This is a genomic window from Nocardia bovistercoris (assembly GCF_015674855.1).
GTDB classification, from domain to species: domain Bacteria; phylum Actinomycetota; class Actinomycetes; order Mycobacteriales; family Mycobacteriaceae; genus Nocardia; species Nocardia bovistercoris.
Genome location: NZ_JADMLG010000016.1, coordinates 57,672 through 115,342 on the forward strand (window position 1 = coordinate 57,672; position 57,671 = coordinate 115,342).

The following is a 57,671-nucleotide window of genomic DNA, read 5'->3' on the forward strand; positions in this document are numbered from 1 at the left end:
ACAACAGCGTCTTGTCACTCTGCACGATCAACGGACCGTCGGTCACAGTCTCTCCTCGTATCCGGTAGGTCGAACGCGCCGCCGACCACCCACCCCTTCACACCGACCCGCCCATTCTCCCCGAGACCACCGACAACCGGGAGCGCGGGACCATCGAGCCCGCGTCGGCGCGGTGCGGCCGTTGGCGCGACACTACAGCGCCACGGCCTCGGGATTTGTTCCGCGCCCCGATCGGGCGCCGCCGATCACCCCGTGCGCACCGATGGCGCGGGCTGCCGCGAAGTAGGCCGTCGCCGCGGCGGCGCGCTCACGTCACGTGACCGACGAGCGGGCCACCGGCGCCGAAGTGGACCGAGACGCGCGCGGCCACGGTCAGCGACGATCGACCCATGATCGAGTTCACGGCGGTTCTCGGCGTCGCGGCGGCGGCGCTCGGCATGGTGCTCACACCGGGCCCGAACATGATGTACCTGGTGTCACGCACAGTGTCGCAAGGGCGACGCGCGGGCCTCGTCTCACTGTCGGGCGTCGCGGCGGGTTTCGCCGTGTACCTGGCGGCCGCGACCGCGGGCATCACGGCGGTGTTCGCGGTGGTGCCTGGCCTGTACGTCGCGGTGAAGGTCGCCGGTGCGGCCTACCTGCTGTGGCTGGCCTGGCAGGCGGTGCGGCCCGGCGGGGTCTCGGTGTTCGCGCCGAGCGCACTGCCCGCCGACCCGACGCGGCGACTGTTCACCATGGGCCTGTTCACGAATCTGCTCAACCCGAAGCTCGCCGTCATGTACATGGCCCTGATCCCGCAGTTCGTTGCGCTCGACGCGGGTCGGGTGTGGTTGCAGAGCCTCTGTCTCGGCGGGGTACAGATCGCGGTCTCACTGACCGTGAACACTCTGATCGTGCTCGGCGCGGGCGCGGTCTCCACTTTCCTCACCGCCCGGCCGCTATGGTTGCGGGCACAGCGGTGGGTGATGGGCTCGGTGCTCGGCGCGATCGCCGTGCTGCTCGTCACCGACCGAGCACGGCCGACGCCCGCGTAGTTTTCGAGCCTTCGGGTCGATCGATACGTGAGCTCGGCGAACCGCACGATACCGGCCGACCGCATCCGCTCGGCGCGGATGCGGCACGGCGGCAGAGGTTCCCGTCAGTTGTCGACGCCGACGCCGACGCCCGCGCGCAGCCTGCGCACACCCTCGTCCAGGGTCTCGTCCTTCTTGCAGAAGGTGAAGCGCACCAACCGGTCCCAGCTCGGCTTGTCGTCGGCGAAGACGCTGACCGGCACCGCGGCGACGCCGAGGCGATCCGGCAGCGAGCGGCAGAACTCGAGTCCGTCGGTGGCGCCCATGGGCGTGATGTCGGCGCAGACGAAATACCCTCCCGCGCTGTACTTCACGTCGAACCCGGTGGCGGAGAGCGCGTCGGAAAGGCGGATACGCTTGTCCGACAGTGTATCTCGCAACCGTGCCACCCAGTCGAGTTCCTCGTTGAGCGCGTAGGCCACCGCGGGCTGGAACGGCCCGCCCGCGACGAAGGTCAGGAACTGCTTGGCGGTGAGCACGCCGTCGATGAGCCGCGCGGGCGCGCACACCCACCCGGTCTTCCAGCCGGTGACGCTGAAAGTCTTGGCCGCACTCGACACGACCAGCGTCCGCTCGCGCATGCCGGGCAGCGTGGACAGGCTGATGTGCTCGACGCCGTCGTAGACCAGGTGTTCGTACACCTCGTCGGCGAGTACCAGCAGATCGTGTTCGCGGGCGATGTCGGCGATGGCGGTGAGATCGGCGCGGCCGAGTACCGTCCCGGTCGGATTGTGCGGCGAGTTGACCACGAGCATGCGGGTGGCGGGGGTGATCGCGGCGCGCAGGCTGTCCAGGTCGAGGACGAACCGGTCGCCGTCGGGCACCAGCCGCGCGGTGCGCCGCCGCGCGCCCGCCAGCGCGACGGCGGCGGCGTAGGAGTCGTAATACGGTTCGATCAGCACGACTTCGCCGCCCGGTTCGACGAGGCCGAGCAGTGTGGCGGCGATCGCCTCGGTGGCGCCGACGGTGACGAGCACCTCGGAATCTGGATCGTAGGCGGTACCGTAGCGGCGGGCGCGGTCCTCGGCGATGGCGTTGCGCAGCACCGGCATTCCCCGTCCCGGCGGGTACTGGTTGAGCCCGCCCGCGATGGCCTCGCGCGCGACCTCGAGCATCCCGGCGGGTCCGTCGGTGTCCGGAAATCCCTGACCTAAGTTCACCGCCCCGTGCCGCAGGGCGAGTTCGGTCATCTCGGCGAAGATGGTCGAGGCGAAGGGTCGGAGACGATCGACGGTCGCGGGGTGCGAAGACATATCCGGCAGAGTAGCCCAGAGGTCACTATTGTTGCTATCAGATAGCGAATGGCTATGTTTCACATTGAATTAAGCGCTTCCACCTGCGTGGTTGTGCGTTTCCCTGATGAGAGCTAGCCTCGCCGTGTTCTACCTCACAAATACCGCCGCCCCGCGCGACGGAATCTCGAAAGGGGCGTATATGGCCTCCTATCTGGACCTCGTACTGCAACCGGCCGCGTCGGAGGTGGCCGGAACGGTACTCGGGTTCGTCCGAACGACCGTGCAGGGTGTGATCGAAAGCACCGGCGACTGGTTCACCGGATCATCCACCGGCGACTTCTTCCTCGGCTCGAGCACCGGGAACCACGGCACCGGTTCCTCGACCGGCGACTGGTTCAGCGGCTCCGCAATCCCGTAACGACTCGAACGACGTCGGGCCCGACGACGAGGGTCGGACCCGGCGGTCGGCTCACGGGCGCACGCCGGTCAACTTGGCCGGATTCGCGTGATCGTAAGTCCCCCAGACATACCCGTCCCGCGCCGTGAACCCGACGACCCTGGCCGGATGCCAGTCCTGTTCGAACAGCTCCGAGTCCAGATTGATCACCAGCCCCAATTGCCCGTTCACCGTGGCGAATTCGAAGCGGGTGGCAGATTCGTCGGACGCGCCGATCCCGTATCGGTGCACCAGCGCCAGCATGAACCGCGCCACCTGCTCCGCACCGCCGACGATATTCACCGCCGTGGACGTGGTGCCGTTCGCGTCGCCGATCAGGACCGCGTCCGGGTGCAGCGCACCGACCACCGTCCGTAACTCCCCCGTGGCCAGCGCCGCGAGCAACCGCCGTACCGCCGCCTCGTGTTCGGCATCGGGCGCGGGCGCGGGCAGGCCGTCCATCACCTCGTCCGCGTGCGCCACGCATCGCGCGGCCGCCGAGGTCGAGATCTCCAGCGCCGCGCCGATCTCCTCGAACGACATCGAAAGACTCTCGCGCAGTACATATGCCACGCGCTGCGGCGCGGTGAGCGTATCGAGCAGCACCAGCGCGGCCATATGACAGCCGTGGTCGCGGGCGACGGCGTCGAGCGCGTCGGGCGCGCGGCCGGGCCGGACGCCGGTCACCACCGGTTCCGGCAGCCACTGGCCGACATAGTTCTCGCGCCGCAGCGCGGCGCTGTGCAGGTGGTCGAGGCAGATCCGGCCGACCACGCCGCTGAGCCAGACCCGAAGGTCATCGATCTCGGACTGGTGGACGCCCGCGAGCCGCAGTCTGCTCTCCTGGATCGCGTCCTCGGCATCGCCGACGCTGCCCGTCATCCGGTAGGCGACGGAGAACAAGTGTGCCCGATGAGATTCGAACAATTCGGCGAGAAGCGCGGCAACCATCGGGGTGGATTCTACGGTCCGCCCCGCCCGCGGTATCGCCTGACCCGCCCGCGCGGGGCGGGTCGGCGATCTACGCGCGAACCTTCAACGCGCCCGGCGCCGCGCGACGGCGTCGGCCAGCCGGTCGAGCTGAACGGCGGTGGTTTCCCAGTCCAGGCAGGCGTCGGTGATGGACTGCCCGTAGGTGAGGTCGGCCGAACGCCCCAGCGTCAGATCCTGGCGACCCGCCACCAGGAAACTTTCCAGCATCACGCCGACCACCGCGCGCTCGCCGCCCGCGACCCGCTCGGCGATGTCGGTGACCACGTCGACCTGCTTCGCGTGGTCCTTGTTGCTGTTGCCGTGGCTGGCGTCGACCACGAGCCGCTGCGGCAGCGACGCCTTCTCCAGGCGCAGGCAGGCCTCGGCCACCGAGGCGGCGTCGTAGTTCGTGCCATTGCTGCCGCCGCGCAGGATGACATGGCAGTCCTCGTTGCCCGAGGTGCGGATCAGCGCGGAGCGGCCGTCCAGATCGGTGCCGGGGAACACGTGGCTGGCCGCGGCCGCGCGCACGCCGTCCACCGCGACCTGCACGTCGCCGTCGGTCCCGTTCTTGATGCCGACCGGCATGGATAGCGCGCTGCTGAGTTGGCGGTGCACCTGACTGGCCGCGGTGCGCGCGCCGATCGCGCCGTAGGACACCAGGTCCGCGATGTACTGCGGGGTGATCGGGTCGAGGAATTCACAGGCGACCGGCAGTCCGAGCGCGGTGATGTCGACCAGCAGTTTGCGGCCGAATCCCAGACCGGTGTTGACGTCGAAGGAACCGTCGAGGTGCGGGTCGTTGACCAGGCCCTTCCATCCGAGCGTGGTGCGCGGCTTCTCGAAGTAGACCCGCATCACCACGTGCAGCCGGTCGTCCAGCTCGCCCGCCTTCGCGGCCAGCTTGCGCGCGTAGTCCATGGCGGCGACGGGATCGTGCACCGAGCACGGGCCGACGATCACCATCAGGCGATCGTCGGCGCCGCCGAGTACCTCGACGGTGGCCTTGCGGCCCGCCCGGACGGTGTCGGCGAGTGCGTCGGTGATCTGATGCACCCGGCGCACCTCGGCGGGCGAGCGCAACGGGCTCACGCTCAGGGTGCGCTGATCATCGAGATCGGAATGCCGCGAGTCGACATCGGCTGCGGTTGTCATAGCTGTGGGTTCCTTTACTTGGAAGGCCGACCCACGGAATCGTGCTGCCCCGTCGAGCCGGTCTTGATCCGGCTCGGGGTGGGAGGTCAGCGCAAGCGGTTGCCGCAGACCGACCCACCCGGGGCCGGCTTGCTAAACCAGAAATACGCGCGCTGCACGTCGGTCACAGTACCAGCACCGAACGCGACGGTGACCGGGAAATGTCCGCCGAGACCCGGTCACCACTGCCCTGGCTGATACGAACCGGCGGGCTGCCGCACGATGACGTTCATCCGGTTGTAGGCGTTGATCAGGGCGATCAGTGAAATCAGCGCGGCGATCTGGTCGCCGTCGTAATGCTTCTCGACCTGCGCCCACGTGTCGTCGCTCACACCGTGGCTCGCGTCCGCGAGCCGGGTGCCCTCCTCGGCGAGCGCCAGCGCCGCGCGCTCGGCCTCGGTGAAGACGGTGGCCTCGCGCCAGACCGCGACCAGGTTCAGCCGCAGCTGGGTCTCGCCCGCGTGCGCGGCGTCCTTGGCGTGCATATCCGTGCAGAATCCGCAGCCGTTGATCTGGCTGGCCCGCAGTTTGACCATCTCCTGGGTGAGCAGCGGGAGGGTCGACTCGTTGACGAGCTGCCCGGCATTGCCGATGCGCTTGATGAACTTGGCGCCGTTCTCGTTGCCGAAGTAGTCGAATCGCGCGTTCATGGTGTGCCTTCTCTCTGTAATCGCCGGTGGGCTTTCACAGAGACGACGACGTGGCACGCACCAGCGTGACAGCCGGTTCAGGTGACCCACATCACATCGGTGGCAGGTTGTAGACCACGCCCGTCAACCGCTCCGACAGCTCCCACAGTCCCGCGGCGACCTGCTCGTCCTTGGACGCTTTGTTCGAGTCGGCAAGACCGGGATACCCGCGCATGCCGCCCAACGAGGTGGGTCCGTAGTAGGCGCCCGGCTCGACCGAGGCGGTCGCGGCGTACAACTCGGGCAGCGCACCCATCTCGGCACTCTGCGCGAGCACTCGGTTGCCGACCGCCATCAGCTGGTCGAAGAACGATTCGGTATGCGATTGCAGTTCGGTGGCGGCGTAACCGGGGTGCGCGGCCACCGACAGCTTCGACGAGCCCGCCGCGGTGAGCTTGCGCTGCAATTCGTAGGTGAACAGCAGATTCGCCAACTTCGCCTGACCATAGGCGCCCCAACGCTTGTAGGGGCGGCGCTCCCAGTTCAGGTCGTCCAGATCGATGCGACCGCTGGCGTGCGCGCCGCTCGACACCGTGACGATCCGGTCGGAGATGCGGTCGAGCAGCAGTCCGGTGAGCGCGAAGTGGCCGAGATGATTGGTGCCGACCTGCGATTCGAATCCGTCGGCGGTGCGCCCGAGCGGCACGGCCATGATGCCCGCGTTGTTGATCAGCACGTCGGCTTTGTCGACGCCCGCGGCGAATTCGCGGACAGAGGCGAGGTCGGCGAGGTCGAGGCGGGCGACCCGCGCGGCCGCGCCGATCTCGGCGGCGACGCGTTCCCCCTTCTCGGTATTGCGGCAGGCGAGCACGACCTGCGCTCCCGCCTTGGCCAGCGCGCGCACGGCCACCGCGCCCAAGCCGCTGTTCGCGCCGGTCACGATGAACGTCCGGCCGGTCTGATCGGGAATATCCGATGCGTCCCAACGGGTCATGGACACGAGTCTAGTACCGCCCGTTCTGTTCGAGGAGTACCGATCGCAGCCGAAACCGCACCATCCAATAGGGTTGCCTAACCTACATTGGTTACCGTATACCGCTTGCTCCGCGCGACCTTGTGAGGCACACCGTGACTTCGACACCCACCGCGTCCACCGGCCACCGCGACGGCTACGTGCCCTTCCCCGCCGAAGCCGCCGCGACCTACCGCGACGCGGGCTACTGGTCCGGACGCCCACTCGGCGATCTGCTGCGCGAGACCGCACGCCGCGCGCCGGACCGACCCGCCCTGCTCGACGGCGCGACCGCCACCTCCTACGCCGACATCGACGCCGCCGCCGACCGACTCGCCAACGGCCTGCTCGCGCTCGGCCTCGCTCCCGGCGACCGCGTCGTCGTACAACTGCCCAACGTGCCGGAATTCCTCACGGTGCTGTTCGGACTGCTGCGCGCGGGCATCATCCCGGTACTCACCCTGCCCGCGCACCGCAGGGCCGAGATCGAACACCTGGCCGCGTTGTCGGAGGCCGTCGGCTACGTGATCGCCGACCGGCTCGGCGATTTCGACTACCGCGAACTCGCCGCGTCGGTGCGCGAACGCGTGCCGAGCCTGCGCCACGTGCTCGTCCTCGGCGACGCGGGCGACTTCACCGACCTCGCCGAGGTGCCGCGCGACGGCGCCGCACCGCTGCCCGCGATCGACCCGAGCGACATCGCGCTCATGCTGGTCTCCGGCGGCACCACCGGCCTGCCCAAACTCATCGCGCGCACCCACGACGACTACGTCTACAACGCCACCGCGAGCGCCGCCATCTGCGAACTCACCGAGCACGACGTGTATCTGGCGACCCTGCCCGCCGCACACAACTTCCCGCTGGCCTGCCCTGGCATCCTCGGCACGGTCAGCGTCGGCGGCGCCGTCGCCTTCGTCACCGACCCGAGTCCGGAGAGCGCCTTCGCCGCCGTCGAACGCCACCGTGTCACGGTCACCGCCGTGGTGCCGCCGCTGGCGCAATTGTGGAGCGCCGCAACGGATTGGGAGGAGGCAGATCTGGGGTCGCTGCGCTTGCTGCAAGTCGGCGGCGCGAAACTCGCCGAGGTCAACGCCCGCGAGGTCGGCCCCGCCCTCGGGGTGACCTTGCAGCAGGTCTTCGGCATGGCCGAGGGCCTGCTCAACTACACCCGCCTCGACGACGACACCGACCTGATCTGCACCACCCAGGGCCGACCGCTGTCCCCCGCCGACGAGGTGCGGGTGGTCGACGCGGCGGGTGACGACGTCGACCCCGGCGCCGAGGGCGAACTACTCACCAAGGGGCCGTACACGATTCGCGGCTACTACCGAGCGCCCGAGCACAACGCCCGCGCGTTCACCCCGGACGGCTACTACCGCAGCGGCGATCTGGTGCGCAGGCTGCCGTCGGGCCATCTCGTGGTGTCCGGGCGCATCAAGGACGTCATCAATCGCGGCGGCGAGAACGTGTCCTGCGACGAACTCGAGGAGCATCTGCTCGCCCACCCCGCCGTCCGGCACGCCGCCGCCGTCGGCCTGCCCGACGCCGCGCTCGGCGAGAAGGTCTGCGCGGTCCTCGTCGTCGACGGTGATATGCCGACGCTGGCCGAGATCAAGACCTTCCTCACCGAACGCGGCCTCGCCACCTACAAACTGCCCGATCTGCTGCGACAGTCCGACCGGCTGCCGGTGACCGCCGTCGGGAAGATCGACAAGAAGGCGCTGCGGGGCTGAAAAAGACTCGGGGCGGGCGTGTTCCGCCCGCCCCGGCCCGCGCCCGCTCAGGCTTTGACGACGTAAGGCGCTATGCTGCCCAGCTTTTCACAGGTCTCCTCGAATTCCCGCTCGGGACGCGACTGTCCGACGATGCCCGCGCCCGCGCGCAGCCACGCGCCATCGGTGGTCTGAAACACCGCGCGCAGCACCAGCGTCGCCTCCATCGCGCCGGTCGGCGAAATAGTCACCACCGCACCGGAATACAGCCCGCGTTGGTCGCCGTCGAGCCGGAACACCGAATCCACGCCCTCCCGCTTGGGGATTCCGGAGGCCGTCACCGACGGGAACAGGACTTCCAGCGCATCCCAGCTCGACCGGTCGGCGGCGAGTTTGCCGCGCACCGTGGAAGCCAGGTGCTGGACGCTGCCGCGTTCGCGCACGGCCATGAAGTCCGAGACCGCGGGTGTGCCCGGATCGGCGACCGCGGAGATCTCGGCGAAAGAGGTCTGCACCGAGATCGCGTGTTCGACGATCTCTTTGGGGTCGCTCACCAGATCCGCGCGCGCCGCCATGTCCACGTCGTCGCCGAGTCCGAAGGCGCGGGTACCCGCGAGCGGTTCGGTGGTGACCACGCGGTCCTCGTCCACCGAGGCGACCAGTTCCGGACTGAAACCCGCCGCCTCGAGTCCGCCGAGGCGGAGCAGGAACGAGCGGGCCGGGGTGTTGTTGGCGCGGCCGAGCCGGTAGGTCGACGGGACGTCGACGGCGAAGGGTAGCTCGACCTTTCTGGACAGGATCACCTTCTGGTATCTGCCGGAACGTATTTCGTCCACCGCGGTGGCGACGCGGCCTTCGTACCCGGTCGGATCGGTGCGGATGTCGATGGGTTGCGGCTGCGGCAGCGGGCTGTCCTGGGAGGCCGCGATCAGGTCGTGGATGTCGTCGATCTCCTCGGCGGTGGCTCCGGTGATCTCGACGCCGGATTCCCCTACCTTGATCTCGATGCGGGGGATCATCAGATGCGCGATCGGGGCGCGCGGGTCGAGGTGCCTCGTGGCGTCGAGCGCCCAGGCGCAGAATTCGAATCCGATCCAGCCGTAGGCATTCCGGCCCGCGAGCGGCAGCCTGCCGAGGGCTTCGTCCAGCACACCGGCGGGCGCGCCGGTCCACGCGGCGGCGGTGGTCTCGGCTTCCCATGTCACCCGCAGCTCGTGCACGTCGAGTTCGACGCTGCCGATGGGGTCGGCGGCGAACACCCATTCGCCGGGACGTTCGTACATGACGTACTCACCGAATCGATCTGCCGCTGCCAGCCGGGACATGGCTGCCGCCGGATCGGTCACATACTCCACGCGCAAGCGCTCGTCCGTGGTCGACAACGATCCTCCAAAGGTTATGCTGACCTAACTCAAGGAGGTAAGGTTAGCATTACCTGGCTGTTTCAACTCGCCCTCCGATGTTCCTGCGGGAACGGCCGCGGAGCGATTGAATAGGGGGATCGCCTGTTTGCGGAGGGACCAGCCATGATCGAACGACGCGGGGAGACGACGACGCCGACTCCGCGAACCGCCGCGCCCGATTCGGTGGTGGCGCTGGTCGACGCGAGCTCACCGGTGGAACGCGAACTCATCGGCGCGTGGATCGCCGACGGCGGCCTGACCCGCGAATTCGGCCGCGACATCCCCGCAACCCAGATCGACCTCGACGCCGACGCCATCGCCGACCGGCTCGTCCGCAGACGCGACGACCCGCTGGTCGTCCCCGTCCGCGTGGTGTGGTTGCCACCCGAACGCGACGGCGTGCGCCGCATCACCTTCACCGATCTCGCCACGCTGACCAATCCGCGCAAACCCCATCGCTTCGCGCAACGCAGACTGCTGCGCGAACAACCCGACCGCCACGTGGTCCTCACCGGAGCGCCCGCCTCCCTCGCCGACCTGCGCGCCAACAATCCCGAAGCCGCCGCGATGCTGGCCGCCGGATCGTCGGACCCGTTCGCCCGCGCCATCGCGCGCGCCGCCGTCTTCGCACTCGAACGCGCCGAACGCACCGTCATCGGCGACCGCTACAAAGTGCCGCGACTGGTCGCCGAGGAGATCCTGGACTCGCCGGACTTCCTGCGCAGGCTCGAACTCATCGGCGACCAGATCGGCGCCGACCCCCAGGAGGTGTACCGACGGGCCGAGAAATCGCTCAACGAACTCGTCGCCGCGCAGAGCAGGCTGGTATCGGACCTGTTCACCCAGGCCATGCGGCCCGTGCACGCCTCAACCTGGAAGGTCGACCTCGAGGAATCCGGACTGGACGCCCTGCGCGCGCTGAACCGGCGCTACCCGCTGGTCTTCCTGCCGTCGCACCGCTCCTATGTGGACGCCTTCGTCCTCGGTGACGTACTCGCCCGCAACGACTTCCCGCCCAACCACGTCATCGGCGGCGCGAACCTGAGCTTCTGGCCCATGGGCCCGATCGCGCGCCGCACCGGAACGGTCTTCATCCGCCGCAGCTTCGGCGACGACGAGGTCTACAAGGCGGTCGTCGAGGAATACTTCGCCTACCTGCTGGCCAAACGCTTCAACCTGGAGTGGTACTTCGAAGGCGGGCGCACCCGCACCGGCAAACTGCGCCCACCGCGTTACGGCCTGCTCAACTACCTGGCCTCGGCGGTGCGCGGCAACCGGGTCGAAGACGTCATGCTCGTGCCGGTATCCATCACCTACGAACGGCTCAACGAACTCGGCGCCATCGCCACCGAACAGGTCGGCGGCAAGAAGAAGCCGGAAGGGCTGGCGTGGCTCGCGCGCTACGTGCGCAGTCAGCAGCATTCCGCCGGACACGTCTACGTGCGTTTCGGCGCACCGCTCTCGGCCCGCGAACGGCTGGCCGCCAACGGCGACCCCATGCATCCCGTGCCGATCACCATCCCGCTGCACCGCACCGACGCCGCCCGCGTCGAAGCGGTCGCCACCTCGACCGACGAGCACACCGCCGAACTCGAACGCAAAGCGGTGCAGCGGCTCGCCTTCGAGATCGCGGTCGGCATCAACGAGGTCACCCCGATCACCGTGAACGCGCTGGCCACCCTGGCCCTGCTCGGCGTGCAGTCCCGCGCGCTCACCCTCGGCGAGGTGCGCGCCCTGCTCGCGCCGGTCCTCGGATACATCGACAAACGCGGACTGCCAAGCGGCGAACTCGCGGCCATGCGCGACGAACAGAGCCTCGCGGTGGTGCTGGAACAGCTGTCGCTGGCCAAGGTGGTCACCGTCTACCGCGGCGGACTCGAACCGGTGTACTCCATCGAAACCGGTGCCCACCTCGAGGCCGCGTTCTACCGCAACAGCGCCGTGCACTGGTTCATCAACCGGGCCATCCTCGAACTGTCGATCCTCGCCGCGGTCGAATCCCCGGAATCCGATCAGCTCAGCACCGGGTGGGACGAGGCATACCGGCTGCGCGACCTGCTCAAATTCGATTTCTTCTTCCCCGAGCGCGGCGAATTCGCCGAACAGATGACCGCCGAGATGCTGCTGGTCGACCCGGACTGGCACAGCCACACCCGCCTGGACACCCTCGGCAGCGACGTACTCGACATGCTCACCGCCTCCGGCTTCATGATGGCCCACCGGGTGCTGCGCTCCTTCGTGGACGCGCAACTGGTGGTGGCCGAACGCCTTGCCGCCCGCGACCCCTCGGTCGAGGTGGACCGCAAACAGTTCCTCGACGAATGCGTAGCGGTCGGCAGGCAGATGCTGCTGCAACAGCGCCTGCACGGCCCGGAATCGATTTCCACCGAATTGTTCACCAGCGCACTGAAACTCGCCGGGAACTACGGCCTGGTCGAACCGGTCGACCCGGACTCGGCGCAGGCGCGGGCCGAATCCACCCGCAAACGCGAGGACTTCGCCGATCAGCTGCGCGTACTCGGCGCGCTCATCTCCCGCGCGGCCGCCCTCGACCCGTCGAATCGACCGGAGCGAGCGTGAGTCCCGCCGATCTCGCGAGCAGGCTCGAAGCGATCCGCACCGGACCGCAAGGCAGGCAGGTCGCGGCGATCTTCGATGTCAGCGGCGCGGTCCTGGACGGTTACGCGCGCCGCCGCTACCGCAGGCGCGGCACCGACGACCCGGGCGCGGTGCTGCGCGAGAGCATTCGCGACCACCTCACCGACGGCGAATACAGCCGCTTCCTGCAGCACGCCGCGCACGCGCTGGCAGGCCACACCGAGACCGAGCTCGGCGAACTCGGCGCGGGACTGTTCCGCCGCAGCGTCTACGGCCACCTGTATCCCGAAGCGTGGCGGCTGATCACCGCGCACCGCGCGGCGGGCCACACCGTTGTCCTGGTCAGCTCGCTCACGAAATTCCAGATCGCGCCCGTCGCCGCCGCACTCGGCGTCGACCGGGTGCTGTGCACCGAAATGGCGAGCCAGGACGGCGTACTCACCGGCTATGTGGCGGGCAAGACGCTGTGGCGCACCGGCAAAGCCGACGCCGTACGCGCCTTCGCCGCCGCCGACGCGATCGATCTCACCCGCAGCTACGCCTACTCCGATTCGCACGCCGACCTGCCGCTGCTGACCTCGGTCGGCAACCCCGTCGTGGTCGACGCGTCCCGCACACTCGCCGCCGTCGCCGCGGAAAAGGACTGGCCGGAGCTGACCTTCCGCCCGCGCCGCGAACCCCGCCTCGGCGACTACCTGCGCACCATCGCCGCGTTGGTGGCGCTGCTCGGCGGCGCGATCACCGGCGTCGTTTCCCGCTGCCACACCCGACGCCGCCGCGACATGGCCGACGCGCTCATGGACTACGGCGCGGGCGCGACCCTGCGGGTACTCGGCGTCCGCCTGCGGGTGACCGGCGCCGCCAACGCCCGCGCCCCGCGCCCCGCGGTCTTCCTGTTCAATCACCAGAGTCAGTTCGACGTGATCATCGTGCCGAAGGTGCTCGCGGGCGGCGTGACCGGCATCGGCAAGAAGGAACTGACCCGCAACCCGATCTTCGGCCCGCTCATGCGGTTCGTCGGCGTGACCTTCATCGACCGCTCGCACCCCGCGACCGCGAAGGCGCAGCTCGCTCCCGTCGTCGACACCCTGCGCGGCGGCCTGTCCATCGCGGTCGCGCCCGAGGGCACCCGCTCGTACACGCCGGAGGTCGGGCCGTTCAAGAAGGGCGCGTTCCATATCGCGCATCAGGCCGGGGTTCCGGTGATTCCGGTGGTGATCCGCAACGCGGGCGAGATCTCCTGGCGGAATTCGATGGTCGCGCGGCGCGGCACGGTTGACGTCGCGGTGCTCGACCCGATCGACGTGTCCGGGTGGGATCCCGAGGATATGGACGTCGAGGTGGCGCGCGTTCGGCAGCTCTATCTCGACGCACTCGTGGACTGGCCGAACCCCGAAGGTGAACAAATGTGACACGCGGCGCATTCGTGTCGGACCCTTGACCTCAAGATTCATTGAGGTTTGATGATGGGACTCACAGCATTCTCACAGCTTGCACTCAGGAGACCGCCATCATGACCACTGTGAATCCCACAACCGGCAGCCTGCCCGTACCGTCGCTCAACCGTCCCGTCGCCGTCGGCGGCGCCGTCCTCACCGCACTGGTGGTGAACCTCGTCATCTGGCTCATCGGCGCGGCGGCGGGCGGCGATTTCACCACGATCGACGGCGACAAGACCCAGGATGTGGCGCCCGGCGGCGTGATCGTCCTGTCCACCGTCCCGCTGCTCATCGGCCTCGGCGCCGCCGCACTCCTGTCCTACCGCTGGATCGTCGTGCTCAGGGTGGCCGCCGCGATCGGCTCGGTGCTGGCGCTGGCCACCATCTTCGGCACCATCGCCGCCGACTTCGACACGGCATCGACCGTATCCCTGGCACTGATGCACGTCGCGCTCGTCCCGATCCTGATCATCAGCACCGAAGGACTGCGCAAATACCTCACCCAGGGGTGAACCGCCCCCGATCCTGCCCCGCGCCCCCACGGACGCGGGGCCGCCTGGATTCCGGGCTCAGACCGAACGGCCGAACAACAGCTTCCACGGCATGAGCGCCGATTCCAACTGCACCTTGAGGCTCATCTTGGACGCGCCGAGTGTGCGCTCCTCGAAGCGGATCGGCACCTCGGCGATCGCGACGCCCTTCTTCACGGTGCGGTAGTTCATCTCGACCTGGAACGAGTAACCGTTGCTACGGATCGAGCCGACGTCGATGGTGCGCAACGTCTGCGCCTTCCACGCCTTGAACCCGGCGGTGGCATCCTTCACGCCGAGCCGCAGGATGAGGTTGACGTAGAAGTTCGCCCAGGCCGACAGCGCCTTGCGGTACCACTTCCATTCCTCGGCCGTCGACCCGCCCGGCACGTAGCGCGACCCGAGCACCACCCCCGCGTCGGTGCCCGTCAACTTCTCCAGCATGGCCGGGATCACTTCCGCCGGATGCGACAGGTCGGCGTCCATCTGGATCACCACGTCGGCGCCTTCGTCCAGCGCCCGCGTGATCCCCGCGACATACGCGCGCCCTAGCCCGTCCTTCTCGGTGCGATGCAGCACACCCACCACATTCGGCAGCTCCGCCGCGAGCTTGTCGGCGACTTCGCCGGTGCCGTCCGGCGAACTGTCGTCAACGACGAGAATGTGCAGGTCGGGCACCGGCAGTGCCGTAAGCCGCTCCACCGCAACCGGCAGATTCTCCCGTTCGTTGTATGTCGGCACAACAACGGTAACCCTCAAGGGTCGCCCTCCCTGCTCACCAGCTCCCGCCCGCACGACCCACTCCGGACCGCCGAACATGTCGGTTGATTTCCGAGCAACCCTAATAGATGGACCTGACGAGCACATGAGCGGTATTAGGCGGGCCGATCAGCCACCATCCCGCCAAGACCGATCCCGAGCATCCTCCCGCTCGTTGCGAGCCCGAACGATCTCCAAGGCCCGCTCCGCGGTCGCCTGATCCGGATAAGGCCCCATCCGATCCGCGAACCAACACCTCCGCCCACGCTCGGCCCGCTGATGCTTCAAGCAGTAGTACCACTTTTCCGCCATACCCCCAGCATCCCACCGTTCCCCCGCCCCAACCCCCTTTTCCTGTGATCAACCTCTCCCCCACCCCACACACAACCCCACCCCACCAAGTCCCACCCCCTAGAACCACCCCTCCCACCGAGACACCCTGTCCGACGCCCCCCAAAAATCCCCCACACAACTCCCCACCCTCACATAAACCCGAGAATCCGATTCACACACAAATCTCACACCCCCACCCCCCGATAGATGGAAGACATCACACACCTCACCCCCGCCAAATACCCCCACCACCCACTACACCACGAATTCCTAATAGTCCGTGCAATTTTCACCACCTCCCCGGTAGATATGTTCAGCCCCAACACATTCCATCCACCCGGAACCGCCCACCCCGGAAAACCTTCCCAATCCACCAGAACCCACCCCTTCCCACACCCCACAACAAAACCCGCAATCCACTACACACCACCAGATTTCACCCACCCCACCACACCACCCCGAGATGTCACGTCATCGACCCCACCCAACCAACCCCACCACCACAAAACACCTCCCCCACGCCACCCAAGCCACGAGAACACCCCGACCCCACCACCCACACAAAGCCACCCCGCACACATCCAAACCCACCACAGCAAATCACCCCCGCAATATCATCCACAAAAAATCCCCACCCAGACTCCCCAACTAATAAAACCCACAAGACACACAATCAAGTAGAAACCCCAACCACCAACCCAAAGATATAAAACCCACCCAATATTCCAGAAGACATACCGCACATTTGAACCAAACACCCCGAAACGAACCCAGAAACCCACAATCCCCACACACCCCGAAAAAGACCCACCACACAACACAACACCACACAACACAACACACAACGCAAAACCCAGCCACTCGGCCCAACCCGAAAAGAAGCCCACCGACAAAATTCCCCACCCCTGAACCACCCCAGCAACCCACCCCCTACCGAAACATCCCCACCCAACGCAACCAACTGTTTCAGGGGGTCCGGGGGGCAGCGCCCCTCCGGGTGGGGCGTGGGGGCTGCGCCCCCACAATACAAAAAACAAGCCGACCCCCACCCGCGCTCTCTGCGGGTAGGGGTCGGCTGTCGGCTTGTGGCCAGGGCCGGGATCGAACCGGCGACCTTCCGCTTTTCAGGCGGACGCTCGTACCAACTGAGCTACCTGGCCGCAGGCACCCGTTCCGAATGCCATATGCGAAGCGCCGGATTTCTCCGGCGCTTATCTGCGACCCTGACGGGACTCGAACCCGCGACCTCCGCCGTGACAGGGCGGCGCGCTAACCAACTGCGCCACAGGGCCTTGCGTGCTTCCAACGGTCCTGAGACCGTACCCCCTACGGGATTCGAACCCGCGCTACCGCCTTGAAAGGGCGGCGTCCTAGGCCGCTAGACGAAGGGGGCTCGCCCCGGATTTCTCCGGACCGGCTTCAACGGTTGTCCGTTGGGAGCTCGCATAGCTTATGACAGCCGCACCGAGTTTCCCAAATCGGCTGGTCAGAGCCGCTCGGTGGCATGGCGCCCCGGTTCGGCGCGCCCGCTGTCACAGGGCGAGTCCGAGTTCCTCGAGGCGGGCCGCGGTGCGCCAGCCGTCTACGCGGAAGCGTTCCGCCCATTCGGGTGTTGCCATGGATTCGATCACCACCTCGAGCGCCTCGCGGAATCGGGACCGCAGGTCGACGGCTCCGCCGAGCAGGTCCACCATGTACCGCTGTCCGGCCAGCGCGGCCGTGAGCGTGCGGGTGAACCGGTCCGGGTCCGCGTCGAGACGCAGCTGCCCGTGCTCGATGGCGCGTACGGCCAGTACGCGGGTGGCGCGGCCGAGGATGCGGCCGCCGCCCGCTTGGACGTCGCGATAGAAGTCCGGTTCGATGATGAGCCGGTACTCCGCCTGCACGATGATGTCGTGTTCGAGCCGCAGCGCGGTCTCGTCGATCATCCCGTGCAGGGTGTCGAGTGGTCCGAGATCTGTTCGCGCGAGCCAACGTTCGGCGGAGCTGCGGTAACGTTCGACCGCCGTCTCCAGCACCGCGCGCGCCAGATCTTCCTTGGAATCGAAATGGAAGTACATCGCCCCCTTGGTGGCGCGCGACCCTTCCAGTATGCGGTTGAGCGATGCAGCGGCATAGCCGCTCTTCCCGAACTCAACGGCGGCGGACCTGATGATCGCCGCGCGTGTCCGGCGGGCCCGCTCTTGCTGCCGTGCCATGCTCGAAACGCCTCCGAAGCCTACTCGCCGCCAATCGGTGCCCCCCGAAAGGAACAAACCCTTGGTGCGAAGTTATGAGTTTTTATCAATACTTCAAACCGGGTTTCCGCCCAGTTTCAAACTTTCGGTACGAAAACTTGCGAAAAACCTGAAACACACCAGCTGGTACAGTCCACCCGCCGGGGTGTACCGCAGGGGTGTACACCCCGGCAATTCATTACTTCTCGGATCAGCCTCCCACGGCGTCGAGTCCAGTGGTCGTGATCGGTCGTACCGTTCGCGACACGTTCGGGCACAACAACGATAAGCCGAATTCCGCTTCCCGCGTATGTTTCGTCGTACTGTCCGGAATTCATCGAGTCGTCACCGTACCCGGAATCGCGATCCGACACGCGGCAAACCGAAGAGTCAGCTCGCGGCCTGCCATGGAAATCCGATACAGCAAACCCTCCGCAACCTGGCGTGCGCCGTGCCGGCTTTCGAATTCGACGAGCGCGCAGCGACGTTCACCCGAGCGATTCCGCACCGCGCCCTCCTCGACACCGGCCGCATTCGATCGCCGACGCAGCACCGACGAGTTCGGGGACGGCCCACTCTTCCAATCGAAAGTTCCTGCCAGACAACATCATTCGATGATATCCAGACCGGATGGCGGTGAACGAAGTTGGGCGACAGATACTTAGCGGAGACCGAGCGGAACCGATACCGGTCGCGCCACGGTAGGCCATCGCGACTCGCCCGACTCCCCGCCGCGCGGACGCGGCGCATCGCGTCTCATCCTGCACCGACCTGCCGCCCCATATCGACGTGTCCCACACACCGCACGGGCGCGAGACACCGATCGACCGACCAAGAGGGATACGGAACCGCAGACGGAACCGGATCAGCCGCGACCGGGAGTACAACGGAATCAAGGGACGTTTACGACGCCGTACCCGTCCACCTTCGCGGTGAGTGCCCCCTGTAGGACTCGAACCTACGACCTAGTGATTAAAAGTCACCAGCTCTACCAACTGAGCTAAAGGGGCTCGGCTGGACAGCCTACCCGACGGCGCGCGCGGGACACGAATGCAGGCTTGCCGCTCCGAACACCCGCCGTGTCACCGACATCCGTTGCCAACGGCGACCGACGCAGACCCCCATACCCTCCGCGCCGGCACCAGAGGGACAGCGAAGTATGGGCAATCGCCGGGTTCGCCCGCCTGCCACGCCGTGAGACCTCACAACGAGAGAACAGGCGCTGCCACGTGTTTCCCAACACTGTCGGCGCGCACTGGAAACCGAGGCCGACACGAGGACAATCGAAGATAGCGGCCCACCGGACACCCGAGCGTCCTCCTCGAGGGATACTCGCCGGTAGCAATGCGACGCCGCACGTGGGAGACGGTGCTAACAACCGCCACCCGCCTGCGATAGACCACTCGCCGCGTTCCGAGGTCGTGCACGGACCGGCGAGAACTCGAGCAACCCCGAAGGACGGGCGAACCACCTAGACTCGACCCCGTTGCCGATCGCCGAAAGGCCGTCGAAGTCGACGGCTACTCGGCGGAAACCGGACGTCACACGTGCCGCGATGCGTTTCGCATCACACCTACGGTGCCGTAAGGTATGGCCGCATCGGCACGGTCTACTCGGGGGACGACCTGCAAGCGTGCACGCACTCACCGAAGGGCTACTTACATGGCAAGGGATCTGACTCAACTCGAGCTTCTGACGGAGTTGGAGCCGGTTGCCGAAGAGAACGTCAACCGGCACCTCTCCCTGGCGAAGGAATGGCATCCGCACGACTACGTCCCGTGGGACGAGGGCCGCAATTTCGCGGCGCTCGGCGGGGTGGACTGGGATCCCGAGCAGTCCCGACTGAACGAGATCGCCAAGGCGGCCATGATCACGAACCTGCTCACCGAGGACAACCTGCCCTCCTACCACCGTGAGATCGCCGAGAACTTCTCCCAGGACGGGGCTTGGGGAACCTGGGTCGGCCGCTGGACCGCCGAAGAGAATCGTCACGGAATCGTCATGCGCGACTACCTGGTGGTCACCCGTGGCGTCGATCCGGTCGCCCTCGAAGAGGCCCGCATGATCCACATGACCAACGGATTCGCCTCCCCCACCGAGGCCGACGCGGGCTTCCTGCACTCGGTCGCGTACGTGACCTTCCAGGAACTCGCCACCCGCGTGAGCCACCGCAACACCGGCAGGGTGTGCGACGACCCGATCGCCGATCGCATGCTGCAGCGGGTCGCCGCCGACGAGAACCTGCACATGATCTTCTACCGCAACCTGTGCGGCGCCGCTCTCGACCTGACCCCCGACCAGGCGATCGAGGCCATCACGCTGATCCTGGAGAACTTCCAGATGCCAGGCGCGGGCATGCCCAACTTCCGCCGCAACGGCGTGCTCATGGCCAAGCACGGCATCTACGACCTGCGCCAGCACCTCGAGGAAGTGGTGCAGCCGGTGCTCAAGAAGTGGAACCTCTTCGAACGCACCGACTTCACCGCGCGCGGCGAAGCGGTCCGCGACCGGCTCGGCCTGTTCCTGGACAAGCTCGGCCAGGACGTCCTCAAATTCGAGGAGCAGCGCGACAAGATGCTGGCCCGCGAGGCCAAGAAGCGCGAACTGGCGGGCGCGGGCGTCAGCTGACCCGCCGCGCACCACAGCGCCACACGCGCCCGCACCGGATCACGGTGTGGGCGCGTGTGACTGCCGCCACCGCTGTTCACCTGTGGCTACGGCCGCGACATCCCGGAATGCGACACTGAACTCGTGACGATGACTACCGAGGCGATGACCACGCTGCGGATCGGGCCGTATCCGGTCGATCCGCCGGTCGTGCTCGCGCCCATGGCTGGCATCACCAATTTGGCCTTCCGCAAGCTGTGCCGCGAATTCGGCAGCTCGACCTCCATCTACGTGTGCGAGATGATCACCGCCCGCGCGGTCGTCGAGCGCAACGAGAAGACGCTGCACATGATGTCCTTCGACGCCGACGAACATCCGCGGTCAATGCAGCTGTACGGGGTCGACCCGGCCACGCTGGGCGAAGCCGTGCGCGTCATCGTCGGCGAGGGATGGGCCGATCACATCGACCTCAATCTCGGCTGCCCGGTGCCCAAGGTCACCCGGCTCGGCGGCGGCGCCGCGCTGCCCTACAAGCGCGCGCTGTTCCGCGACATCGTGCGCGCGATGGTGTCGGCCGCCGAACCGGCCGGGGTCCCGGTCACGGTGAAGTTCCGCATCGGCATCGACGACGAACATCACACCTACCTGAACGCGGGGCGCATCGCGGAGGACGAGGGCGTGCGCGCCGTCGCACTGCACGCGCGCACCGCCGCCCAGCGCTATTCCGGCGAGGCCGACTGGTCGGCCATCGCCCGGCTCAAGGAGGCCGTGCGCGGCGTGCCCGTACTCGGTAACGGCGACATCTTCTCCGCCGCCGACGCGGTGCGGATGATGGCCGAGACCGGCTGCGACGGCGTCGTCGTCGGACGCGGCTGCCTCGGTCGTCCGTGGCTGTTCGCCGAACTGCAGGCCGCCCTGCGCGACCTGCCGCTGCCGGAGGCGCCGAATCTGGGCCGCGTCGGCGAGATCCTGTACCGGCACGGCGCGCTGCTCACCGAACACCACGGCGAGGACAAGGCGATGCGCGATCTCCGCAAGCACATGGCGTGGTACCTGATGGGCTTCCCGGTCGGCGCCGACACGCGGCGCGCGTTCGCGACCGTGTCGAGTCTCACACAGCTGCGCGACCTGGTCGGCGGCCTCGACGCGGACGCGCCCTTCCCGAAGGACGCCGAGGGCCCGCGCGGACGGCAGGGCTCACCGGGCAAGGTCGCCCTGCCGCACGGCTGGCTCGACGACCCGGACGACGCCGCGGTCCCCACGGCCGCCGATGTGATGCACAGCGGCGGCTGAACACGCCGCACGTCACGATTCGAACAATCGAATGTCACGATCGCCGCACCCCGCGCCCGCCCGCATGCGGCCGCGCCCGGCAAACACGCGCACGCGCCGAAACGTGGGCAACGACGATATGGACGCCGAAATCGCTACTATCCAGCTATCGAACGGCGTCACATCTCGCACAACTCTGCGTTGCACTCCTTTCCGCGCCGGACTGGCTCGTCGTGGCGGAATCGTTATCATTGGCGGATCGGTCCTGCCGACGCGCGGTTCGGCGCGGTCGGCGGATACGACACGCGCAGAGACGGAAAAGTGAGGTTCGTTGGTGGGTGACGATCGGCACGGGCAATCGCCACGGCCCGGAGGTCGCGCACCGTGGGAGCGCATTCCCCCGGCGGACCCCGCCGAGCGCGAGGGCTCACGCGCGTCCCGGCGGGCCAGACACGACGCTCCCGAGGAATCGGGCGCGGCGCCACTGACGGTGCAGGAGCTCGTCGAGAAGGTCGACAACGAACGCACCGGCCGCCGACGCCGCGCCGAACCATCCGCGCCTGCCCCCGAATCGGCGCCGCCGCGCGCCGAAGCCCTCTCCCGCGCCCCGGAAAGCGCGTCGCGGCCATCCGGTCGAAGCGCCCCGGAAAGCGCACCCCGCCCGCCCGGCGCGGGCGCCCAGGAAGCCGCGCGCCCGCCCCGGCCCGCCCGCGCACCCGGCGCCGCACCACCCCCCGCGGGCAAGCCCGCGCGCCGCGGCGGCCCGTCCCGCCCCAACACCGGGTCGGTGGTCGTCGACGACATAGCGGGCAAGGCGCCGCCCGCCAACCCCCGACCGGTACCGCGCCCTACGCCAATGGAACCGGCGGAAGCGGTCACCGACATCATCACCCCGGTCACGGAGAAGGACGCCGAACCCGAGGGTGCGAAGCCGAAAGCGAAGACGCGCCCCGCGCGATCCGCGACGCCCGAATCGGTCGGCAAGCCGCTCTCGCGCCTCGCGGCGGGCAGGCAGCGCCGCAATCGCAAACTCAAGACCGGCGGCCGGGTGGCCGCCGCCGCCTTCGCGGTGCTGATCCTGCTGATCACCGGCGGCGGCTGGAGCTACCAGCGTTCGACCGACAACCGGTTCACCCAGGTCTCGGCGTTCGACGACAACCCGGAAGACGTCATCGACTCCGACGCACAGCTCGGTGACGAGAACTACCTCCTCGTCGGCACCGACACCCGCGACGGCGCCAACGGCGAACTCGGCGCGGGCACCCTCGAAGACGCCGAGGGCACCCGTGCCGACACCACCATGCTCGTGCACATACCGAAGGCGAGGAACCGGGTCGTCGTCGTCTCCTTCCCTCGTGACCTCGACGTGACGAGGCCGCAGTGCACCGGCTGGAACAACGACAACCGCAACCCCGCGTACACCAAGGAGTCCTACCCGTCCGCCATGGGTGACAAGCTCAACGCCACCTACGCCCTCGGCGGGCCGAAATGCCTCGTCACGACCATCCAGCGCCTCACCGGCAGCTCGATCAACCACTTCATCGCCATCGACTTCGCGGGCTTCGAGGCGATGGTGAACCAGATCGGCGGCGTCGAGGTGTGCGCCGCCAAACCCATCATCGACGACACGCTCGGCACCGTGCTCGCGCAGGCGGGCAAGCAGCGCGTCGACGGCGCGACCGCGCTGAACTACGTGCGCGCCAGGCACGTCTACGGCGAGGAACGCAGCGACTACGACCGCATCAGCCGCCAGCAGCGGTTCCTGTCCTCGTTGTTGCGCGGCGCGATGTCGAGCCGGGTGCTGTTCGATCCGGGCAAGTTGAACGGCTTCGTCCAGGCCTTCGCCAACCACACCATGGTCGGCAATGTCACATCCAACGACCTGTTGATGCTCGGACGTTCGCTGCAGAAGGTCGACGCGGGCGCGGTCACCTTCATCACCGTCCCGACCGCGGGCACGACGACCTACGGCAACGAGATTCCCCGCGACTCCGATATCAAGGCGATCTTCAAGGCGATCCGCGACGACCAGCCGCTGCCCGGCGAGAAACCGAGCGGCAAATCGGACGCACCGGCCGCTCCCCCGGCCGCGCCCGCGCCGAAACAGTACCGGGCGGTGAGTCCGGCCTCCGTGTCGCTGCTGGTGTCGAACGGTTCGGGCTACGAAGGGCTGGCGCGAACGGCCGCCAACAAACTCAGCGCCCAGGGCTTCACGATCTACAACACCGGCAACTACGCGAACGGCACCTCGCCGACCACGAAGGTCCGCTACGGCACCGGCCTGGACGCCGAGGCCGCCACCGTTGCCACGGCCATCCCCGGCGCGTCCATCGAATCCGCCGACGACCTCGGCGGCATCGTCGAGATCGTGATCGGCGCCGACTCGACGAGCGGGGTCACCGTGCGCGCCCCGACACCGGTCGGGGAAGTGATCACCAACGTGTCCACCGCGGCCACCGATGCGGCGCCGCCCGTCCTGCCCTCCGACCTCGAGCACATCAACGCCGCCGACGAGATCTGCAAGTAGCCTGCGAGCGGCCCGCGCAAGGGCCGAGCGCATATCGCCATCACACATTCATCCGCTGTTGGTGACTTGGACAGTGCGTGGAACTATCGTCTGGGTCCATGCGTGTCATCTACAACGAGCAAATGGCCGATCTCGCCAGCCTATTGGGTGAGATGGCCGGTCTCGCGGGCTCGGCCATGGATCGGGCCACCCAGGCGTTACTGCAAGCCGACCTCGCCGCCGCCGAGTCGGTCATCGGCGAATACGACCGGATCGAGGACATGATCGCCGATGCCGAGGAGCGCGCTTTCGCTCTCCTCGCGCTCCAGGCCCCGGTCGCGGGTGATCTGCGGCAGGTGGTGAGCGCCATCCAGATCGTGCAGGACGTCAACCGGATGGTGGCGTTGGCGCTGCACGTCGCCAAGGTCGCCCGGCGCCGCCACCCCAACCACGCGCTGCCCGAAGCCGTCAACGGCTACTTCGCGGAAATGGGCCGCATCGCGGTGCACATGGGCGAAGGCGCGCGCGAGGTGCTGGAGAACCGCGACCCCGAACGCGCGGCCCAGCTCAACGAAGACGACGAGGCGATGGACGACCTGCATCGCCACCTGTTCACACTGCTGATGGACCGGGAATGGAAGCACGGTGTGGCCGCCGCGGTCGACGTGACCCTGCTCGGCCGCTACTACGAGCGCTTCGCCGACCACGCCGTGGAAATCGGCCGACGGGTGATCTTCTTGGTCACCGGCGTCCTCCCGCCCGACCCCGACTCCGAAGCCTGACCCGAACCACCCGACACGTGTGGTGCCGTCCCCGGCCGGGACGGCCGCACGTGTCGCCGAGAACCTACGACACGCGATCATTGCCCCCGAATACCGAAGAGGCCCACGCGGATTCCGCGCGGGCCTCGTTCGTGTAACTTGGTCCAGCCGAAGCGGGCTGGGTCTAGCCGAAGCGGCCGGAGATGTAGTCCTCGGTCGCCTTCTGTCCCGGGTTCGAGAAGATCTTCTCGGTGTCGTCGATCTCGATCAGCTTGCCCGGCTTGCCCTGGGCCTCCAGGTTGAAGAAGCCGGTCTGGTCACTCACGCGCGCCGCCTGCTGCATGTTGTGGGTGACGATGACGATCGTGAATTCCTTCTTCAGTTCGGTGATCAGATCCTCGATCGCCAGGGTGGAGATCGGGTCGAGCGCCGAACACGGCTCGTCCATCAGCAGCACGTCGGGCGACACCGCGATGGCGCGCGCGATGCACAGACGCTGCTGCTGACCGCCGGACAGGCCGCCGCCCGGCTTGTCGAGGCGGTCCTTGACCTCGTTCCAGAGGTTCGCGCCGCGCAGCGAACGCTCGGCGACCTCGTCGAGTTCGGCCTTGCCGCGCACGCCCTGCAACTTCAGGCCCGCCACCACGTTGTCGCGGATGGACATCGTGGGGAACGGGTTGGGGCGCTGGAACACCATGCCGATGGTGCGGCGCACGCCGACCGGGTCGACGGAGGCGCCGTAGATGTCCTCACCGTCGAGCAGGACCGCGCCTTCGACGCGGGCGTTCGGGGTGACCTCGTGCATGCGGTTCAGCGAACGCAGCACCGTGGACTTACCGCAACCGGACGGGCCGATGAAGGCGGTGACGCTGCGGGGCAGCACGGTCAGGTCCACGTCGGCCACCGCGTGGAATTTGCCGTAGAAGATGTTCAGGTCTTTGACATCGATGCGCTTGGCCATTGCGAGTATCCGTTTCGCTTATCGGTTGCGGGTGAGCAGCTTGTTGACAACCGCCGCCGCCGCGTACAGCAGGGCGATGAGCAGGATCAGCGTCAGGGCGGCGCCCCACACGCGTTCGCGACCCGCGGGCTCGGGATTCGCCAGCTCTTGGTAGATGAGCAGGGGCAGCGAAGCCATGTTGCCGTCGAACATGTTGGTGTTGATCGACTTGGCGTAGCCGACCAGCACCAGCACCGGAGCCGTCTCACCCATGACGCGGGCGAGTGCGAGCAGGATGCCGCTGATCATGCCGGGAGCCGCCGTCGGCACCACGATCCGGACAATCGTCTTCCACTTCGGAACGCCGAGGGCGTAGGACGCCTCCCGCAGTTCGTCGGGAACCAGTTTGAGCATTTCCTCGGTGCTGCGCACCACCACCGGCAGCATGAGCAGCACCAGGGCCAGCGACACCGCGAAGGAGCTCTGCGGGAAGCCGAGGGTGGCGATCCACAGGGCGAAGATGAACAGCGCGGCGACGATGGAGGGCACACCGGCCAGGATGTCGACCATGAAGGTGGTCACCCTGGCGAGCCTGCCCCGGCCGTACTCCACCAGGTAGACCGCGGCCATGATGCCCAGCGGCACCGCGATCACCGCTGCGACCGCGGACTGCACGACCGTGCCGTAGATGGCGTGGTAGACGCCGCCGCCGGTCTGGTCGGGCAGGATGCCCTTCTGCGACTTCTGCCACCAGTCCGCCGAGGCGACCGCGCCGATGCCCTCGCTGATCACCATGTACAGCACCCACACCAGCGGGATGAGGGCGATGACGAAGCACAGGCCGACCAGGCCGGTCGCGACGTTGTTCTTGATCTTGCGGCCCGTGCTCACATCGCGGAAGGTGGGAGCCTTGACGGGCTTGTCGAGTGTCGACGTCGTGGCCATCACGAATTGACCTTTCCGCCTGCCGCGAGGCGAGCGAGGGCGTTGACCACGAAGGTCAACGCGAAGAGCACGAAGCCCGCCGCGATGTAGGCGCCGGTCGGCAGCGGAGAACTGAACTCCGAAGCGGCCGAGGCGATCTTGGAGGCGAAGGTGTAGCCGCCGTCGAACAGCGACCAGCCGCCCGCCTGCGCCGAGGTGCGCAGCACGACGAGGACGGCGATGGTCTCACCGAGGGCGCGGCCGAGGCCGAGCATGGAACCCGCGATGACACCGCTGCGCCCGTAGGGCAGCACCGTCATCCGCACGACTTCCCACTTGGTGGCGCCGAGGGCCTGGGCGGCCTCGATGTGCGCGCGCGGGGTCAGGTTGAAGACCTCGCGCGAGACCGACGTGATGATCGGCAGGATCATCACCGCGAGCACGACGCCCGCCGTGAAGATCGTTCCGCCGCCGCCGATGGACACGTTGCCGTCGGAGAACAGGAAGAACCAGCCGAGGTTGTCGTTCAGGAAGGTCTGCACCGGCTCCAGTTTCGGAGCGAGCACGAGCACGCCCCACAGACCGAAGACGATGGACGGCACCGCGGCCAGCAGGTCGACCAGGGTGGCGAACGGCCGTGCCATCGCCTTCGGCGCGTAGTGAGTCAGGAACAGTGCGATGCCGATGCCGATGGGAACCGCGATCACCAGCGCGAATACCGAGCTGAGCACCGTGACCATGAACAGGTCCTTGATGCCGAAACGCAGGTTGTCGGCATCGGTGGTGCTGAATTCGGTGCTGGTGAAGAAGTTGGCGTTGTCGGCCCTGAGCGAGGGAACCGCGCGGATCAGCAGGAACAGCGCGATCAACGCGATGGACGCGACGATGATCGCGCCCGACGCGACGGCCAGAGACCGGAAGATGGTCTCGGCCCGTTGGCTGTGCGGCTGACGCGCCGTCGAGGGCTCCTTGTCGGAGGGCTCCTTCGTGAGGCTCACGTCATCATTCAGTTCACTCATGTGCGCGGTATCTCCGGCCGCATGCGGGCTCGCCGTCTTCGACGAGCCCGCCGCGGTCACCTCTTCAGGGTGCACGGTCATGACGTCGCGATCAGGAGATGGCGTTGATCGCGGTGGTCAGCCGGGTCTTGAACTGATCGGGGATCGGGATGTACCCGCCCTCCTCGAGACCCTTCTGGCCGTTGGTGACGGCGGAGGTCAGGAACGCCTTGACGGCCTTGCCCGCTTCGGCGTCGCTGTACTTCGAGCACACGATCTCGTAGGTGGCCAACATGATCGGGTAGGTGCCCGCGGTGGTCGGCTTGTAGAACGAGGAGGTGTCGAGCACGAGGTCGTTGCCCTCGCCCTTGATCTTCACGCCGTCGATGGCCTTGCCCGCCGACGCGACCGACAGCTTCACCGGCTCCTTGCCCGCCGAGGTGACGATCTGCGCGACCGACAGGTTCTGCGACTTGGCGAAGGACCACTCGTTGTAGGTGATCGAGTTCTTGGTGCTCTTGATCGCGGCCGAGGTGCCTTCGTTGCCCTTGGCGCCTTCACCGACACCACCGTTGAAGGTCTTGCCGCCGCCCTTGCCCCACGCGCCGTCGGAGGCGGCGTCCAGGTAGAGCTGGAAGTTGTCGGTGGTGCCCGACTCGTCGGAGCGGAAGATCACCGAGATCTTGTCCGAGGGCAACTTGGCGTTCGGGTTGAGCGCCTTGATCTCGGGCGCGTCCCAGGTGGCGACGGAGCCGTTGAACACCTTGGCGGCGGTCGGGCCGTCCAGCACGAGGTCGGTGACGCCGTCGATGTTGTAGGTGATGGCGATCGGGCCGAACACGGTCGGCAGGTTCCACGCGGGGGCGCCGCAGCGTTCCTGGGCCTTCGCGGGCTCCTGCTTGCTGTTGCTCAGCGGGGAGTCGGAGCCGCCGAAATCGGTCTGGCCGCCGATGAACTCGTTGACGCCCGCGCCGGAACCGCTCGAGGTGTAGTTCAACGTGTAGCCGTCGCAGTTGGCCTCGTAGGCCGCGATGAAGCGCTCGATGGCGTTCTTCTGCGAGGACGCGCCACTGGCCTTGAGCGACTTCTTACCGCCGCAGGCGACGCTGCTGTTGGCGGCGTTGCTCGTATCGGTCGAGGTGTTGTCGTCACTGCCACAGGCGGCCAACGGCATGGCGACGACGGCCAGCACGCCGACGAGGGCGCTACTGCGCTTGAGGTTCACTAATTCCTCCGGGAATCGCGTCCGACACGCCCGGTCCCTCACCGGCCCGGGCGGGTGTTGCGGTGCCGTTCGCGGGGAACTTGCGCACCGGGCAGCAAATGCGCTGCCTCTTAGTAACGTAAGGTCGCCCGGTTGACATTTGGACCAGTCTCGGTGAACGGAGAATGAACAGGCCGGCGCGATTCTTTCCGTGTTCCTGGAGATTTGCCCCGGTGTTACTAGAGTTTCGTCCGCAGTCCGAATCGTAGTCGCTCGAGCGCGATCACGCCGGTTCCGGCAAGGCGTAGGCGACGTCGATGTGGGCGGGTGCGAAGCCGAGCCGAGTATAGGTGCGCACGGCCGCGGTGTTGTCGGCCTCGGTGTAGAGCAGGACCTCGGCGAGTCCGCGGTCGCGCAGATGCCGCAAACCGGCCAAGGTCAGCAGGCGACCCAGGCCCCTGCCCTGTTCGGCGGGATCGATGCCGACCACGTACACCTCGCCGACGGGCGGCCGCTCCGCGCCGTGCACCTTGGTCCAGTGGAATCCGAGAATCCGGTCGGGCACGGCCGTCTCGGTGACGATGAACAGACCGTTCGGATCGAACCAGGATTCGGCGCGCCTTGCCGCTATCTCCCGCTCGGACCAACCGCCCTGTTCCGGATGCCAGGAGAACGCCGCGTTGTTCACCCGCAACACCTCGGCGTCGTCGGACGGACCGGCGTAGGCGCGCAGCGAAAGCCCCTCCGGCACGATCAATTCGGGTAGCTTCGGATTTGCCAGCGCCCGGCGCATTTGCCACAGTTCGCGCGCGGTCGCCAATCCGAGCCGGGCCGCCACGCCCTTCGCGGGCGCCAGGTTCCCGTGCGCCCACACCCGCGCGCCCGCACCGCCCTCCGACAGCGCCGCCGCCACCGCCGCGGCGCCGACGCCGCGTCCACGCGCCTGCGGGTCGACGGCCACCTCGGCCATCGCCGGATGCTCGTCGTGCGCGTCCACCAGATTCGCGTAGCCGACGAGTTCGCCCGCGCGCTCGACCAGCAGGTGCCGGGCGGTCGCGGAGTTCAGCGAGAGGACCGCCTGTTCCGACACCGGCGCCACATCGTCGGCGCTCTGCGCGCGCGCGAGCAGACCGCGCACCGCGGCCGCCGTAGGCCCGTCGAGCTCCCGCGTCCACCGCATGGACAGATCAGCCATCACGTCACCCCTCTCACCCGCGGCGCGACCCGCCGCCCGACCGGACCCGCGCACCGGACCCGTCCCGGGAAGCATGCCATCGGGCACGGACATTCCCGAGCCGAGGCATGCACGCCCGTGCCACGGCGACAGCGCCGCTCACCGCCGACGCGAGGAATCGACTGCCGCACGGCGTCCGTCGACGGCGACCGCGAAGTCCACGCCCGGGCGTAGGTCGGACAACCGGGGCGACAGGACGCGGTTCACGGCGACCGCGAAAGGCCGCTCGACGGCTACGACAAGCGAGCCGTGCACAGCTACGGAATCGAGCCGTTCACGGGCGTCAGTGGGGAATCGTCGCCCTCGGTGGTGTCGCCGTCCGGGAAGGACGGGGTTTCGCCCTTCGGGGCCGTGCGCGACGGGCGGACCGCCTTGTAGCCGACATTGCGCACCGTGCCGATCAGCGATTCGTACTCGCTGCCCAGTTTCGCCCGTAGTCGACGCACGTGCACATCGACCGTCCTGGTGCCGCCGAAGAAGTCGTAACCCCACACCTCCTGTAACAGCTGGGCGCGGGTGAAGACCCGGCCCGCGTGCTGCGCGAGGTATTTGAGCAGTTCGAATTCCTTGTAGGTCAGGTCGAGCGGGCGTCCGCGCAGGCGGGCGGTGTAGGTGCCCTCGTCGATGACGAGTTCGCCCAGGGTGATCTTGCCGGTGTTCTCCGGACTCGCGACCCCGCCGTTGCGGCCGACCAGCAGGCGCAGCCGCGCGTCGAGTTCGGCGGGTCCGGTGCCGGGCAGCAGGATGTCGTCGAGGCCCCAGTCGGCGTTCACGGCGACCAGTCCGCCCTCGGTGAGCACGGCCACCACCGGCACCGACGACCCGGTGCTGCCGAGTAGCCTGCACAGCCCTCGGGCCGCGGCCAGATCGGTGCGCGCGTCGACCAGTGCGACATCCGCGGTACCCGCCTCGAGCAGCGAAGCGACCTCGGTCGGCGCGGGACGCACATTGTGTGCGAGCAACGCGAGCGAGGGCAGCACCGATTCGGGGTCGGGGTCGGAGGTCAGCAGGAGCAGCTCCACAGCACTCCTCCTATCTCGTAGCTCCGCAGAACACAGCAACACTGCTTGGCCACGTCGCTGATCACGGTAATTCGGATGCAAGATTAGCGCGTGCGGGCCGATGACCTCGCCATCCGGGTGACAGCGGTGCCCGTAACGAGACCACGAGTACCCGAAACACGCCGCCAAGTACTGTTTCCGGCATGCGCAAGCTGATCATCGGGTTGCTGATACTCGCGGGAATGGCCGTCGTCATCGATTTCGGCGCCGCGGCGTATTCGGAGTATCGCGTGTCGCGGGCGCTGCGGGTCGGGGCCGATCTCAGCGCCGACCCCGAGGTCACCATCCACGGTTTCCCGTTCCTCGGGCAGGCGCTGGAAGGTCGCTACCAGAGCGTCGGGATCCGGGCGCAGGTGGTGCGGCCCGACATCTCGGGGCAGATCTACGTCGAGGCCAACCTGACCGGCGTGCGGCTGCCGTTCCGCGACCTGTCCGACGGGAACGTGCGGCGGGTGCCGGTGGAGAAGCTGGACGCGCGAATGGTGATCGAACCGGTTGAGCTCGGGCGCATGTTCAACATCCCGGATCTGCAGGTGCACTCGCGCCCCGCCGACAAGTCCGACGGCACCGGCGGCTCCGGCGGCTCCGGCATGACCACCACCACCGACGGCCTGATCCTCACCGGCACGCTGCCCGGCACGGTGACCAAACCCGGCGGCAACGGCGCGCAGCTGTCCGGCGACAAGGTGAGCGTGCAGGCCGAGTTGCGCCTGGTCGGCACGCAGGTGGAGATCACCGCGACCGGTTTCTACCGAGGCACCGGACCCGATCTGCCGACCTCGACCATGGAGGTGCCCGAGGTGGACCGGCCCGCCGTGCTCGCCATGTTCTCGCGCATCATCGATACCAAGGAACTTCCCTTCGGTATCCAACCGACCAAGGTGTTCGCCCTCGGCGGCCAGATCCAGGTCGAGGGGAAGGGCGAGAACGTGACGATCGATCTGGACAGATTGCAGAGACCATGATTCCCATCACAATCCTCGCGGTGATTCTCATCACAGCCACCGCGCTCGGCTTGGCGCTGCGCGGACGCGAAGGCGCCGTGCGCGCCGCCGCGAAAGCCGATGAGCACCCCGCCGCGCGCGCCGAACTGCTCGCCACCGCAGGAATCACCGGCTCGGTCCCGGCCGTGCTGCACTTCTCCGCCGACTGGTGCGGGCCGTGCGCCGCGGTACGCCGAGTGGTTGCGGGCGTCACCGAGGAGCTGTCCGAAACCTCGCTGCCGCCAAGGGATATCGAAGTCGACATCGACGCCGAACCCGCACTGGCGCGCGCGCTGAACGTGCTTTCGCTGCCGACCACGTTCGTCTTCGACGCCCTCGGCCGCGAGCGATTCCGCATCTCCGGCGTGCCCAAAGCGGGCGATCTGCGCACCGCGCTCGCCCCCTTGACGGTCGAGCACCCTGCCTGACGTGCACTGATAGGCGAACTGGGCGATCCGGGTCAAATTGTTCGGCGTTATTGGGTAAAGTGTCTGGCGTGCAATCCGACCACGAGCTGATGCTCACCCGACGCCGCACAGTTGATCTGTGCCGCCTCGGTGGTTGTTGCTGCCTGTGCCGCTGACCGGTCGGTCGTCGCTGTCCTGACGCCGGCCCCGCGTTCACCGCGCGAGAGATCTTCGATCCCCCGGTGAATCGGCAAATCCCGCCATCCGAGATGTTCAGCGCAGGAGAATCCCCGATGTCGTCAGATTCCGTAAACACAACGAGGCGCCCCGACCCTTTGGCCCCCGTCGACGTGCGCGGCCCCCGTTTCGCGGCCTGGGTCACCACCGTCGTACTCGTGATCGTGCTGCTCGCCGCGGTCGTCTCCCCGATCCTCGCCGCCGTCCTCATCGCCGCCCAGGGCGTGGTCTTCGCCATCGGCGCGTGGCTCGGCCCGCGGCGGCACCCCTACGGCCGGATCTTCGCCGCGCTCGTCGCGCCGCGCGTCGGCCCGACCGTCGAAACCGAACCGACGGCGCCGCTGCGGTTCGCCCAATTGCTCGGCCTGATCTTCAGCGCCGTCGGCCTGCTGGGATTCCTGGCGGGCTCCACCGTCGTCGGCGCGATCTTCGCCGGCTTCGCCCTGTTCGCGGCGTTCCTGAACGCGGCGTTCGGGATCTGCCTCGGCTGCCGGATCTATCCGCTGGCAGCCCGGCTGCGCCGGAGCGCACCCGCCGAAGCTCCGGCACCGAACTGATCCCCGCAAGTCACCCCCCGAAAGGAACAACATGGCTCGCTCCGATGTCCTGGTCTCCGTCGACTGGGCCGAAGAGAACCTCAACGCCCCCGGCGTCGTCTTCGTCGAGGTCGACGAGGACACCTCTGCCTACGACGGTGGACATATCGAGGGCGCCGTCCGGCTCGACTGGAAGAAAGACCTCCAGGATCAGGTTCGTCGCGACTTCGTCAACCAGGAGCAGTTCTCGGACCTGCTGTCGGCCCGTGGCATCTCCAACGACGACCAGGTCGTGCTGTACGGCGGAAACAACAACTGGTTCGCGGCCTACGCGTACTGGTACTTCAAGCTCTACGGCCACACCGACGTCAAGCTCCTCGACGGTGGCCGCAAGAAGTGGGAACTCGACGGACGCCCGCTGTCGGCCGACGCCGTGAGCCGCCCCGCGACCCAGTACAAGGCCGCGGCGCCCGACCTGTCCATCCGCGCCTTCCGCGACGAGGTCATCGCCGCCATCGGCACCAAGAACCTGGTCGACGTGCGGTCCCCCGACGAGTTCTCCGGCAAGATCCTCGCTCCCGCGCACCTGCCGCAGGAGCAGAGCCAGCGTCCCGGCCACATCCCCAGCGCCATCAACGTGCCGTGGAGCAAGGCCGCCAACGAGGACGGCACCTTCAAGTCCGACGCCGAACTCACCGAGATCTACAAAGAAGCGGGCCTGGACGGCGAGAAGGAGACCATCGCCTACTGCCGGATCGGTGAGCGTTCCTCGCACACCTGGTTCGTGCTCCAGGAACTGCTCGGACACCAGAACGTCAAGAACTACGACGGTAGCTGGACCGAATACGGCTCCCTCGTCGGAGCCCCGATCGAGTTGGGAGAGTAATCACATGTGCGCAGCACCCACCCAGGGTCAGACCATCCCCGCGGGCGTCGACGTGGAGAAGGAGACGGTCATCACCGGCCGTGTCCTGAGCACCGACGGCCAGCCCGTCGGCGGCGCCTTCGTGCGACTGCTCGACGGCAAGGGTGATTTCACCGCCGAGGTCGTCGCCTCCGGCACCGGTGACTTCCGCTTCTTCGCCGCCCCCGGCGCGTGGACCGTGCGCGCGCTGTCCTCGTCGGGCAACGGCTCCGCCGAGGTCCGCCCCGAGGGCGCGGGCATCCACAGCGTGGACGTCGCGGTCGCCAAGTAAGCGCCGCACGGCGCCGTCCGACACAACGGCCCCGGTAGCCTCCTCTTCGCGAGGAAGCACCGGGGCCGTTGTGTCGGACGGCGCGCAAGTCGTTAGACTCCGAATGTGGTCCTCTTCTTCGAGATTCTGCTGGTGGCCGTCGCCATCCTCATCGGATGGTTCGGGCTGTACGTCTTCTACCGCCTGTTCACCGAATCATGAGTGATCTCGCGAGCGAAGGTTCCAATCCGGCCGAGCGAGCGAGTGAACACACGAACGGCAACGGCACGAACGGCGGCGGCACGAACGGCGGCGGTGCGCATCCCGCTCGTCGCAGTGGTGACGAAGCGGTAGCCGAAGCCGCCGAGCGCGCGAAATCGACCGGCATCCGGAACATACCGGTCCTGCCGAACCTTCCGCTGCCCGAAGACACCGCCAACCTGCGGCTCGGGCCGGATCTGAGCGCCGCCATGCTCGCGCTGCTGCCCATGGTCGGGGTGTGGCGCGGCGAAGGCGAAGGCAACGACCCGGAACGCGGCGACTACCACTTCGGCCAGCAGATCGTGGTCTCCCACGACGGCGGCGACTACCTCGCCTGGGAGTCACGCTCCTGGGTCATCGAACCCGACGGCGCGTACGGCGGACCCGACCTGCGCGAAAGCGGCTTCTGGCGAGTCGGCGTCGACGGCGACGACGAGGTCATCGAACTGCTGCTCACCCACAGCACCGGCATCGTCGAACTGTTCTACGGGACCGCCCTCACCCAGTCCTCCTGGGAACTCGCCACCGACGTGGTCATCCGATCCCAGTCCGGCATCGTCGTCGGCGGCGCCAAACGCCTCTACGGCATCGTCGAAGGCGGCGACCTCGCCTACGTCGAGGAACGCGTAGTAGCCGACGGCCCCCTCGAACCCCGCCTCTCCGCCCGCCTCCAGCGCTACATCGGCTGATCCGCCTGCGCCACGTCCGGTGGACCCAGCCCTATCCCCGGCGACCGATCGCGGTCAGATCGATATCGATGGAAAACGGCACACCGACCTTCAGCCGATCGTGAAAAATTCCCACCGGCACATACCGATTCGACGCCGGATCCAGTTCGTACACGTACAAGCCTAACGTCGTCGCGGCGGTTCATATACAAAGGAAAATCCGTGCCGGAACGGAACGACCCCCGAGCTTTCCGGTGCGGGGTGAACCTGCACGGGCCCGGTCGGACAAGACCGGGGGCTCGGGGGTCGGGTGGCTGTTTTGGATTCGCTGGCGCTCGCGCGGCGGAATCCACCTTGCAGCTGTCGCTAGCGGACAGCCACCTCACATGTCCGTTGAACTACCATTCTTCGAACCACCTCCTTCCTTGTGTACCGACGAGGTTAGCGAAGGCGGGGGTGGACGTGCAACGGATTATTCGGTGGGTGGAATCCGGTGCGTCCGCACGGTGACGTCGCCCTCGGCGTCGAGGTGGACGACCAGGTCGGCGTGATGGTCCTCGGGGAGTTGGTGGGTGACCACGACCACGGTGCGGTCCGGTTCCACCAAGCCGCCCGTCGGGTCGAGCAGGTCCCGCAGGAGTCGGGCGCCCGCTTCGGCTTCGAGATGTTCGGTGGGTTCGTCGAGCAGCAGCGTGCGCGCGGGGGCGACGAGCGCGCGGGCCAGCAGGATACGGCGGCGCTGACCACCCGAAACCGCCGCGGCGCCGCCGACCAGATCGGTGTCCATACCGTTCGGAAGAGCGTCGAGCCAATCCCCAAGCCCCACCGCCCGCAGCGCCTTCTCCCCCTCCGCCTCGGTCAGGTCCCCGCGCGCCACGCGCAGGTTCTCCAGCACCGAAGTGCCGAACAGGTGCGCGTCCTCGGCGAAGAAGGTCGTATCGGGCGCCGGCGATCCGAACAGTCCGGCCCAATGCATGAGCAACGTCGTCTTCCCCGCACCGCTCGGACCGACCACCGCGATCCGCCTGCTTTTCGGAAGCGGAGGAAATCCGCGCACGAGCCGGGGCACAGGCACCACCTCGGCTGCCGCACCCGGCACAGCCACCACCTCGGCTGCGACGCCCGGAGTCGGAACCACACCGGCGTGCGCGGTGGGTGTCGCGAGCTTGTGATCGGATGCGCCGAGTCGTTGCCCCCCGTCGATCCTGCCGACCGGCCCGCGCGCGATGTGCTGTCCCGGCGGAACGGCATGGCCGGATCGGGACGGATCCCGGTCGAGAGCGCTCCCCGCAGCGAGTTCGTCGACCGATCGGCCATGGTCGACCGGTCGGCCATGGCGGCGGCGACCGCGGCGTTCGTGGTGACGCGACTCACGGCCGGAGGCGGAGTGCTCGATACCGGTCGGCGAGTGCGCGATCAGGCGGTGGTAGGCGGCGCGGGCGGTGGTCAGGGTTCGGGCGGCGACCGGTAGCGGTCCTACCGCTTCGAAGGCCGACAGTGGCAGCAGGACGAGGATGGTCAGCGCCATCGGGGTCATCGCCGCGGGAGCGCCGCCGTCGGGACCGTAGACGGTGATGCCGATGAGCAGTGCCGCCAGCACCGTGACCCCGATCGACGCGGGGGTCATCGCGACCGCCAACGCGCCGCGCGAAGCGGCCGAGTCCTCGGCGGCGACCGCACGCCGACCCGCCGCACCCGCCGACCGCACGGCATCGTCGAGCTTCCCCGCGACCCGCAGTTCGGCGGCATGATCGAGCACGGTGAGCGCACGCGCGGTGAACTCCGCGCGATCCGTGCGCACCGCCGTCTCGGCGTCGCGCGCCGCCCGCGCCGAAACCAACGGCGCGACCACACCCGCGACCAGCAACGCGACAGCCAGAATCACCGCCGCCGCGGGCGATATCGTCGCCAACAGCACCGTCGCGGCGGTCGAGAGAATCACCGCGACGGCAACCGGCACGAACACCCGAACCACCACCGCGCCGAGATCATCGATATCCGCACCGATCCGAACCAGCAGATCCCCGCGCCGCACCGCCGCACCTACTTGCGCGGAGCCATCGAAACCCGACTCGACACCATCGCGGCCGGATCGCTCGGCCCCGCCGAAATCCGGCTCCCCAGTAGCGGTGTACCGCCGCACACCGTCGGGGCCCGGCCCGAAACTCGCGCGGCCCGACTGTTCCGCACCGGCGAAACCTGGCTCTACGGCCGCGCGGTCATCGACATCGCTCCCACTGCGGCTCAACGGTCCGCCGTCGACCGATCCCGCAGCGCTGGGTTCCGCGTCTTTCGTCTCCCGATGCCGCAGCCACATGTCCGACCGCGCCACCGTGCGGTACACCGTCGTCCGAGCGATCGTCATCGAGCGCAGCGCGACATCATGGGTGGCGAGTCTTTCCAGGTACCGCGCGACTCCACGCGAGATCCCCAACGCGCGGACCGCGACCACGGCCACACTGAGGTCGAGCACCGGTGGCATCTGCCACGCTCGCGCGATCAGCCACGCCGACAACGCCGCCAAGGCCAGCGCACTGCCCAGCGCCACTGCCCCCCACCCGATCGCGGCCAGCACTCGCCACGGTGACAGGGACAGCAGTTGCCACATTCCGCGCAGGTCTCGCACCACCGAGCCCGCGGTCCGTACGCCGCGAATGCCGGGGCCCTTGCGGATCCGAGCCGTCGGCGGAATCATTTCCGACCGCCTACCGCAGCAGCCATCGGTCCACCGCCCGCTGCCGCACCATGGCGCGGCGTCGGCACCGACCACCCCGCACGAACAGGAGTGACGGTGTCGAACCGCCGTCCATTTCCGAACGGACACAGCGTGATTCGAACGCTCATTGCCCCACCTCGATTCCGAGGCTCGCCCGAACGTGCACGATGTGGTCGGCGGCGGCGAGGACGGTGGGGCGGTGGCCGACGACGATCACCGTCGCACCTCGAGCCGCGTGGTCGCGCAGGGCGGTGAGGACTTCGGCTTCGCTGTCGGCGTCGAGGTGGGCGGTGGGTTCGTCGAGGAGCAGGGTCGGGCGAGCGGAGGCGAGGACTCGGGCGAGGGCGAGGCGTTGGCGTTGGCCGAGGGAGAGTCCGTGGCCGCCGAGGCCGACGACGGTCTCCCAGCGGTCCGGCAGTTCGTCCAGGACGGCGTCGAATCCCGTTTCCGCGCAGGCGGTATCGAGAGCGCGAGCACCGGTGTGCGCGCCGAAGAGTTCGAGGTTCTCGCGCAGGGTTCCCGGCACGAGGACCGGCCGTTGCGGCAGCCAGGCCAGCCGCGCCCACCACGCCTCGGTATCCAGTTCGCGCACATCGACACCGTCGACCAGCACCGCGCCCCGATCCGGCGCCACGAGTCCGAGAATCGCTTGCAGCGCGGTCGATTTGCCGCTGCCGTTCGGCCCGGCCAGCACGGTGACCGCACCAGGTCGGGCCAGCGCCGACAAACCTGCGGGCGCGTGCCCTCGGCGGGTGTCGACCGACAGGTCACGAATCACCACGACCGCACCCCGACCGTCGACCGGGCAGTCCTGCGCCTCCGGCCCGGCGATCGCGAAAGTCTCCACTGCGCCACGACCGATCACGGGCTCCGCCGCATCCGGGCCGAGGACAGCGCGATCCCCACCCCGCTCCGACATGACAGCCGCCCCACCGCTGACCGATGGCTTTCCCGCCTCGGCACCGATATCGACATGATCCCCGTCTACCGACACTGCGCGGGCGACCACACCACTGCTCGATCCCCCACCCACGCTCGCCGCACCGCTGTCCGCCACAACACCACGTACCGAAGATCTCCCTGTCTCGGCGCCGACGCTCGTGGACCCGTCATCCGCCTGCACCACGAGCGCCGCCCTGTCGCCGACGGGATCGAGGATCGCGAATGCCTTGTCCGCCGCCGCCATTCCGTCCTGCGCGGCGTGGAACCGTTCCCCGACCGTGCGCAGCGGCAGGTACACCTCGGGCGCGAGGATCAGGGCGACCAGTCCGGCGTACAGCCCCATGCCGCCGTAGACGAGCCGCAGTCCGATGGATACGGCGATCAGGGCCACGCTGAGGGTGGCGAGTAGTTCGAGCACCATCGAGGACAGGAACGCGATGCGCAGGGCGCGCATGGTTCGGGTGCGCAGGGCGTCGCCGAGGGCGTGGACGCGGGGCGCCATGGTGCGGTCGCCGCCTTCGCGTCCGAGTGCGCGCAGGGTCGGCATGCCCGCGAACAGGTCGAGTAGTTGATCGGAGAGTCTCGTTGTCGCGGTGAGGGTTTCCTCGGCTCGGCCTCGGGTGAGCAGGCCGATGAGGATCATGAAGATCGGGATGAGCGGGAGGGTGAGGACGGCGATCGCGGCGGAGACGAGGTCGTGTGCGGCGATGACGACGAGCACGATCGGCGGCACCAGGCAGGCCAGGATCAGCGCGGGCAGGTATCCGGTGAGGTAGGCGCGCAGCCCGGACAGCCCCGAGCCGATGACGACGGCGAGTTCGGTTCGGCGGGTTTCCAGTTCGCGCGGCGGGAGTCGCGCGCCCGCGACTAGGACGGCGGTCTCCAGTTCGGTGACGACGTCCGCGCCCGCTCGGTGCGCAAGCCGCGACTGGAATCCGGTGGCAAGCACCCGCACCGCGATGGCGACGGCAAGGACCGTGATCTCGACCGTCCACGCGCCGACGGACCGACGCTCCGGATCGGTGACGACTCCGGCGAGCACCCGAGCCAGGACCACGGCGGTGACCACGATGCAGACCGTGATCACCGCCGACAGTCCGACGCTGAGCACCAGATAGCGACGTGCGGCGCGCGCGTACTTCCACAGCCGCGGGTCGAGGGGCGGACGTGCCATCGGAAATCAGTCCTCGACCGGCCGCAGCGGCAACCCGATCGGCGCGGGTATCTGTTCGACGGTCAGCCGCTTGCGGAACACCCAGTACGTCCAGCCCTGGTAGCCGAGGACGACGGGGGTGACGATGAGGGCCGCCCAGCTCATCACCTTCAACGTGTACGGCGTCGACGACGCGTTGTCGACGGTGAGGCTGAACGCGTCGCTGATGGTGGAGGGCAGCACGTTCGGGAACAGCGACCCGAACAGCAGTACGGTCGCGGCGGCGATGGTCACGGTGGTTCCGGTGAACGCCCAGCCGTCGCGGCCGAGCAGCACCGCCGCGCCGGTGATCAGCAGTCCGAGTACGGCGGCGGCCAGCGGGATCCAAGTCCAGTCCGCGCCGTGCGCGAGTTGGGTCCAGACGCCGAACGCGGCGACGACCAGCGCGGTCGGCGCGAGCAGCAGCCGCGCGAGTCGCACCGCGTCGGCGCGCACCTCGCCGCCGGTCTTCAGCGTGACGAAGATCGCGCCGTGCAGTGCGAACAGCAGTCCGGTGGTCAGTCCGCCGAGCAGCGCGTACGGGCCGAACAGGTCGCCGATCGAGCCGCCGATGTTCTTGTCGGCCTCCAGCGGGACACCGTGCACCACGTTGGCGAACACCCAGCCCCAGGCCAGTGCGGGCACCCAGGATCCGAGGCCGATGCCGGCGTCGCACCAGGCGCGCCAGCGCGGATCGTCGATCTTGCTGCGGTATTCGATCGCGCACACGCGCACGATCAACGCGACGAGCACGAGCAGCAGCGCGAGGTAGAACCCGGAGAACAGGCTCGCGTACCACTCGGGGAAGGCCGCGAACATGGCGCCGCCCGCGGTCAGCAACCACACTTCGTTGCCGTCCCACACCGGTCCGATGGTGTTGAGGACAACGCGCCTTCGGGTGTCGCTGCCCTTGCCGAGGATCGGCATCAGCATGCCGACGCCGAAGTCGAAGCCCTCCAGCACGAAGTAGCCGGTGAACAGGACGCCGATCAGCAGAAACCAGAACTCTTGCAGATTCATGTTCGGCTCCTAGTACGCGAACGAGAGTTGTTCCACGGCGGATTCTTCGGCGCCGCGCCCGCCGGGTGTGCCGTCGCGCGGGGTCGGCGGCTGCTCCGGCCCTTCGATGACATATCTGCGCATGAGGTAGAACCACACCACCGCGAGCGCGGCGTAGAGCAGGGTGAACACCACGAGCGAGGTGATGACCGTGCCGGAGGCGTGGTCGGAGACGCCCTGTTGCACGAGCAGCCGCAGATTCGGGTCGCCGGTGGGGTTGGGCGCGACCACCCACGGCTGGCGGCCCATCTCGGTGAACACCCAGCCCGCGCTGTTGGCGAGGAACGGCGTCGGTATCGCGATCAGGCACAGCCACGAATACCAGCGTTTGTCGGTGACCCTGCCGCCTCTGGTGAGCCATGTGCCGACGAGCCACAGCAGGATCGCCCCCGCGGACAGGCCGATCATGGCTCGGAAGGACCAGTAGGTGACGAACAGGTTCGGCCGGTAGTCGCCCGGTCCGTATTTCTCGATGTAGGCGCGCTGCAGGTCTTGGACGCCATCGAGGGTCACGTCGGTGAACCGGCCCTCGGCCAGGTACGGCAGCACATAGGGCACTTCGATGACGTGGGTGACGCTGTCGCAGTTGTTGTGGGTGCCGACGGTGAGCACCGAGAAGTCGGGGTCGGTCCGGCTGTGGCACAGCGATTCCGCCGACGCCATCTTCATCGGCTGCTGTTCGAACATGAGTTTGCCCTGCACATCGCCGGTGAAGAAGAGGGCGATGCCCGCGACCAGGATCACCCACATGCCCGCGCGGCCGCCCGGTCGCCACACGGTGCGCGCCTCGGCGAGCGCGACCGGGTCGCCGGAACGCGCGTTGCGCACCATCCACCAGCCGCAGATGCCCGCGACGAAGGTGCCCGAGGTCAGGAACGCGCCCGCGACCACGTGTGGGAAGGCGGCGAGGGTGGTGTTGTTGGTGAGTACTTCCCAGATGCTGGTCAGTTCGGCGCGCCCGCGTTCGGGGTTGTATCTGGCGCCGACCGGATGCTGCATGAACGAATTCGCGGCGACGATGAAATAGGCGCTGGCATTCACGCCGATGGCCACCAGCCAGATGGCGCCGAGATGCAGCAGTTTGGGCAGCCGGGTCCAGCCGAATATCCACAGTCCGAGGAATGTGGATTCGAGGAAGAAGGCGACCAGCGCCTCCAGCGCGAGTGGCGCGCCGAATACGTCGCCGACGAAGCGCGAATATTCGCTCCAGTTCATCCCGAACTGGAATTCCTGCACGATGCCGGTGGCGACGCCGAGCGCGAAATTGATGAGGAAGAGCTTGCCGAAGAATTTCGTCAGCCGGTACCAGCGGTCCTTGCCCGTGATCACCCATGCGGTCTGCATCCCCGCGACGACCGGGGCGAGTCCGATGGTGAGCGGTACGAAGACGAAGTGGTAGACGGTCGTGATGCCGAATTGCCAGCGGGAGATGTCGAGGACGCTCATGCCCTCGCCTCACCGCGGTCCGGTTCGTTCCTACGTTCGCTCATGGGACCCTCCCGACGGTCTACGACATGTCGTAGTAGATCTTACGCCGGAAGCTACCTCGGAAAACGTGCTTTAGGACACGACATGCCACCGATTAGCCGACACAACGATCCACGCGGTGGACGCGCCGTGTTCGTGCGATGCGAAAGCCCCGTTCCCACCCCGAATCGGGGCTGGTCGCACCGCGAACTCACCAGTCGCCGATGGCCCCCGCCCGCTCGATGCCCTTGTCGACCAGCGCGATGATCTCCTCGTTGTTGTCGGGCGCCATCATCCGCAGACCGTCGAGGGAATTGACCCGCGCCGCAAGGGTGACACTCGAAAGCAGCCAGATGCTGTCACAGGTCAGCAAATCCGCGGTGAACAGCTGGTCGTAGCGGCACTCCCAACCGGCCTTCTCCGCCTCGACGTAGAGCGCCCGCTGGGTGACGCCGGGCAGCACGCCGTTCTTGGCGGGCGGGGTGATGAACGTCTTGTCCCTGGCGATCACCACCGTCGACCGCGGACCCTCGAGCACCCGGTTCTCGGTGCTGGTGAAGATCACGTCGTCGGCGCCCATCCGATGCGCGAACCGCAGCGCCGCCATATTCGTGGCGTAGGACAGGGTTTTCGCGCCGAGCAACTGCCACGGCGCGGCCTGGGCAAGGTCGATGGAGATGCCGCGCGACAGGCTCACCACCTTGATGCCATCGACCCTGGCCTGCGCCACCCGCTCGGGCACCGGGACCACCGACACGAAGGAGGTGGGCACCGGGACCGCCGCGGCCAGATCACCCGAGGTGACGCTGGAACGCCCGCTGGTGAACTCGGAGTCGCGGCCTCGGGTCAGGACAAGGCGCATCATGCCCTCGTCTTCGGCGCCCCATTCCTTGGCGGCGGTCTCCACCGCTTCGCGCCAACGGCTCAATTCGGGTTCCGGTAGGTCGAGCGCCTGAGCCGAACGCCGTAGTCTCCCTAAATGAAATTCAATAGCACACGCGGTGCCGCCACGCACAAGCACTGTCTCGAATACGCCATCGCCGCGCAGCACCCCGATGTCGTCGGCAAACAGTAACGGCGCGTCCGCATCTCGGACTGTGCCGTCGAGTGTTACAAGAACCCGATCTACCATGCGAAGAGCGTAGGCCAGTCCGCCTCTCCGCGTCGCCAAGCAGCCCCCGCTACGAGGGAATTCGGACAAGAAATCCGGTTGCCCGCAATCACGAACGCCGCCCACCGCGAATCTCCGGTGAAGTCACCCCGCGTTCTTCGGCGGCGCCGGTGCGGATTCGAACGCACCCCGAACGCACCGGCGACACCGCGGGGGCGGGTCCGACAGCCCGAAGGCAGCGCGACAACCGTCGGGAACACGCGCGTCGGACCACCGACAATGCTCGCGTTGGAGGGGGTTCGCGGCGGATGTCGGTGGGCACGCCTAGAGTGGATGACGTGTCGGTGGTCGTTGCGCCCAGCCCGCTTCTCTCGGTTCCGGGGGCCGTACCGGGTGCGCCCGGGTCGGTCGATGCCGCCGTGGCGTGGCATTACGGTGATCCGTTCGGAGAACAGAAAGCCGCCGTCGAGCGGGTCGCCATCGTCGACCGCTCGCATCGGTTCGTGCTGTCCATCGCAGGCGGCGAACGCCTCAGCTGGCTGCACACCATCAGCAGTCAGCACATCGCGAACCTCGGCGACGGCAGGTCGGCGGAGAATCTCGACCTCGACCTGAACGGCCGGGTCCTGCACCACTTCGTCCTCACCGACCTCGACGCGACGGTATGGATCGACACCGAACCCGATCGCGGCGCAGGCCTGCTGGCCTATCTCACCAAGATGGTCTTCTGGGCCGACGCGCAGCCGCGCGAGGCCGCCGATCACGCGGTGCTCAGCCTGCTCGGCCCGCGCGTCGCGGACGTGGCCGATGCCATCGGTGTTGCCGAACTGCCCGGCGTCTACGCGGCCGTGCCGTTGGCGGGCGGCGGATTCCTGCGCCGCATGCCGTGGCCGACCGCGGATTCCTTCGACCTGATCGTCCCGCGCGCGCGGCTTTCGGAGCTCTGGGCGCGGCTCACCGAGGCGGGCGCCGAACCCGCGGGCATGTGGGCGTTCGAGGCGTTGCGAGTCGCCGCGCTGCGGCCGAGGATCGGACTCGACACCGACGATCGCACCATTCCGCACGAGGCCCGCTGGATCGGCGCGACCACCGAATTCGGCGCGGTCCACCTGGACAAGGGGTGTTATCGCGGGCAGGAGACGGTGGCCCGCGTCCACAATCTCGGCAAACCGCCGCGCCACCTCGTGCTGCTGCACCTCGACGGTTCGGCCGACGAACGCCCCACCCACGGCACCGATGTCGCCGCGGGCGGACGCACCGTCGGCAGGCTCGGCACCGTGGTCGACCACTACGAGCTCGGCCCCATCGCGCTCGCGCTGCTGAAACGCTCGGTACCGGCCGATACGGCGCTCACCGCGGGCCCGAGCGCGGCCGCCATCGACCCCGATTCGGTTCCGGTGGACGACACGCCGCAGGCGGGCCGCGTCGCCGTCGACCGGCTACGGGGACGTTGATCGAGCCGAGCGCCGCGTCCGACCCCGGCGCGGCGCGGGCCATGACCACCGACCGGTCCGCGGTTCGACGTCGAACCTCCCGGCCGCACCGCGACGAGGGGGATTCCGTTGGCACCGAATGAGACCAGCACCGGCCGCGTCCTCGCGGTGTGCACCGTGCACGCCGACCTCGAGGTGCCGGGCCGGGTCGGCCGCACCGCCATCGACAAACGTCCGCGCGCGGGCCGCGTCCCGGTCCGCGTCCTCGGCCTCGACGCCGACCACGTCTGCAACACCGAGCACCACGGCGGCCGCGACCAAGCCGTCTACGCCTACGCCGAACACGACGCGCGGCGCTGGGGCGCGGAACTCGGGCGCGAACTGCCCGCGGGCTGGTTCGGCGAGAATCTGCGGATCGAGGGTCTCGAGGTCAGCGACGCGGTGCTCGGCGCCCGCTGGGCCATCGGCGACACCCTGCTCGAGGTCAGCGCGCCTCGGGTGCCGTGCGCGACGTTCGGGCACTGGTCGGGTGAGCCGCAGTGGGTGAAGCGTTTCACCCAGCGCGGCGACACCGGCGCCTACCTGCGGGTCCTCACCGAGGGCAGTATCGGCGCGGGTGACCGGGTTGAGATCGTGTACACCCCGGCGCACGGCGTCACGGTCCGCGACCTGTTCGACGGCAACGACATGGACCTGCTCACACGCCTGCTCGCCGAGGAACCGACCGTCTCCGGCGATGTGCGCATCCACTACGACCGCCACGCTCACCGCCACGCCAGTGCCGAACGCGCCGCCCGTCAGCGGGCCGGGTCCCGCCCACACGTGTCGCGAACCGACGCCACCGCTACACCGCTGGAGTCCGGCCCGCCCACACCGCGAACCGATACCGCCGCCCCGCCGCTCGAAACCACACCGCTCGAAACCCCGTTGCCTGAGACCCCGTTGCCCGGTCCGCGCCATGAAGCCGCGCCGACACGGCAGCGCGCGGCCGCGGTCGTGCCCGAGGCAGCCTCGGTGTCCATCGCCGACGGCGGTTCCGTTTCGCCCGCTTCCGGCGGCCAGGATGTCGCGACGGAGACGAACCGATGAGCGTCGAACTCGTCGAAGTGGTTCGTTCCGGGTTCCGGGAGTGCGTGCATCGCGGTTCGCTGGTGATCCTCGACCCCGACGGCACACCGACTCGCGAACTGGGCGAAGTGCATTCGCCGATCTTCCCGCGCTCCACCAATAAGCCGATGCAGGCGATCGCCTTGCTGCGCAACGGTTTCGACCCGGTGGACGATGCCGAGCTCGCGATCGCGACGGCTTCGCATTTCGGCGAACCCGATCATGTCGGCCTGGTGCGCCGCCTGCTCGACCGGTACGGCTTCGACGATCAGGCCCTGGAATGTCCGCCGGATTACCCGTTCGAGGAGCGGGCGCGCGCCGCCGCCCTCGCGCACGGCCCGCGCCGGATCTACATGAACTGTTCGGGCAAACACGCCGCCATGCTCGCCACCTGCGTCGTCAATGGTTGGCCGACCACCGGCTATCTCGATGTGAACCATCCGCTGCAACGGTCGGTGGTCGCGACCGTGATCGAGCTGACGGGTGAGCCGGAAACCGATCTCGGCATCGACGGCTGCGGCCTGCCGATCATTCCGGTGTCGTTGACGAATCTGGCGCGCGCGTTCGCGGGCATGGCCACCGCCGCGCCGGATTCGCCGCAACGCCGGGTGGCCGAGGCCATTCGGGCATATCCGCGAGTGATTTCCGGCACCAACGGCCCGGACCTGCTGACCATGCGGGCAACCCCCGACCTGTTCTGCAAGATCGGGGCCGACGGCGTGCACGCGGGCGCGCTGCCGGACGGCCGGGCTTTCGCCTACAAGATCGATGACGGTCACGACCGCGCCCGCATACCCCTGACGCTGGCGATTCTGCACCGGATGGGCATCGATTGGACCGACACGCACGCCGAGCTGGCGGCCATGCCGGTGCTCGGCGGCGACGCGCGAGTCGGGGTGATCAGGGCGGTGCCAGGCATCCTCGATTGACGCCGCCGACGGCGAAAGACGGGCAAACCTCGGTCCCTACCGAGTAGTTCCCCCACTCCTGGAAGCGCGACCGCCGGACACACGCTAAAGTGTCTGACAGGAAGAGTATTAATTCGAACGGGGCCGCCAACAAACCCCAGGCCGCCCCGCAGTGACGCGAGGGGGTCAGCCATGGGCCGTGGCCGGGCTAAGGCAAAGCAGACCAAGGTCGCACGCGAGCTCAAGTACAGCTCAGCGCCGACCGACTTCGCGAGCCTTCAGCGCGAGCTGTCGGGTAGCCCCGACTCCCAGCGGAGTGGTGGTGTGCTGTCCGATGAGCACGACGTGGACGCGTCCTCATCCCGCTGGGACGAGGACGACGATTACGACGACTGGCGCCGCTGACTACGGATTCACGTGTCGAGGGGGAGGCCGACGGGCCTCCCCCTTCGGACGTTGACTACCGGAGCACGGACATCGCTTTAAAGGCTTGCCGTAACGACATCGGTGTCCCACATCTCACAGGTGGGACATGGGTGTCGATTTCTGCCGTTCCCGCACGGGAACACCGGATCGAGGCCGATCCGATACGAGAGAACCCCGCGGGCGCGCCCACGGGGTTCTTTTCATACTCGGATCAGAAGCGCGGATGCTCGCCGACGAGCACGGCGCGCGCCGCTTCGGCATCCTTGGCCTTCTTCACCGAACCGAGTGTCCAGCATTCGATGTGACGCGCGGTGAGCACGGCGAGCGCGCGGTCGACATCCTCGGGCGCGACGACGGCGACCATGCCGACGCCCATATTGAAGGTCTTCTCCATCTCGACCCGGTCCACCCGGCCGCGCTGGGCGATCATCTTGAAGACCGGCGCCGGATTCCAGGTGCCGCGATCCAATTCGGCCACCATGCCCGCGGGCAGCACCCGGCCGAGGTTGGCGGCCAGTCCGCCGCCGGTGACGTGCGCGAAGGTGCGCACATCGGTTTCGGCGATGAGCGCGAGGCAGTCCTTGGCGTAGATGCGGGTGGGCTCGAGCAATTCCTCGCCGAGGGTGCGCCCGAATTCCTCCACGTACCCGGTGAGCGACATGCGATCGATTTCGAGCAGCACCTTGCGGGCCAGACTGTAGCCGTTGGAATGCAGGCCGGAGGATCCCATGGCGATGACCACGTCGCCGGGACGCACCCGGTCGGGGCCGAGTACCGCGTCGGCTTCGACCACGCCGACGCCGGTGGCGGACAGATCGTAATCGTCGGGATCCATCAGACCGGGATGTTCGGCGGTCTCGCCGCCGAGCAGCGCGCAGCCCGCCTTCACGCAGCCTTCGGCGATGCCGGAGACCAGTTCGGCGACCTTCTCCGGGACGACCTTGCCGATGGCGATGTAGTCCTGCAGGAACAGCGGTTCGGCGCCGCAGACCACGAGATCGTCGACGACCATGGCGACCAGGTCGAGTCCGACGGTGTCGTGCTTGTCCATGGCCTGGGCGACCGCGATCTTGGTGCCGACGCCGTCGGTGGATGCCGCGAGCAACGGTTCGCGGTAACCGCCCTTGAGCGCGAACAATCCGGCGAATCCGCCGAGTCCGCCCTGCACTTCTGGACGGCTGGCCTTCTTCGCCAATGGTCCGAACAACTCGACTGCGCGGTCACCGGCCTCGATGTCCACGCCTGCCGCGGCATAGGAGGCGCCGCTGGGGGTCTGTTCAGTCATTTTCGGGGAAAGCTCCAAACCGATTCGGCGGATAGATGCCTGCTCACGCTACCGGAGCCGGACAACGGGTCCCCCGCCTGCCCGCGACCGTCCCCGACGGTGAGCGCCGCTCAGCGGCTAGGAATCATTGTGCCAGTTCACCGCCGCGGAATGTGCCGGTCCGCGTACCTGGGGTATCGAAGTGGGTCTTCGGTCAGGGTCGGCTCAGCGCGCTCGCATTCGCGTTCTCACCCAACAGCATTGCCTCGGACTGGCCGGTGAGCACACCTTCGAGGACGTTCTTGCCGATCGCGGCCTCGGCGGGCAGCGGAATCGGGTAGTCGCCGTCGAAACACGCGCAACACAGCCGCGAGCGCGGCTGTTCGGTGGCGGCGATCATGCCTTCGGTGGAGATGTAGCCGAGGGTGTCGGCGCCGATGGAGCGGCGCACGCCTTCGATCATCTCGTCGTAGCTGTCCTCGGAGCCGGTGCCGTTGGCGATGAGTTCCGCGCGGGAAGCGAAGTCGATGCCGTAGAAACATGGCCATTTCACCGGCGGCGAGGCGATCCGCACGTGGATCTCGAGCGCGCCCGCTTCGCGCAGCATGCGGATCAGCGCGCGCTGGGTGTTGCCGCGCACGATGGAGTCGTCGACCACGACCAGCCGCTTGCCGCGGATGACCTCGCGCAGCGGGTTCAGTTTCAAGCGGATGCCGAGTTGGCGGATGGTCTGGCTCGGCTGGATGAAGGTGCGCCCGACGTAGGCGTTCTTCATCAGGCCCTGCCCGTATGGCACGCCGGAACCCTGCGCGTAGCCGACGGCGGCGGGGGTGCCCGATTCCGGCACCGGGATCACCAGATCGGCGTCGACCGCGTGCTCGGTGGCCAAGCGGCGGCCGATCTCGACCCGGGTGGCGTGCACGGAACGGCCCGCGATGGTGGTGTCGGGGCGGGCGAGGTAGACGTATTCGAAGACGCAGCCCTTGGGTTCCGGGTTGGCGAAGCGGGTGGAGCGCACGCCGTCGGCGTCGATCGCCAGCAGTTCGCCGGGTTCGATCTCGCGGACGAAGGCGGCGCCGACGATATCGAGCGCGGCCGTCTCGCTGGCTACCACCCAGCCACGCTCGAGGCGGCCGAGCACCAGCGGGCGAACGCCGTGCGGATCGCGGGCGGCGTAGAGGGTGTGTTCGTCCATGAAGGTGAGGCAGAACGCGCCGCGCAGGGTCGGCAGCAACTCCATGGCGGCCTGCTCGATGCTGGAATCGGTGGAGGCGTGCGCGAGCAGGGCCGTCATCACGTCCGAATCGGAGGTGGCCGCGGCCTGCTGGACCCGCCCGCCCGATACCGAGTTGCCGACGAGTCCGAGTTCGCGGGCGCGACCCGCCAGTTCCGAGGTGTTGACCAGATTTCCGTTGTGGCCGAGCGCGAGCCCGGACCCTACGGCGGTGGTGCGGAAGATCGGCTGGGCATTCTCCCAGGTCACGCCGCCGGTGGTGGAGTAGCGGCAGTGGCCGATGGCGATATGGCCCGGCATCGCGGCGAGGGTCTGCTCATCGAAGACCTGGCTGACCAGGCCCAGATCCTTGAAGACCAGGATCTGCGAGCCGTCGGAGACCGCGATGCCCGCGGCTTCCTGACCTCGGTGCTGCAGGGCGTACAAGCCGTAGTAGGTGAGTTTGGCCACGTCCTCGCTCGGCGCCCATACTCCGAAGACGCCACACTCCTCACGAGGCTCGTTCTCGTCGACGTCCGCTGGCGCGTTCGTCGCGGTGCGCGTGGCGGCGGGTAGGTGGGATTCGCTGGACACCGTCATGTCGGCGTTGGTCACCGTTTGCTCCCTGTTCGGGCGGGCTGGGGGCATAGGTCATTCTACGGGTGAAAGTGAAGCGATGATCACCGCCCGTTACGTACCCCACAGTGCGGTCCGGCAATCTCCCGGCGACGCTGCCGGATTCCCGGCGTCGCGGCTGTTAGCGTCCGACGGGTGACTACTGCGGAGAGTGGGAGCACGGCGCGCGACCGGTCGGGTCCGGTCTTCTGGCTTCGCATGACCGGGGCTCCGGTGGTGGTGCTCGCACTGCTCACCACCCTCTTCGGCATCATGTACCTCGACTATGTGATCGACCCGGAAAAGAATCTGCACCACTTCCCCGTCGCGCTGGTCGATCAGGACGTCGGCGACGCCATCGGTCCGCAGGGGCAGCAGGTCAGCTTCGGCGCTCAGGTAGCCGATGGCTTGCGGAAGTCCATACCGGCCGAACAGATCGATCTGCGCGAACTCGGGATCGCCGAAGCGGAACGGCAGATGCGCTCGGGCGAGGTCTACGGCACGATCATCATCCCGAGCGACTTCACCAAACGCCTCGGCGTCCTCGGTGTCGCGGGTGTGGTGCCCGGCGATGTCGAGCGGCCGATCATCACCTTGCAGACCAATCCGCGCACCGGGGCATACGCGACCTCGATCGTCGCGCGGATCGGCGCCGAATTCTTCCCGCAGGTGAACGCGCAGGTCGGTAGGCAACTGACCGATCAGGTCCGCGCGCGGCTCACCCCGCCCCCGGGCGGCGCGCCCGCGCCGGAACTCACGGGTGCGACATTGCTCACCCTCCAGAGTCCGCTGCAACTGGTGACCGAACAGTTCCATCCGCTGCCCAGCGGCACCGGGCAGGGGCTCACCGCCTTCTTCTACGCGCTGCTCCTGCTGCTGGTCGGCGTGGTCGGATCGATGACCATCCACACCATGGTCGACGCCGCACTCGGTTTCGTGCCCACCGAATACGGCCCCTGGTACGTCCACTACCCGCCGACGCCGATCTCCCGATTCCGCACGCTGCTCATCAAATGGGGTGTGCTGGCCGTGGTCGCGAATCTCGTGTCGGGCATCTACATGCTCGTGGCGAGCGCCCTCGGCATGCCGTTGGAGGAACCGCTCGCCCTGTTCCTGTACGGCGCGTTCGCGATTCTCGCGGTGGGCATCACGGGCCTGTCGGTGCTCGCCGCGCTCGGTTCGGCGGGCCTGCTGGTGAACCTGATCCTGTTCATCGTCCTCGGCCTGCCCTCTTCGGGCGGCACCGTGCCGATCGAGGCAACGCCGCGCTATTTCGGTTGGCTGGCCCATTTCGAACCGATGCACCAGGTGTTCCTCGGCGTTCGCGCCATCCTGTATTTCGACGCCGGATTCGACGCCGGACTCGGTCGCGCGGTGTGGATGACCTTTGTCGGCCTGCTCATCGGTCTCGTGCTCGGGGCGACCGTTTCGCGCTACTACGACCACAAAGGCATGCCGCGCGGCAGCCGCACCTGAACCATGCTTGCGATCACGCTGCGCCGAAGCCTTCGCGACCGGGCGCGCGCTCCGTAGCCTGACGCGCGGGCGGCGAAGAGGGTGACGGCTATGGTCGACAGCGGTGCGGGCGGCGCGATTCTGCGAACCATCCTCGCGTCGGGCCCGGTCCCGCGCAGTGTGGTCGCCAAGCACGCCGGACTGTCACCGGCGACCGTCACGTGGCAGACGCGCGCCCTGCTTGAGGCCGGGCTGCTGCTCGAACTCCCGGAGACCGCATCGGGCTCAGGCATCGGCCGACCGTACTCCCCGCTGACCCTCGACACCTCGGGCAATGTGGTGATCGCCGTGCACATCGCGGCCGCCCAGACCACGGTCGCGGTGGTCGACATCGGCGGCGCACTGCGGTCGAGCACGCGCGTCCCGCATCGCGACACCGCGCCCTCGCACATACTCGACGATGCCGCCGCCGAGATCGCGCGAGTGCGGGCGACCCGGTCCGAACGAGTGCTCGGGGTCGGGGTCGCGATCGGCGGCCGGGTCGACCGCGACGCGGGCACGGTGGTCGAACATTCCTCGCTGCGCTGGCGCGACGTGCCGGTGCGGCGGCGGCTCGAGGCCGTCACCGGACTGCCCACCGAATTGGACAGTCACACCAGGGCGCTCATGCACGCCGAACACCTCTACGGGCGGCTGCGCGGCACCGCGAGTTCGATGGTGGTGTTCGTCGGCAATGTGGTCGACATGGCGTTCGCCGTCGGCGACCGGGTGCACTACGGCCCGAATTCGGCCGCCGGGTCCATCGACCGCATGCTCGGCCTCGCCGAATCCCGCGACGGCTCGGCGCGCGCCACCGTCGAACAGTTCTCCGATCACGGCCTGCTGCGCCGGGCGCGCACGAGAGCACCGGCGGCGCACACGATTCCGGAGTTGATCGAGGCGGCGCGGAACCCCGGGCCCGCACACGACCTGTTCGTGGAACGCGGGGTGGAGATGGGCCGGGTCACCGCGGCGCTGATCGACCTGCTCGATCCCGAAGCGGTGGTGATCGTCGACCGCGGCTTCACCGGCCTCGCCGAGGTGGAGGCGACCTATCTGCGAACGATCGGCGAATATTCGGCATTGTGCGCGCGGCCCGCCGAGGTGGTCTCGCGCTCGACCTTCGCCGGTCGCGTCCTGGAGACCGCGGGCGCCGCCGTGGCGCTGCACGGAATCTTCCACACACCGCTGAACGCGCTGGAACGAAAGGCCGTTTGATTCAGGGTTATTTTAATGGGAACGAATATTGACCGGCGCCGGGCCGGTCCGTCAAAGTTTTTTCATGGCGGATATGGTCTCCTGGCATACGGGTATCGAGAACTCCTGTCGTTGTCGCGCGGAATCCCGGACACGCAGAAATCGACCTCTCGATACAGGAATTACACGTGCGAAAAAGTCTTCGATACCTCGGATTGTGTGCCGCGGTGACGGCGCTGCTCACCGCGGGCTGCGCCACCGATTCGGGCGGCGACGCCGACCTGAGCGCCCCGCTGCCCGCCTCGGTGCCGCCGGGCACCTCGCTCGCGATCTCGGTGAACACCGCGCGAGTCGCCCTCGAAACTTCCGGTGAGCTGCGCAAACTCCCCTTCACCGTCTCCGCGTGGCCCGCCGTCCAAGCCGGACCCGATGTCATCCAGGCCTTCCGCGGCGGTTCGGTCGACGTGGCGTCCAACGCGGGAATTCCGCCGATCCACGCGCACGCCACCGGATTCGACGCCAAGATCGTCGGCGTCAAGGTCAGGCGCACGCCGAACTACCGGATCGCCACGGCTCCGGGCAGTTCCATCCGCACGGTGCAGGACCTGCGCGGCAAGAAGATCGGCTTCTCCCCCGGCCAAGCCCAGGGCGTCGTCGTGCTGCGCACCCTCGCCGCCGCGGGCATCAGCACCGATCAGGTGCAGTTGGTGGAACTCAACAGCCCGCAGTTCCTCACCGCCCTGCAGGCCCGCCAGATCGACGCCGCACCGCTCGGCGAACCCACCCTCACCAAATATCTCGACCAGTATTCGAGCCAAGGCGCGGGCGCGGTGCGGACCGAAGCCGTCGACGCGCTCAGCGTGCTGTGGGCGCCGACCTCGGTACTCCAGGATTCCGCGAAACTCGCCGCGGTCGCCGAATTCGTCCGTTTCTGGGCGCGCGGCGAAGTCTGGGCCTGGGAACATCCCGAGCAATGGATTTCCGCGTATTACGTCCAGAACCAGGAAGTGAGCGCGGCCGACGGCCGTCGCATACTCGAGACCACCGACCGACCCTATTTCCCGGACAACTGGGACGCGGCGATCGCCTGGGAACAGGAAACGATCGACCTGGTCACGAAATCCGGATTCTTCGGGGATTCCTTCGACGCGGACGTGCTGTTCGACCGGCGCTTCGAGAAGGTCGCCGCCGAAGCGGCCCCCGCCGCCTACCGGGTCGAGGAGGCACAGTGACCATCGCATTGGATCGCACGACCGAGATCGCGGCGCCGGTCGCCGCGGACGACGGCTTCGTGGAACGTAAGCAGTTGCGCCGCCTCGGCTTACGCAAGGCCGTGCCGTTCGCCCGCCTGTTCGGCGTGGTCCTCGTGCTCGCGGCCTGGGTGGCGGGCTCGCGGTTCGGCCTGATCGACGAACGCAAATTGTCCGCGCCCTGGGATGTCCTGACCACCGGCTGGGATCTGCTGGTGCACGGCGCGTTGCTGGAGAACATCGCCGCCTCGCTGCGGCGCGCCGCGATCGGACTCGGCATCGGGATCACCGTCGGCACCGGCCTCGCGCTCGTCGCCGGGCTCTCCCGTTTCGGTGAGGCGCTGGTGGACGGACCGGTGCAGGTCAAGCGGGCCATTCCGACCCTCGGCCTGATCCCGCTGATGATCCTGTGGCTCGGCATCGGCGAATCGTTCAAGGTGGTGCTCATCACCCTCGGCGTGATCGTCACCATGTACATCCAGACCCACGCCTCGCTCACCACCATCGACCAGCGCTTCGTGGAACTGTCGGAGGTGCAAGGGGTTTCGCGCGCCACCTTCGTGCGTCGGGTGGTCGTGCCCGGTTCGCTGCCCGGATTCTTTCTCGGCCTTCGGCTCTCGGTGACCGGCGCATGGCTGGCGCTGATCGTCGTGGAATCGGTGAACGCCATCGACGGTCTCGGCAAGATGATGCAGAACGCCCAGAACTACGGCCAAGCCGATGTCATCCTCGTCGGACTCGCCGTCTACGGCACCTTCGGCCTGGTCTCCGACGCCGGTATCCGACTGCTCGAACGGAAGGTGCTGTCGTGGCGACGCACGATCGCGGGCTGAGCGACGGCGCCGACGTCGGGGTGCGCGACCTGACCCGCCGCTTCGGCGATCGCAACATCCTCGACGGCCTGAACCTGCGCATTCCGGCGGGCCAGTTCGTCGCCCTGCTCGGGCGCAGCGGTTCGGGCAAGAGCACTCTGCTGCGCGCGCTCGCCGGCCTCGACTACGACGTCGAGGGTTCCGGACAACTGCGCGTCCCGGACAAGACCGCGGTGGTGTTCCAGGACTCGCGGCTGCTGCCGTGGCAGCGAGTGCTCGCCAATGTCCGCTACGGACAACCGCGTTCGCGGCGCGGGGCGGCGGTGCGCACCCTGGCCGAAGTCGGACTCGCGGGCCGCGAACGGGCCTGGCCGAACGAGTTGTCCGGCGGTGAGCAGCAACGGGTTTCGCTGGCCCGCGCGCTGGTCGGCGAACCCGACCTGCTGCTCGCCGACGAGCCGTTCGGCGCGCTCGACGCGCTCACCCGCATCAAGATGCACGCCCTGCTGCGCGAATTGATCCGCCGCCGCACACCGACCGTGCTGCTGGTGACCCACGACGTGGACGAGGCGATCACCCTCGCCGACCGCGTCCTGGTACTGGACGAGGGCCGCATCACCGTCGACGTCCCGGTCGACCTCGGCGACGCGCGCGACTCGAGCCTGCCCGAATTCCACCGTATCCGCCGTGCGCTACTCGCCGCGCTCGGCGTGGCATCGACCGCCGCGTGAAAGGACCCGCTATGTCGTCCCACCTGCATCTCAACGCCTTCCTGATGTCGGTCGGCCATCACGAGGCCGCCTGGCGGCTGCCCGAGAGCGACCCGCACGCCCACATCGACATCGACCATTTCGTCCGATTGGCGAAGATCGCCGAACGCGGCAAACTCGATTCGATCTTCTTCGCCGACAGCCCGGTGCTGATGGGCGATCCAGGTCGCCGTCCCGGCGGCAAACTGGAGCCGACGGTGATACTCACCGCGGTCGCCGTGCAGACCAGCCGGATCGGCCTCATCGCCACCGCGTCGACCAGCTACAACGACCCCTACAACCTGGCGCGCCGGTTCGCCTCGGTGGACTGGGTCAGCAACGGCCGCGCGGGCTGGAACATCGTCACCACGGCGGGCGCGGACGCCGCCCGCAACTTCGGACTCGACGACACACCCGACCATCGGCTGCGCTACGAGAAGGCCGCCGAATTCGTCGAGGTGTCGACCAAACTGTGGGACAGCTGGGCCGACGACGCGGTGGTGGCCGACAAGGAACTCGGCATCCACGCCGACGCCGACAAGGTGCGCAAGATCGACCACCGCGGCGAGTTCTTCAAGGTCGAAGGGCCGCTGAACGTCCCGCGCTCCCCGCAGGGCTATCCGCTGCTCGTGCAGGCGGGTTCCTCCGAGGACGGCAAGGAGTTCGCCGCCCGCCACGCCGAGGCCGTCTTCACCGCGCAGCAGACCATCGAGGACGCCCTCGCCTTCTACGCCGACCTCAAGGGACGCGCGCGAGCGCTCGGCCGCGATCCCGACACGATCAAGATCCTGCCCGGCATCGTGCCCGTGATCGGCGACACCGAGGAGCAGGCCCGAGCGCTCGACGCGGAACTGACGCGGCTCATCTCGCCGGAATACGCCCGGCAGCAACTCGCCGAACGGTTCCGGCTGCCCGTCGACGACCTCGACCTGGACAGCGAACTGCCCGACGTCCTGCCCACCGAGGACGACATCGAGGGCGCCAAGAGCCGGTTCACCCTGATCGTGAATCTGGCCAGGCGAGAGCGGCTGACCCTGCGTCAACTGATCGGGCGCCTCGGCGGCGGACGCGGGCACCGCACCTTCGCGGGCACGCCGGTGCAGGTGGCCGACACCATCGAGGACTGGTTCCGGCGCGGCGCCGCCGACGGATTCAACATCATGCCCGCGGTACTACCCTCGGGTCTGGAGCGTTTCGTCGATCAGGTGGTACCGATCTTGCAGCAACGTGGTCTGTTCCGAACCGAATACACCGAGACGACCCTGCGCGGGCACTACGGTCTCGCGCGGCCGGTCAATCAATTCGAGGCGGCCGACGCGCTCGTCGGCACCCTATGAGCGGCGACTGTACCGGCGAACCGGAGATCGGCTGGCTGCGCTATCTCGCCCGCCGCTGCCTCGC

48 protein-coding genes, 4 tRNA genes and 1 pseudogene (2 of these 53 cut by a window edge) are annotated in these 57,671 nt (G+C 68.0%); 27 read left to right on the forward strand and 26 right to left on the reverse strand.

Annotated features, from left to right (window positions below; genetic code table 11):
- Positions 1-46 carry the 5' end (the start) of a DNA repair helicase XPB gene (locus tag IT779_RS30265; RefSeq protein ID WP_196152876.1) on the reverse strand. It extends 1,613 nt beyond the left edge of the window, so 46 of the gene's 1,659 nt are visible here — the first part of the coding sequence; the start codon lies at positions 44-46; its stop codon lies off the left edge, out of view.
- 343 nt (positions 47-389) lie between these two features.
- On the opposite strand from IT779_RS30265, the gene IT779_RS30270 reads away from it, so the two are divergent.
- Positions 390-1,034, forward strand: coding sequence for a LysE family translocator (locus IT779_RS30270; protein WP_196152877.1), 645 nt, complete (start codon positions 390-392; stop codon positions 1,032-1,034).
- A 104-nt stretch (positions 1,035-1,138) separates the two neighbouring features.
- Here IT779_RS30270 and IT779_RS30275 read toward each other — a convergent pair whose 3' ends face one another.
- Positions 1,139-2,326, reverse strand: a complete 1,188-nt coding sequence (locus IT779_RS30275) for a pyridoxal phosphate-dependent aminotransferase (RefSeq protein WP_196152878.1) — start codon at positions 2,324-2,326, stop codon at positions 1,139-1,141.
- 181 nt (positions 2,327-2,507) lie between these two features.
- On the opposite strand from IT779_RS30275, the gene IT779_RS30280 reads away from it, so the two are divergent.
- The gene (locus IT779_RS30280; RefSeq protein ID WP_196152879.1) at positions 2,508-2,726 is read left to right on the forward strand and encodes a hypothetical protein; all 219 of its coding nucleotides are present in this window, start codon (positions 2,508-2,510) and stop codon (positions 2,724-2,726) included.
- A 51-nt stretch (positions 2,727-2,777) separates the two neighbouring features.
- Here the strand turns inward: IT779_RS30280 and sigJ are convergent, their stop codons facing one another.
- The 4 genes from sigJ to IT779_RS30300 form a co-directional block, all read right to left on the reverse strand.
- Positions 2,778-3,695 (reverse strand): RNA polymerase sigma factor SigJ, encoded by a 918-nt coding sequence (gene sigJ, locus IT779_RS30285; RefSeq protein ID WP_196152880.1) that lies wholly within the window; start codon positions 3,693-3,695, stop codon positions 2,778-2,780.
- Positions 3,696-3,779: 84 nt separating this feature from the next.
- Complete coding sequence (locus IT779_RS30290; RefSeq protein WP_196152881.1) at positions 3,780-4,871, reverse strand: 3-deoxy-7-phosphoheptulonate synthase; 1,092 nt, start codon at positions 4,869-4,871, stop codon at positions 3,780-3,782.
- 218 nt (positions 4,872-5,089) lie between these two features.
- Complete coding sequence (locus tag IT779_RS30295; protein ID WP_196152882.1) at positions 5,090-5,560, reverse strand: carboxymuconolactone decarboxylase family protein; 471 nt, start codon at positions 5,558-5,560, stop codon at positions 5,090-5,092.
- Positions 5,561-5,651: 91 nt separating this feature from the next.
- Positions 5,652-6,533, reverse strand: a complete 882-nt coding sequence (locus tag IT779_RS30300) for an oxidoreductase (RefSeq protein ID WP_196152883.1) — start codon at positions 6,531-6,533, stop codon at positions 5,652-5,654.
- Positions 6,534-6,667: 134 nt separating this feature from the next.
- Here IT779_RS30300 and IT779_RS30305 point away from each other — a divergent pair, with 134 nt between their 5' ends.
- Complete coding sequence (locus IT779_RS30305; RefSeq protein ID WP_196152884.1) at positions 6,668-8,284, forward strand: (2,3-dihydroxybenzoyl)adenylate synthase; 1,617 nt, start codon at positions 6,668-6,670, stop codon at positions 8,282-8,284.
- Between the two features lie 47 nt (positions 8,285-8,331).
- On the opposite strand, the gene IT779_RS30310 is transcribed toward IT779_RS30305, so the two are convergent.
- Complete coding sequence (locus IT779_RS30310; RefSeq protein ID WP_196152885.1) at positions 8,332-9,645, reverse strand: salicylate synthase; 1,314 nt, start codon at positions 9,643-9,645, stop codon at positions 8,332-8,334.
- A gap of 144 nt (positions 9,646-9,789) precedes the next feature.
- Between IT779_RS30310 and IT779_RS38215 the strand changes: the two genes are divergently transcribed.
- From IT779_RS38215 to IT779_RS30320, 3 genes are all read left to right on the forward strand, one after another.
- Positions 9,790-12,246, forward strand: coding sequence for a glycerol-3-phosphate 1-O-acyltransferase (locus tag IT779_RS38215; protein WP_232542256.1), 2,457 nt, complete (start codon positions 9,790-9,792; stop codon positions 12,244-12,246).
- Positions 12,243-13,676 (forward strand): HAD-IB family hydrolase, encoded by a 1,434-nt coding sequence (locus IT779_RS38920; RefSeq protein WP_332839039.1) that lies wholly within the window; start codon positions 12,243-12,245, stop codon positions 13,674-13,676. Before IT779_RS38215 ends, IT779_RS38920 begins: the two co-directional genes overlap by 4 nt.
- Positions 13,677-13,777: 101 nt before the next feature.
- Positions 13,778-14,215: a DUF6069 family protein gene (locus tag IT779_RS30320; protein ID WP_196152887.1), complete on the forward strand. Its 438-nt coding sequence runs from the start codon at positions 13,778-13,780 to the stop codon at positions 14,213-14,215.
- A gap of 57 nt (positions 14,216-14,272) precedes the next feature.
- On the opposite strand, the gene IT779_RS30325 is transcribed toward IT779_RS30320, so the two are convergent.
- The 6 genes from IT779_RS30325 to IT779_RS30350 form a co-directional block, all read right to left on the reverse strand.
- The gene (locus tag IT779_RS30325; protein ID WP_198429104.1) at positions 14,273-15,052 is read right to left on the reverse strand and encodes a polyprenol monophosphomannose synthase; all 780 of its coding nucleotides are present in this window, start codon (positions 15,050-15,052) and stop codon (positions 14,273-14,275) included.
- A gap of 1,359 nt (positions 15,053-16,411) precedes the next feature.
- Positions 16,412-16,485: transfer RNA gene (locus IT779_RS30330), tRNA-Phe, on the reverse strand.
- Between the two features lie 58 nt (positions 16,486-16,543).
- Positions 16,544-16,617, reverse strand: a tRNA-Asp gene (locus IT779_RS30335).
- A 28-nt stretch (positions 16,618-16,645) separates the two neighbouring features.
- A tRNA-Glu gene (locus IT779_RS30340) sits at positions 16,646-16,718 on the reverse strand.
- A 139-nt stretch (positions 16,719-16,857) separates the two neighbouring features.
- Positions 16,858-17,523, reverse strand: a complete 666-nt coding sequence (locus IT779_RS30345) for a TetR/AcrR family transcriptional regulator (RefSeq protein WP_196152888.1) — start codon at positions 17,521-17,523, stop codon at positions 16,858-16,860.
- 955 nt (positions 17,524-18,478) lie between these two features.
- Positions 18,479-18,551 (reverse strand) — tRNA-Lys (locus IT779_RS30350).
- 652 nt (positions 18,552-19,203) lie between these two features.
- Between IT779_RS30350 and IT779_RS30355 the strand changes: the two genes are divergently transcribed.
- The 4 genes from IT779_RS30355 to phoU all read left to right on the forward strand — a co-directional run bounded on the left by IT779_RS30355 (position 19,204) and on the right by phoU (position 24,708).
- Positions 19,204-20,169 carry an acyl-ACP desaturase gene (locus tag IT779_RS30355; RefSeq protein WP_196152889.1) on the forward strand — a complete coding sequence of 322 codons (966 nt, stop codon included), beginning with the start codon at positions 19,204-19,206 and terminating at the stop codon, positions 20,167-20,169.
- 144 nt (positions 20,170-20,313) lie between these two features.
- Positions 20,314-21,441, forward strand: a complete 1,128-nt coding sequence (dusB, locus tag IT779_RS30360; protein ID WP_198429124.1) for a tRNA dihydrouridine synthase DusB — start codon at positions 20,314-20,316, stop codon at positions 21,439-21,441.
- Between the two features lie 313 nt (positions 21,442-21,754).
- Positions 21,755-23,947 carry an LCP family protein gene (locus IT779_RS30365; RefSeq protein WP_196152890.1) on the forward strand — a complete coding sequence of 731 codons (2,193 nt, stop codon included), beginning with the start codon at positions 21,755-21,757 and terminating at the stop codon, positions 23,945-23,947.
- A 98-nt stretch (positions 23,948-24,045) separates the two neighbouring features.
- Positions 24,046-24,708: a phosphate signaling complex protein PhoU gene (gene phoU / locus IT779_RS30370; RefSeq protein ID WP_196152891.1), complete on the forward strand. Its 663-nt coding sequence runs from the start codon at positions 24,046-24,048 to the stop codon at positions 24,706-24,708.
- A gap of 163 nt (positions 24,709-24,871) precedes the next feature.
- Here phoU and pstB read toward each other — a convergent pair whose 3' ends face one another.
- The 6 genes from pstB to IT779_RS30400 form a co-directional block, all read right to left on the reverse strand.
- On the reverse strand, positions 24,872-25,648 hold the full coding sequence (gene pstB / locus IT779_RS30375) for a phosphate ABC transporter ATP-binding protein PstB (protein ID WP_196152892.1): 777 nt from the start codon (positions 25,646-25,648) through the stop codon (positions 24,872-24,874).
- An 18-nt stretch (positions 25,649-25,666) separates the two neighbouring features.
- Positions 25,667-26,572: a phosphate ABC transporter permease PstA gene (gene pstA / locus IT779_RS30380; protein ID WP_196152893.1), complete on the reverse strand. Its 906-nt coding sequence runs from the start codon at positions 26,570-26,572 to the stop codon at positions 25,667-25,669.
- Positions 26,572-27,570, reverse strand: a complete 999-nt coding sequence (pstC, locus tag IT779_RS30385) for a phosphate ABC transporter permease subunit PstC (RefSeq protein WP_196152894.1) — start codon at positions 27,568-27,570, stop codon at positions 26,572-26,574. Before pstC ends, pstA begins: the two co-directional genes overlap by 1 nt.
- 91 nt (positions 27,571-27,661) lie before the next feature.
- Positions 27,662-28,774: a phosphate ABC transporter substrate-binding protein PstS gene (gene pstS, locus IT779_RS30390; protein WP_196152895.1), complete on the reverse strand. Its 1,113-nt coding sequence runs from the start codon at positions 28,772-28,774 to the stop codon at positions 27,662-27,664.
- A 262-nt stretch (positions 28,775-29,036) separates the two neighbouring features.
- Complete coding sequence (gene mshD, locus IT779_RS30395) at positions 29,037-29,948, reverse strand: mycothiol synthase (protein ID WP_196152896.1); 912 nt, start codon at positions 29,946-29,948, stop codon at positions 29,037-29,039.
- A 296-nt stretch (positions 29,949-30,244) separates the two neighbouring features.
- A complete protein-coding gene (locus tag IT779_RS30400; RefSeq protein ID WP_196152897.1) occupies positions 30,245-31,009 on the reverse strand; it encodes a winged helix-turn-helix transcriptional regulator in 765 nt (254 codons plus the stop codon).
- Between the two features lie 182 nt (positions 31,010-31,191).
- Between IT779_RS30400 and IT779_RS30405 the strand changes: the two genes are divergently transcribed.
- The 6 genes from IT779_RS30405 (at position 31,192) to IT779_RS30430 (ending at position 35,336) form a co-directional block, all read left to right on the forward strand.
- Positions 31,192-32,013 (forward strand): LmeA family phospholipid-binding protein, encoded by an 822-nt coding sequence (locus tag IT779_RS30405; RefSeq protein WP_196152898.1) that lies wholly within the window; start codon positions 31,192-31,194, stop codon positions 32,011-32,013.
- Positions 32,010-32,459 carry a thioredoxin family protein gene (locus tag IT779_RS30410; protein WP_196152899.1) on the forward strand — a complete coding sequence of 150 codons (450 nt, stop codon included), beginning with the start codon at positions 32,010-32,012 and terminating at the stop codon, positions 32,457-32,459. Before IT779_RS30405 ends, IT779_RS30410 begins: the two co-directional genes overlap by 4 nt.
- A gap of 272 nt (positions 32,460-32,731) precedes the next feature.
- The gene (locus IT779_RS30415; protein WP_196152900.1) at positions 32,732-33,232 is read left to right on the forward strand and encodes a DUF4395 domain-containing protein; all 501 of its coding nucleotides are present in this window, start codon (positions 32,732-32,734) and stop codon (positions 33,230-33,232) included.
- 31 nt (positions 33,233-33,263) lie between these two features.
- The gene (locus IT779_RS30420; protein ID WP_196152901.1) at positions 33,264-34,097 is read left to right on the forward strand and encodes a sulfurtransferase; all 834 of its coding nucleotides are present in this window, start codon (positions 33,264-33,266) and stop codon (positions 34,095-34,097) included.
- 4 nt (positions 34,098-34,101) lie between these two features.
- Complete coding sequence (locus tag IT779_RS30425) at positions 34,102-34,407, forward strand: DUF1416 domain-containing protein (protein ID WP_196152902.1); 306 nt, start codon at positions 34,102-34,104, stop codon at positions 34,405-34,407.
- A gap of 197 nt (positions 34,408-34,604) precedes the next feature.
- Positions 34,605-35,336: an FABP family protein gene (locus IT779_RS30430; protein ID WP_196152903.1), complete on the forward strand. Its 732-nt coding sequence runs from the start codon at positions 34,605-34,607 to the stop codon at positions 35,334-35,336.
- 451 nt (positions 35,337-35,787) lie between these two features.
- Here IT779_RS30430 and IT779_RS38225 read toward each other — a convergent pair whose 3' ends face one another.
- From IT779_RS38225 to IT779_RS30460, 5 genes are all read right to left on the reverse strand, one after another.
- Positions 35,788-37,923 (reverse strand): ATP-binding cassette domain-containing protein, encoded by a 2,136-nt coding sequence (locus IT779_RS38225; protein ID WP_232542270.1) that lies wholly within the window; start codon positions 37,921-37,923, stop codon positions 35,788-35,790.
- Between the two features lie 232 nt (positions 37,924-38,155).
- Complete coding sequence (locus IT779_RS30445; RefSeq protein ID WP_196152904.1) at positions 38,156-40,147, reverse strand: ABC transporter ATP-binding protein/permease; 1,992 nt, start codon at positions 40,145-40,147, stop codon at positions 38,156-38,158.
- 6 nt (positions 40,148-40,153) lie between these two features.
- Positions 40,154-41,185 (reverse strand): cytochrome d ubiquinol oxidase subunit II, encoded by a 1,032-nt coding sequence (cydB, locus tag IT779_RS30450; protein WP_196152905.1) that lies wholly within the window; start codon positions 41,183-41,185, stop codon positions 40,154-40,156.
- A gap of 9 nt (positions 41,186-41,194) precedes the next feature.
- On the reverse strand, positions 41,195-42,670 hold the full coding sequence (locus IT779_RS30455; protein WP_196152906.1) for a cytochrome ubiquinol oxidase subunit I: 1,476 nt from the start codon (positions 42,668-42,670) through the stop codon (positions 41,195-41,197).
- A 232-nt stretch (positions 42,671-42,902) separates the two neighbouring features.
- Positions 42,903-43,823, reverse strand: coding sequence for an aminodeoxychorismate lyase (locus IT779_RS30460; RefSeq protein WP_196152907.1), 921 nt, complete (start codon positions 43,821-43,823; stop codon positions 42,903-42,905).
- A 287-nt stretch (positions 43,824-44,110) separates the two neighbouring features.
- Between IT779_RS30460 and ygfZ the strand changes: the two genes are divergently transcribed.
- From ygfZ to IT779_RS30480, 4 genes and pseudogenes are all read left to right on the forward strand, one after another.
- The gene (ygfZ, locus tag IT779_RS30465; protein ID WP_196152908.1) at positions 44,111-45,256 is read left to right on the forward strand and encodes a CAF17-like 4Fe-4S cluster assembly/insertion protein YgfZ; all 1,146 of its coding nucleotides are present in this window, start codon (positions 44,111-44,113) and stop codon (positions 45,254-45,256) included.
- 108 nt (positions 45,257-45,364) lie between these two features.
- Positions 45,365-46,066 (forward strand): annotated as a pseudogene (locus tag IT779_RS38230) (MOSC domain-containing protein); the annotation flags it as partial.
- A gap of 254 nt (positions 46,067-46,320) precedes the next feature.
- Positions 46,321-47,271, forward strand: a complete 951-nt coding sequence (locus IT779_RS30475) for an asparaginase (protein ID WP_196152910.1) — start codon at positions 46,321-46,323, stop codon at positions 47,269-47,271.
- Positions 47,272-47,442: 171 nt separating this feature from the next.
- On the forward strand, positions 47,443-47,655 hold the full coding sequence (locus IT779_RS30480; RefSeq protein ID WP_196152911.1) for a DUF3073 domain-containing protein: 213 nt from the start codon (positions 47,443-47,445) through the stop codon (positions 47,653-47,655).
- A 232-nt stretch (positions 47,656-47,887) separates the two neighbouring features.
- Here the strand turns inward: IT779_RS30480 and purM are convergent, their stop codons facing one another.
- Positions 47,888-48,961: a phosphoribosylformylglycinamidine cyclo-ligase gene (purM, locus tag IT779_RS30485; RefSeq protein ID WP_196152912.1), complete on the reverse strand. Its 1,074-nt coding sequence runs from the start codon at positions 48,959-48,961 to the stop codon at positions 47,888-47,890.
- A 193-nt stretch (positions 48,962-49,154) separates the two neighbouring features.
- Positions 49,155-50,768: an amidophosphoribosyltransferase gene (gene purF / locus IT779_RS30490; protein ID WP_196152913.1), complete on the reverse strand. Its 1,614-nt coding sequence runs from the start codon at positions 50,766-50,768 to the stop codon at positions 49,155-49,157.
- Positions 50,769-50,987: 219 nt separating this feature from the next.
- Between purF and IT779_RS30495 the strand changes: the two genes are divergently transcribed.
- The 7 genes from IT779_RS30495 to IT779_RS30520 form a co-directional block, all read left to right on the forward strand.
- The gene (locus tag IT779_RS30495; RefSeq protein WP_196152960.1) at positions 50,988-52,244 is read left to right on the forward strand and encodes a YhgE/Pip domain-containing protein; all 1,257 of its coding nucleotides are present in this window, start codon (positions 50,988-50,990) and stop codon (positions 52,242-52,244) included.
- A gap of 90 nt (positions 52,245-52,334) precedes the next feature.
- Positions 52,335-53,480, forward strand: a complete 1,146-nt coding sequence (locus IT779_RS30500) for an ROK family protein (RefSeq protein ID WP_196152914.1) — start codon at positions 52,335-52,337, stop codon at positions 53,478-53,480.
- A gap of 167 nt (positions 53,481-53,647) precedes the next feature.
- The gene (locus tag IT779_RS30505) at positions 53,648-54,691 is read left to right on the forward strand and encodes an ABC transporter substrate-binding protein (RefSeq protein WP_332839040.1); all 1,044 of its coding nucleotides are present in this window, start codon (positions 53,648-53,650) and stop codon (positions 54,689-54,691) included.
- Positions 54,688-55,542, forward strand: a complete 855-nt coding sequence (locus IT779_RS37285; protein ID WP_408637809.1) for an ABC transporter permease — start codon at positions 54,688-54,690, stop codon at positions 55,540-55,542. Before IT779_RS30505 ends, IT779_RS37285 begins: the two co-directional genes overlap by 4 nt.
- Positions 55,518-56,252: an ABC transporter ATP-binding protein gene (locus tag IT779_RS30510; protein ID WP_332839041.1), complete on the forward strand. Its 735-nt coding sequence runs from the start codon at positions 55,518-55,520 to the stop codon at positions 56,250-56,252. The genes IT779_RS37285 and IT779_RS30510 overlap by 25 nt, the downstream gene beginning before the upstream one ends.
- Before the next feature lie 11 nt (positions 56,253-56,263).
- Positions 56,264-57,607, forward strand: coding sequence for an LLM class flavin-dependent oxidoreductase (locus IT779_RS30515; protein WP_196152916.1), 1,344 nt, complete (start codon positions 56,264-56,266; stop codon positions 57,605-57,607).
- Positions 57,604-57,671, forward strand: partial view of an ABC transporter ATP-binding protein gene (locus IT779_RS30520; protein WP_196152917.1) — the 5' end (the start) only. The gene runs 3,712 nt beyond the window's last position; 68 of the gene's 3,780 nt are visible here — the first part of the coding sequence; its start codon is at positions 57,604-57,606; its stop codon lies beyond the right edge, outside the window. The genes IT779_RS30515 and IT779_RS30520 overlap by 4 nt, the downstream gene beginning before the upstream one ends.

What these genes read in the sequence shown, in the direction of transcription:
- IT779_RS30270 (WP_196152877.1), top strand. Translation starts at nt 390, where the DNA reads ATGATCGAGTTCACGGCGGTTCTCGGCGTCGCGGCGGCGGCGCTCGGC.
- IT779_RS30275 (WP_196152878.1), bottom strand. Translation starts at nt 2,326, where the DNA reads ATGTCTTCGCACCCCGCGACCGTCGATCGTCTCCGACCCTTCGCCTCG.
- IT779_RS30280 (WP_196152879.1), top strand. Translation starts at nt 2,508, where the DNA reads ATGGCCTCCTATCTGGACCTCGTACTGCAACCGGCCGCGTCGGAGGTG.
- sigJ (WP_196152880.1), bottom strand. Translation starts at nt 3,695, where the DNA reads ATGGTTGCCGCGCTTCTCGCCGAATTGTTCGAATCTCATCGGGCACAC.
- IT779_RS30290 (WP_196152881.1), bottom strand. Translation starts at nt 4,871, where the DNA reads ATGACAACCGCAGCCGATGTCGACTCGCGGCATTCCGATCTCGATGAT.
- IT779_RS30295 (WP_196152882.1), bottom strand. Translation starts at nt 5,560, where the DNA reads ATGAACGCGCGATTCGACTACTTCGGCAACGAGAACGGCGCCAAGTTC.
- IT779_RS30300 (WP_196152883.1), bottom strand. Translation starts at nt 6,533, where the DNA reads ATGACCCGTTGGGACGCATCGGATATTCCCGATCAGACCGGCCGGACG.
- IT779_RS38215 (WP_232542256.1), top strand. Translation starts at nt 9,790, where the DNA reads ATGATCGAACGACGCGGGGAGACGACGACGCCGACTCCGCGAACCGCC.
- IT779_RS30320 (WP_196152887.1), top strand. Translation starts at nt 13,778, where the DNA reads ATGACCACTGTGAATCCCACAACCGGCAGCCTGCCCGTACCGTCGCTC.
- IT779_RS30325 (WP_198429104.1), bottom strand. Translation starts at nt 15,052, where the DNA reads ATGTTCGGCGGTCCGGAGTGGGTCGTGCGGGCGGGAGCTGGTGAGCAG.
- IT779_RS30345 (WP_196152888.1), bottom strand. Translation starts at nt 17,523, where the DNA reads ATGGCACGGCAGCAAGAGCGGGCCCGCCGGACACGCGCGGCGATCATC.
- IT779_RS30355 (WP_196152889.1), top strand. Translation starts at nt 19,204, where the DNA reads ATGGCAAGGGATCTGACTCAACTCGAGCTTCTGACGGAGTTGGAGCCG.
- dusB (WP_198429124.1), top strand. Translation starts at nt 20,314, where the DNA reads ATGACCACGCTGCGGATCGGGCCGTATCCGGTCGATCCGCCGGTCGTG.
- phoU (WP_196152891.1), top strand. Translation starts at nt 24,046, where the DNA reads ATGCGTGTCATCTACAACGAGCAAATGGCCGATCTCGCCAGCCTATTG.
- pstB (WP_196152892.1), bottom strand. Translation starts at nt 25,648, where the DNA reads ATGGCCAAGCGCATCGATGTCAAAGACCTGAACATCTTCTACGGCAAA.
- pstA (WP_196152893.1), bottom strand. Translation starts at nt 26,572, where the DNA reads ATGGCCACGACGTCGACACTCGACAAGCCCGTCAAGGCTCCCACCTTC.
- pstC (WP_196152894.1), bottom strand. Translation starts at nt 27,570, where the DNA reads ATGAGTGAACTGAATGATGACGTGAGCCTCACGAAGGAGCCCTCCGAC.
- mshD (WP_196152896.1), bottom strand. Translation starts at nt 29,948, where the DNA reads ATGGCTGATCTGTCCATGCGGTGGACGCGGGAGCTCGACGGGCCTACG.
- IT779_RS30405 (WP_196152898.1), top strand. Translation starts at nt 31,192, where the DNA reads ATGCGCAAGCTGATCATCGGGTTGCTGATACTCGCGGGAATGGCCGTC.
- IT779_RS30410 (WP_196152899.1), top strand. Translation starts at nt 32,010, where the DNA reads ATGATTCCCATCACAATCCTCGCGGTGATTCTCATCACAGCCACCGCG.
- IT779_RS30415 (WP_196152900.1), top strand. Translation starts at nt 32,732, where the DNA reads ATGTCGTCAGATTCCGTAAACACAACGAGGCGCCCCGACCCTTTGGCC.
- IT779_RS30420 (WP_196152901.1), top strand. Translation starts at nt 33,264, where the DNA reads ATGGCTCGCTCCGATGTCCTGGTCTCCGTCGACTGGGCCGAAGAGAAC.
- IT779_RS30425 (WP_196152902.1), top strand. Translation starts at nt 34,102, where the DNA reads ATGTGCGCAGCACCCACCCAGGGTCAGACCATCCCCGCGGGCGTCGAC.
- IT779_RS30430 (WP_196152903.1), top strand. Translation starts at nt 34,605, where the DNA reads ATGAGTGATCTCGCGAGCGAAGGTTCCAATCCGGCCGAGCGAGCGAGT.
- IT779_RS38225 (WP_232542270.1), bottom strand. Translation starts at nt 37,923, where the DNA reads ATGTGGCAACTGCTGTCCCTGTCACCGTGGCGAGTGCTGGCCGCGATC.
- IT779_RS30445 (WP_196152904.1), bottom strand. Translation starts at nt 40,147, where the DNA reads ATGGCACGTCCGCCCCTCGACCCGCGGCTGTGGAAGTACGCGCGCGCC.
- cydB (WP_196152905.1), bottom strand. Translation starts at nt 41,185, where the DNA reads ATGAATCTGCAAGAGTTCTGGTTTCTGCTGATCGGCGTCCTGTTCACC.
- IT779_RS30455 (WP_196152906.1), bottom strand. Translation starts at nt 42,670, where the DNA reads ATGAGCGTCCTCGACATCTCCCGCTGGCAATTCGGCATCACGACCGTC.
- IT779_RS30460 (WP_196152907.1), bottom strand. Translation starts at nt 43,823, where the DNA reads ATGGTAGATCGGGTTCTTGTAACACTCGACGGCACAGTCCGAGATGCG.
- ygfZ (WP_196152908.1), top strand. Translation starts at nt 44,111, where the DNA reads ATGTCGGTGGGCACGCCTAGAGTGGATGACGTGTCGGTGGTCGTTGCG.
- IT779_RS30475 (WP_196152910.1), top strand. Translation starts at nt 46,321, where the DNA reads ATGAGCGTCGAACTCGTCGAAGTGGTTCGTTCCGGGTTCCGGGAGTGC.
- IT779_RS30480 (WP_196152911.1), top strand. Translation starts at nt 47,443, where the DNA reads ATGGGCCGTGGCCGGGCTAAGGCAAAGCAGACCAAGGTCGCACGCGAG.
- purM (WP_196152912.1), bottom strand. Translation starts at nt 48,961, where the DNA reads ATGACTGAACAGACCCCCAGCGGCGCCTCCTATGCCGCGGCAGGCGTG.
- IT779_RS30495 (WP_196152960.1), top strand. Translation starts at nt 50,988, where the DNA reads ATGACCGGGGCTCCGGTGGTGGTGCTCGCACTGCTCACCACCCTCTTC.
- IT779_RS30500 (WP_196152914.1), top strand. Translation starts at nt 52,335, where the DNA reads ATGGTCGACAGCGGTGCGGGCGGCGCGATTCTGCGAACCATCCTCGCG.
- IT779_RS30515 (WP_196152916.1), top strand. Translation starts at nt 56,264, where the DNA reads ATGTCGTCCCACCTGCATCTCAACGCCTTCCTGATGTCGGTCGGCCAT.